Annotated in this window: 60 protein-coding genes (1 of these 60 running past the window's edge); 41 read left to right on the top strand and 19 right to left on the bottom strand. The window is 35.1% G+C overall.

Going from position 1 to position 57,671, the window contains the following annotated elements; translation table 11 throughout:
- Both AACP56_RS16385 and AACP56_RS16380 read right to left on the bottom strand, forming a co-directional pair.
- Positions 1-59 carry the beginning of a thioredoxin family protein gene (locus AACP56_RS16385; RefSeq protein WP_339338471.1) on the bottom strand. The gene continues 556 nt to the left of window position 1, outside the view, so the window shows 59 of its 615 coding nt (coding positions 1-59); the start codon lies at positions 57-59; its stop codon lies beyond the left edge, outside the window.
- A gap of 2 nt (positions 60-61) precedes the next feature.
- The gene (locus AACP56_RS16380; protein WP_339338469.1) at positions 62-598 is read right to left on the bottom strand and encodes a TlpA disulfide reductase family protein; all 537 of its coding nucleotides are present in this window, start codon (positions 596-598) and stop codon (positions 62-64) included.
- A 134-nt stretch (positions 599-732) separates the two neighbouring features.
- Between AACP56_RS16380 and AACP56_RS16375 the strand changes: the two genes are divergently transcribed.
- The 10 genes from AACP56_RS16375 to trpA all read left to right on the top strand — a co-directional run bounded on the left by AACP56_RS16375 (position 733) and on the right by trpA (position 9,128).
- A complete protein-coding gene (locus AACP56_RS16375) occupies positions 733-1,179 on the top strand; it encodes a MarR family winged helix-turn-helix transcriptional regulator (RefSeq protein ID WP_339338467.1) in 447 nt (148 codons plus the stop codon).
- Between the two features lies 1 nt (position 1,180).
- The gene (locus AACP56_RS16370; protein ID WP_339338465.1) at positions 1,181-1,828 is read left to right on the top strand and encodes an NAD(P)H-dependent oxidoreductase; all 648 of its coding nucleotides are present in this window, start codon (positions 1,181-1,183) and stop codon (positions 1,826-1,828) included.
- Between the two features lie 39 nt (positions 1,829-1,867).
- Entirely contained in the window at positions 1,868-2,443 is a 576-nt protein-coding gene (locus AACP56_RS16365; RefSeq protein ID WP_339338463.1) for a YceI family protein, read from the top strand.
- Between the two features lie 236 nt (positions 2,444-2,679).
- Positions 2,680-4,077 (top strand): anthranilate synthase component I family protein, encoded by a 1,398-nt coding sequence (locus tag AACP56_RS16360; protein WP_339338461.1) that lies wholly within the window; start codon positions 2,680-2,682, stop codon positions 4,075-4,077.
- Complete coding sequence (locus AACP56_RS16355) at positions 4,078-4,644, top strand: anthranilate synthase component II (protein ID WP_339338459.1); 567 nt, start codon at positions 4,078-4,080, stop codon at positions 4,642-4,644. It begins immediately after the preceding gene.
- Positions 4,641-5,636 carry an anthranilate phosphoribosyltransferase gene (gene trpD / locus AACP56_RS16350; protein ID WP_339338457.1) on the top strand — a complete coding sequence of 332 codons (996 nt, stop codon included), beginning with the start codon at positions 4,641-4,643 and terminating at the stop codon, positions 5,634-5,636. The genes AACP56_RS16355 and trpD overlap by 4 nt, the downstream gene beginning before the upstream one ends.
- A 77-nt stretch (positions 5,637-5,713) precedes the next feature.
- On the top strand, positions 5,714-6,496 hold the full coding sequence (gene trpC, locus AACP56_RS16345; protein ID WP_339338455.1) for an indole-3-glycerol phosphate synthase TrpC: 783 nt from the start codon (positions 5,714-5,716) through the stop codon (positions 6,494-6,496).
- Positions 6,497-6,499: 3 nt separating this feature from the next.
- Complete coding sequence (locus AACP56_RS16340) at positions 6,500-7,183, top strand: phosphoribosylanthranilate isomerase (protein WP_339338452.1); 684 nt, start codon at positions 6,500-6,502, stop codon at positions 7,181-7,183.
- Positions 7,180-8,364: a tryptophan synthase subunit beta gene (trpB, locus tag AACP56_RS16335; protein WP_339338450.1), complete on the top strand. Its 1,185-nt coding sequence runs from the start codon at positions 7,180-7,182 to the stop codon at positions 8,362-8,364. Before AACP56_RS16340 ends, trpB begins: the two co-directional genes overlap by 4 nt.
- Before the next feature lie 2 nt (positions 8,365-8,366).
- On the top strand, positions 8,367-9,128 hold the full coding sequence (gene trpA, locus AACP56_RS16330; protein WP_339338448.1) for a tryptophan synthase subunit alpha: 762 nt from the start codon (positions 8,367-8,369) through the stop codon (positions 9,126-9,128).
- Between the two features lie 53 nt (positions 9,129-9,181).
- Here trpA and AACP56_RS16325 read toward each other — a convergent pair whose 3' ends face one another.
- On the bottom strand, positions 9,182-11,728 hold the full coding sequence (locus AACP56_RS16325) for a phosphoenolpyruvate carboxylase (RefSeq protein ID WP_339338516.1): 2,547 nt from the start codon (positions 11,726-11,728) through the stop codon (positions 9,182-9,184).
- A gap of 133 nt (positions 11,729-11,861) precedes the next feature.
- Positions 11,862-12,533 carry a uracil-DNA glycosylase family protein gene (locus AACP56_RS16320; RefSeq protein ID WP_339338446.1) on the bottom strand — a complete coding sequence of 224 codons (672 nt, stop codon included), beginning with the start codon at positions 12,531-12,533 and terminating at the stop codon, positions 11,862-11,864.
- 72 nt (positions 12,534-12,605) lie between these two features.
- Between AACP56_RS16320 and AACP56_RS16315 the strand changes: the two genes are divergently transcribed.
- A complete protein-coding gene (locus tag AACP56_RS16315; RefSeq protein WP_339338444.1) occupies positions 12,606-12,734 on the top strand; it encodes a 30S ribosomal protein THX in 129 nt (42 codons plus the stop codon).
- 2 nt (positions 12,735-12,736) lie between these two features.
- Here the strand turns inward: AACP56_RS16315 and AACP56_RS16310 are convergent, their stop codons facing one another.
- From AACP56_RS16310 to AACP56_RS16295, 4 genes are all read right to left on the bottom strand, one after another.
- On the bottom strand, positions 12,737-13,096 hold the full coding sequence (locus tag AACP56_RS16310; RefSeq protein WP_339338442.1) for a hypothetical protein: 360 nt from the start codon (positions 13,094-13,096) through the stop codon (positions 12,737-12,739).
- Positions 13,097-13,141: 45 nt separating this feature from the next.
- On the bottom strand, positions 13,142-13,903 hold the full coding sequence (gene yaaA / locus AACP56_RS16305) for a peroxide stress protein YaaA (RefSeq protein WP_339338440.1): 762 nt from the start codon (positions 13,901-13,903) through the stop codon (positions 13,142-13,144).
- Between the two features lie 93 nt (positions 13,904-13,996).
- Entirely contained in the window at positions 13,997-15,022 is a 1,026-nt protein-coding gene (locus AACP56_RS16300) for an RluA family pseudouridine synthase (protein WP_339338438.1), read from the bottom strand.
- A 1-nt stretch (position 15,023) separates the two neighbouring features.
- Positions 15,024-15,611 (bottom strand): PASTA domain-containing protein, encoded by a 588-nt coding sequence (locus AACP56_RS16295; RefSeq protein ID WP_339338436.1) that lies wholly within the window; start codon positions 15,609-15,611, stop codon positions 15,024-15,026.
- A gap of 167 nt (positions 15,612-15,778) precedes the next feature.
- Between AACP56_RS16295 and AACP56_RS16290 the strand changes: the two genes are divergently transcribed.
- From AACP56_RS16290 to AACP56_RS16270, 5 genes are all read left to right on the top strand, one after another.
- Positions 15,779-16,753: a D-alanine--D-alanine ligase gene (locus tag AACP56_RS16290; protein WP_339338434.1), complete on the top strand. Its 975-nt coding sequence runs from the start codon at positions 15,779-15,781 to the stop codon at positions 16,751-16,753.
- A 30-nt stretch (positions 16,754-16,783) separates the two neighbouring features.
- Entirely contained in the window at positions 16,784-17,242 is a 459-nt protein-coding gene (gene coaD, locus AACP56_RS16285; protein WP_339338432.1) for a pantetheine-phosphate adenylyltransferase, read from the top strand.
- A gap of 222 nt (positions 17,243-17,464) precedes the next feature.
- Positions 17,465-19,240: a sensor histidine kinase gene (locus AACP56_RS16280; RefSeq protein ID WP_339338430.1), complete on the top strand. Its 1,776-nt coding sequence runs from the start codon at positions 17,465-17,467 to the stop codon at positions 19,238-19,240.
- On the top strand, positions 19,227-19,640 hold the full coding sequence (locus AACP56_RS16275) for a response regulator (RefSeq protein WP_339338428.1): 414 nt from the start codon (positions 19,227-19,229) through the stop codon (positions 19,638-19,640). Before AACP56_RS16280 ends, AACP56_RS16275 begins: the two co-directional genes overlap by 14 nt.
- A 58-nt stretch (positions 19,641-19,698) precedes the next feature.
- Complete coding sequence (locus AACP56_RS16270; RefSeq protein ID WP_339338426.1) at positions 19,699-21,471, top strand: M14 family metallopeptidase; 1,773 nt, start codon at positions 19,699-19,701, stop codon at positions 21,469-21,471.
- Here the strand turns inward: AACP56_RS16270 and AACP56_RS16265 are convergent.
- Complete coding sequence (locus tag AACP56_RS16265; RefSeq protein ID WP_339338424.1) at positions 21,460-22,056, bottom strand: NUDIX hydrolase; 597 nt, start codon at positions 22,054-22,056, stop codon at positions 21,460-21,462. The two genes, AACP56_RS16270 and AACP56_RS16265, sit on opposite strands and share 12 nt — an antisense overlap.
- 7 nt (positions 22,057-22,063) lie before the next feature.
- Between AACP56_RS16265 and pyrE the strand changes: the two genes are divergently transcribed.
- Positions 22,064-22,705: an orotate phosphoribosyltransferase gene (pyrE, locus tag AACP56_RS16260; RefSeq protein ID WP_339338422.1), complete on the top strand. Its 642-nt coding sequence runs from the start codon at positions 22,064-22,066 to the stop codon at positions 22,703-22,705.
- Positions 22,706-22,709: 4 nt separating this feature from the next.
- Positions 22,710-23,108 (top strand): SRPBCC family protein, encoded by a 399-nt coding sequence (locus AACP56_RS16255; RefSeq protein WP_339338420.1) that lies wholly within the window; start codon positions 22,710-22,712, stop codon positions 23,106-23,108.
- Here AACP56_RS16255 and AACP56_RS16250 read toward each other — a convergent pair.
- Complete coding sequence (locus tag AACP56_RS16250; protein WP_339338418.1) at positions 23,102-23,821, bottom strand: biotin--[acetyl-CoA-carboxylase] ligase; 720 nt, start codon at positions 23,819-23,821, stop codon at positions 23,102-23,104. The genes AACP56_RS16255 and AACP56_RS16250 overlap by 7 nt on opposite strands.
- Positions 23,822-23,916: 95 nt before the next feature.
- On the opposite strand from AACP56_RS16250, the gene rsfS reads away from it, so the two are divergent.
- Genes rsfS through AACP56_RS16220 form a run of 6 tightly spaced genes read left to right on the top strand, consistent with a single transcriptional unit; the run spans position 23,917 to position 28,639 of the window.
- The gene (rsfS, locus tag AACP56_RS16245; RefSeq protein ID WP_339338416.1) at positions 23,917-24,294 is read left to right on the top strand and encodes a ribosome silencing factor; all 378 of its coding nucleotides are present in this window, start codon (positions 23,917-23,919) and stop codon (positions 24,292-24,294) included.
- Positions 24,295-24,299: 5 nt separating this feature from the next.
- Entirely contained in the window at positions 24,300-26,276 is a 1,977-nt protein-coding gene (gene ftsH / locus AACP56_RS16240) for an ATP-dependent zinc metalloprotease FtsH (protein WP_339338414.1), read from the top strand.
- A 35-nt stretch (positions 26,277-26,311) separates the two neighbouring features.
- The gene (locus AACP56_RS16235) at positions 26,312-26,920 is read left to right on the top strand and encodes an LUD domain-containing protein (RefSeq protein WP_339338412.1); all 609 of its coding nucleotides are present in this window, start codon (positions 26,312-26,314) and stop codon (positions 26,918-26,920) included.
- Between the two features lie 4 nt (positions 26,921-26,924).
- Positions 26,925-27,728 carry a phosphatidate cytidylyltransferase gene (locus AACP56_RS16230; RefSeq protein ID WP_339338410.1) on the top strand — a complete coding sequence of 268 codons (804 nt, stop codon included), beginning with the start codon at positions 26,925-26,927 and terminating at the stop codon, positions 27,726-27,728.
- Positions 27,718-28,383: a phosphatidylserine decarboxylase family protein gene (locus tag AACP56_RS16225; protein ID WP_339338408.1), complete on the top strand. Its 666-nt coding sequence runs from the start codon at positions 27,718-27,720 to the stop codon at positions 28,381-28,383. Before AACP56_RS16230 ends, AACP56_RS16225 begins: the two co-directional genes overlap by 11 nt.
- On the top strand, positions 28,376-28,639 hold the full coding sequence (locus AACP56_RS16220) for an acyl-CoA-binding protein (protein WP_339338406.1): 264 nt from the start codon (positions 28,376-28,378) through the stop codon (positions 28,637-28,639). The genes AACP56_RS16225 and AACP56_RS16220 overlap by 8 nt, the downstream gene beginning before the upstream one ends.
- On the opposite strand, the gene AACP56_RS16215 is transcribed toward AACP56_RS16220, so the two are convergent.
- The 5 genes from AACP56_RS16215 to AACP56_RS16195 all read right to left on the bottom strand — a co-directional run bounded on the left by AACP56_RS16215 (position 28,636) and on the right by AACP56_RS16195 (position 33,904).
- Complete coding sequence (locus AACP56_RS16215; protein ID WP_339338404.1) at positions 28,636-29,904, bottom strand: sterol desaturase family protein; 1,269 nt, start codon at positions 29,902-29,904, stop codon at positions 28,636-28,638. The two genes, AACP56_RS16220 and AACP56_RS16215, sit on opposite strands and share 4 nt — an antisense overlap.
- A gap of 107 nt (positions 29,905-30,011) precedes the next feature.
- Positions 30,012-30,845, bottom strand: coding sequence for a sugar phosphate nucleotidyltransferase (locus AACP56_RS16210; protein ID WP_339338402.1), 834 nt, complete (start codon positions 30,843-30,845; stop codon positions 30,012-30,014).
- A complete protein-coding gene (locus tag AACP56_RS16205; protein ID WP_339338400.1) occupies positions 30,842-31,894 on the bottom strand; it encodes a mevalonate kinase family protein in 1,053 nt (350 codons plus the stop codon). The genes AACP56_RS16210 and AACP56_RS16205 overlap by 4 nt, the downstream gene beginning before the upstream one ends.
- 3 nt (positions 31,895-31,897) lie before the next feature.
- Positions 31,898-33,286 (bottom strand): Gfo/Idh/MocA family protein, encoded by a 1,389-nt coding sequence (locus AACP56_RS16200; protein ID WP_339338398.1) that lies wholly within the window; start codon positions 33,284-33,286, stop codon positions 31,898-31,900.
- A 102-nt stretch (positions 33,287-33,388) separates the two neighbouring features.
- The gene (locus AACP56_RS16195; RefSeq protein ID WP_339338396.1) at positions 33,389-33,904 is read right to left on the bottom strand and encodes a hypothetical protein; all 516 of its coding nucleotides are present in this window, start codon (positions 33,902-33,904) and stop codon (positions 33,389-33,391) included.
- A 104-nt stretch (positions 33,905-34,008) separates the two neighbouring features.
- On the opposite strand from AACP56_RS16195, the gene AACP56_RS16190 reads away from it, so the two are divergent.
- Positions 34,009-34,839 carry a DMT family transporter gene (locus AACP56_RS16190; RefSeq protein WP_339338394.1) on the top strand — a complete coding sequence of 277 codons (831 nt, stop codon included), beginning with the start codon at positions 34,009-34,011 and terminating at the stop codon, positions 34,837-34,839.
- On the opposite strand, the gene AACP56_RS16185 is transcribed toward AACP56_RS16190, so the two are convergent.
- Positions 34,840-37,482 (bottom strand): valine--tRNA ligase, encoded by a 2,643-nt coding sequence (locus tag AACP56_RS16185; protein WP_339338392.1) that lies wholly within the window; start codon positions 37,480-37,482, stop codon positions 34,840-34,842. It lies immediately after the preceding gene.
- A 198-nt stretch (positions 37,483-37,680) separates the two neighbouring features.
- On the opposite strand from AACP56_RS16185, the gene AACP56_RS16180 reads away from it, so the two are divergent.
- Positions 37,681-38,070: a DUF1573 domain-containing protein gene (locus AACP56_RS16180; protein ID WP_339338390.1), complete on the top strand. Its 390-nt coding sequence runs from the start codon at positions 37,681-37,683 to the stop codon at positions 38,068-38,070.
- Between the two features lie 36 nt (positions 38,071-38,106).
- On the opposite strand, the gene AACP56_RS16175 is transcribed toward AACP56_RS16180, so the two are convergent.
- Positions 38,107-39,450, bottom strand: coding sequence for an aspartyl protease family protein (locus AACP56_RS16175; RefSeq protein ID WP_339338388.1), 1,344 nt, complete (start codon positions 39,448-39,450; stop codon positions 38,107-38,109).
- A gap of 158 nt (positions 39,451-39,608) precedes the next feature.
- Between AACP56_RS16175 and AACP56_RS16170 the strand changes: the two genes are divergently transcribed.
- The 9 genes from AACP56_RS16170 to AACP56_RS16130 all read left to right on the top strand — a co-directional run bounded on the left by AACP56_RS16170 (position 39,609) and on the right by AACP56_RS16130 (position 48,410).
- Positions 39,609-40,802: a pyridoxal phosphate-dependent aminotransferase gene (locus AACP56_RS16170; RefSeq protein WP_339338386.1), complete on the top strand. Its 1,194-nt coding sequence runs from the start codon at positions 39,609-39,611 to the stop codon at positions 40,800-40,802.
- Complete coding sequence (gene murB, locus AACP56_RS16165) at positions 40,799-41,815, top strand: UDP-N-acetylmuramate dehydrogenase (protein ID WP_339338384.1); 1,017 nt, start codon at positions 40,799-40,801, stop codon at positions 41,813-41,815. Before AACP56_RS16170 ends, murB begins: the two co-directional genes overlap by 4 nt.
- 195 nt (positions 41,816-42,010) lie before the next feature.
- Positions 42,011-42,574 (top strand): RNA polymerase sigma factor, encoded by a 564-nt coding sequence (locus tag AACP56_RS16160; RefSeq protein ID WP_339338382.1) that lies wholly within the window; start codon positions 42,011-42,013, stop codon positions 42,572-42,574.
- On the top strand, positions 42,574-43,332 hold the full coding sequence (locus AACP56_RS16155; RefSeq protein WP_339338380.1) for an anti-sigma factor: 759 nt from the start codon (positions 42,574-42,576) through the stop codon (positions 43,330-43,332). Before AACP56_RS16160 ends, AACP56_RS16155 begins: the two co-directional genes overlap by 1 nt.
- 71 nt (positions 43,333-43,403) lie before the next feature.
- The gene (locus AACP56_RS16150; protein ID WP_339338378.1) at positions 43,404-43,604 is read left to right on the top strand and encodes a membrane or secreted protein; all 201 of its coding nucleotides are present in this window, start codon (positions 43,404-43,406) and stop codon (positions 43,602-43,604) included.
- Between the two features lie 38 nt (positions 43,605-43,642).
- Positions 43,643-44,206 carry an RNA polymerase sigma factor gene (locus AACP56_RS16145; protein WP_339338375.1) on the top strand — a complete coding sequence of 188 codons (564 nt, stop codon included), beginning with the start codon at positions 43,643-43,645 and terminating at the stop codon, positions 44,204-44,206.
- A 56-nt stretch (positions 44,207-44,262) separates the two neighbouring features.
- Positions 44,263-45,138 (top strand): lipoyl synthase, encoded by an 876-nt coding sequence (gene lipA, locus AACP56_RS16140; RefSeq protein ID WP_339338373.1) that lies wholly within the window; start codon positions 44,263-44,265, stop codon positions 45,136-45,138.
- A gap of 39 nt (positions 45,139-45,177) precedes the next feature.
- Positions 45,178-46,188, top strand: a complete 1,011-nt coding sequence (gap, locus tag AACP56_RS16135; RefSeq protein WP_339338371.1) for a type I glyceraldehyde-3-phosphate dehydrogenase — start codon at positions 45,178-45,180, stop codon at positions 46,186-46,188.
- A complete protein-coding gene (locus AACP56_RS16130; RefSeq protein ID WP_339338369.1) occupies positions 46,185-48,410 on the top strand; it encodes a hybrid sensor histidine kinase/response regulator in 2,226 nt (741 codons plus the stop codon). Before gap ends, AACP56_RS16130 begins: the two co-directional genes overlap by 4 nt.
- On the opposite strand, the gene lpxK is transcribed toward AACP56_RS16130, so the two are convergent.
- On the bottom strand, positions 48,376-49,398 hold the full coding sequence (gene lpxK, locus AACP56_RS16125) for a tetraacyldisaccharide 4'-kinase (protein WP_339338367.1): 1,023 nt from the start codon (positions 49,396-49,398) through the stop codon (positions 48,376-48,378). The two genes, AACP56_RS16130 and lpxK, sit on opposite strands and share 35 nt — an antisense overlap.
- Before the next feature lie 48 nt (positions 49,399-49,446).
- Between lpxK and AACP56_RS16120 the strand changes: the two genes are divergently transcribed.
- From AACP56_RS16120 to AACP56_RS16100, 5 genes are all read left to right on the top strand, one after another.
- Positions 49,447-50,541, top strand: a complete 1,095-nt coding sequence (locus AACP56_RS16120; RefSeq protein ID WP_339338365.1) for a Nif3-like dinuclear metal center hexameric protein — start codon at positions 49,447-49,449, stop codon at positions 50,539-50,541.
- Between the two features lie 3 nt (positions 50,542-50,544).
- Positions 50,545-51,324 (top strand): zinc ribbon domain-containing protein, encoded by a 780-nt coding sequence (locus tag AACP56_RS16115; protein WP_339338363.1) that lies wholly within the window; start codon positions 50,545-50,547, stop codon positions 51,322-51,324.
- A gap of 130 nt (positions 51,325-51,454) precedes the next feature.
- On the top strand, positions 51,455-51,595 hold the full coding sequence (locus tag AACP56_RS16110; protein WP_339338361.1) for a DUF2256 domain-containing protein: 141 nt from the start codon (positions 51,455-51,457) through the stop codon (positions 51,593-51,595).
- Positions 51,592-52,887: a DASH family cryptochrome gene (locus AACP56_RS16105; protein WP_339338359.1), complete on the top strand. Its 1,296-nt coding sequence runs from the start codon at positions 51,592-51,594 to the stop codon at positions 52,885-52,887. The genes AACP56_RS16110 and AACP56_RS16105 overlap by 4 nt, the downstream gene beginning before the upstream one ends.
- Position 52,888: 1 nt before the next feature.
- On the top strand, positions 52,889-54,421 hold the full coding sequence (locus AACP56_RS16100; protein ID WP_339338357.1) for a cryptochrome/photolyase family protein: 1,533 nt from the start codon (positions 52,889-52,891) through the stop codon (positions 54,419-54,421).
- A 143-nt stretch (positions 54,422-54,564) separates the two neighbouring features.
- On the opposite strand, the gene AACP56_RS16095 is transcribed toward AACP56_RS16100, so the two are convergent.
- The gene (locus AACP56_RS16095; RefSeq protein WP_339338355.1) at positions 54,565-55,113 is read right to left on the bottom strand and encodes a ClpP family protease; all 549 of its coding nucleotides are present in this window, start codon (positions 55,111-55,113) and stop codon (positions 54,565-54,567) included.
- Between the two features lie 408 nt (positions 55,114-55,521).
- On the opposite strand from AACP56_RS16095, the gene AACP56_RS16090 reads away from it, so the two are divergent.
- Positions 55,522-57,671: Calx-beta domain-containing protein (locus tag AACP56_RS16090; RefSeq protein WP_339338353.1), on the top strand; the 2,150-nt coding region annotated here is incomplete at its 3' end.

Below are 57,671 nucleotides of genomic sequence, written 5' to 3'. Positions count from 1 at the left end.
GTGAGTGCCATTGTAATGACAACTAAGAAGAGTAATCCAATTGTCTTAACTATGTTCATTTCTATTCATTTAAAAATTTATCTAGTTCAGTATTCAATTCCTCATAGGTAAAACCATGAGGATAAAAGGTTCGTTTATCTCTATTATAAATTAAGGTAGCTGGAATTCCACCTTCCCAGTTTGCATCAATCTTTGGTATCCATTCATTCATTTTTGGGTCATCTAAAATAACCACCTCTCCTTTTAACTCCTTTTCCTTTACAAAAGGAACTAATCTTTTTTCCCACATGGATGGCATATCTAAACTTACCAAAAGCATCTTAACATTATTATCTTTTTGTTCAGCATAGGTTTGTTCAAAATCTGGGAGTTCTTCAATACAAGGTTTACACCAAGTGGCCCAAAAATTTACGATATAGGTTTTATCATCCTCTTTATTTAAAAGAGGCTCTAAACCGTCAAAATCATAAATTGGAAAATCAATACTAGACTTCTTGGTCTGTATGGATTCTTCTTGAGCGACTGTCTTTTTTTCTTCAAACTTGCAACTCTGCATCAAAAAAACAAACACTACAAAGAGCAATGTTAACTGCTTCATTAAATGAAATTTATAATTTAAAATTAACCATAAGAGTGACCTTCACTTAAAGGTTTAACATAAAATTGGCTATCCGAAATTTGGATAAATTTTTAGAATAAAATTATATTTGTATATACAATTGTTGTAATAACATGAATGTAGAGGAAATAATAAAGACGAATAAGAAAATGCCTATTGAAACTAGAACGATAATTCACTTATCACTAGTTAACTCTAAGCTAAATGAAGCAATGACAAATGCGCTAAAACCTTTTGATGTTTCGTTGCAGCAGTTTAATGTTTTACGAATTTTAAGAGGTCAAAAAGGCGTAGCTGCAAATCTCTCTACTCTGAATGAGCGCATGGTCACTAAAATGAGTAATACTACTAGGTTAGTAGATAAACTTTTGCTTAAAGGTTTTGTGGATAGAAAAGTTTGCCCAACTAACAGACGTAAAATTGAGATAAGTATTACCGCAATGGGAGAAGAATCGCTACAGGAAATGGATAAGGCTGTAGAATTGGCTGAAGCCGAGGTTTTGGTGGGTTTTACCCATCAAGATTTAGAAGAATTAAATAATTTATTAGACAAATTTTAAAATGAACGAAGTCCTAGAAAAAAACATATTAGAAAACAGAACTTGGCGATACGCCACTAAAAAATTCGATAGAAATAAAAAGGTATCCGATGAGGATTTCAATCTTTTGATGGAATCAGTAAGGTTGAGCGCTTCTTCCTATGGCCTTCAACCCTATAAAGTTTTGGTAATATCTAATATGGAAATAAGAGAAAAGCTAAAACCTGTTTCATGGGGGCAATCTCAAATAACCGATGCATCCCACTTAATTGTTTTAGCAAATCAGATTGATTTCGGTTCTGAGTTAGTTGACAATTATATCTCCAATGTTTCTGAAACTAGAAACATTCCTTTAAGTGGATTAAAACAGTATGGCGATTTTATGAAATCAAAATTGATAGACTTACCAGCTGAGCACAAAGCAATTTGGACTGCAAAACAAGCCTATATTGCTCTTGGCAACCTAATGCAAGCTGCTGCTGAACTAAAAATCGATACTTGTCCCATGGAAGGTTTTGAAGCTGAAGCATATGATAAAATCCTTGGTCTTACAGCAAAAGGATTAACTGCAGCAGTTGTCTTGCCGATAGGCTATCGTTCAGAAGAGGACGAAACACAACATTATGAAAAAGTTCGTAAATCGGACAAAGATTTTTTCACACATATATAAACCCAAAAATAGATTTCAACAAAAATTAATTTTAAAATCATGAAAAAGAACATTTTAAGTTTAGCCTTAGCTATAGTAATTGGTACGACAGTATCTGCAAACCCAATTGATGGCGAGAAAAAAGAAGTAAAAACAGATGCAAGTACGGTAACTTGGAAAGCCTATAAAGTAACTGGTTCACATACTGGTACAATTGCCCTGAAATCTGGCTCACTAGAATTTGATGGGGATAAATTAATTGGAGGTGAATTTGTAGTTGACATGACTACTATAAACACAACCGATTTAGAAGGTGATTACAAAGGAAAATTAGACGGGCATTTAAACTCTGACGATTTCTTTGCTACAGCTTCTAATCCAACATCTACATTAGTATTCACAGAAGTTGAAGCTTCTGGAAAAAATTCATACCAAGTAACAGGAGACCTAACTATTAAAGGTATTACCAAGCCCGTAACTTTTGATGTCTCTGTTTATGGTAGCAAAGCAACAGCCACACTAAAAGTAGATAGAGCTAAATACAATGTAAAGTATGGTTCTGGGAGTTTCTTTGATAATCTGGGAGACAAAACTATTTATGACGAATTTGATTTGGTTGTTGATTTAGAATTCTAAGCAATCTATTTGAAAAAGGAAATGAAAATATCCCGCTTTTACGACGGGATATTTTTTTATAACACATCTTTGTTTGATAGTTTAAAATTCATTTCTATATTTGAACTAATGAAAACAACAAACAAAACTTGGTGGTGGAGTAATTTACGACAACAATCGTGAACTGGTCCCTATTGAATAATATATAAAGGCTTGTCATCACGACAGGCCTTTTTTAATTTATAGCATTGCTAATTATGTCTTATAAACTTAAAACTTATCATAAAAAAATACTTGCAGATACGATTACCCCTGTTAGTGTTTATTTAAAAATTAGGGACAAATTCCCTAATAGTATTCTTTTAGAGAGTAGTGATTACCATGCCAATGACAATAGTTTTTCTTATATCTGCTGTAATCCCATAGCTTCTATAAAAGTTGAAAATGAAGCTATCATAAAAGAATTTCCTAATGGTGTAAAAGAAGAAAATCAAATTACAGATGATATCGAAGTTACGCAGGAAATAGATGCATTCAGCAAGAAATTTGAAGTAGAAAACCAAGATTTCAAATTTATAACAAACGGACTCTTCGGCTTTATGACCTATGATGCCGTCCGCTATTTTGAGGATGTTGAAATTTCAAAAAAGGATAACTCAGTTTCCATTCCGGACATTTATTATGCGGTATATCAGAATGTAATTGCTATTAATCATTTTAAAAATGAAGCTTATCTTTTCGCGCATTGCTTTGAAACTGAAAATAATATACATCAATTAGAACAAGTACTTAAAGTAAGGAGTTTTGCTTCATATAACTTTTCTAAAGACGGAACGGTTAAAACTAATTTAGAGGATGATGATTTTAAAGAACATGTAGCGCTTGCCAAAAAACATTGTCAACGTGGAGATGTTTTTCAATTAGTGCTATCCCGTAGATTTTCTCAGGGCTTTAAAGGAGATGAGTTTAATGTTTATAGAGCTCTTCGTTCCATAAATCCATCACCATATCTATTCTTTTTTGACTATGGTGATTTCAAAATTTTTGGCAGCTCTCCAGAAGCACAATTGATCGTAAAAGATGGTAAGGCAGAAATTCACCCTATTGCTGGAACATACAAACGTACCGGGAATGATGAAAAAGATGCAGAACTGGCAAAGCAATTAGCTCAGGACGATAAAGAAAATAGCGAGCATGTGATGTTAGTGGATTTGGCACGAAACGACCTGAGTAGAAATGGCAATCTTGTGAATGTGGAAACCTATCGTGAGGTGCAATATTTTTCGCATGTTATTCATCTAGTATCCAAGGTTACAGGAATAAAAAAACCTGATATTCCTACTCTAAAAATCGTGGCAGACACATTCCCTGCAGGAACATTAAGTGGTGCTCCTAAACATATGGCCATGCAGCTAATCGAAAAATATGAAAAAACCAGTCGGGGTTATTATGGCGGGGCAATTGGCTTTATGGATTTTAATGGAAACTTTAACCATGCCATTATGATTAGGACATTCCTTAGCAAAAATCATGAACTTCATTTCCAAGCCGGTGCAGGATTGGTGGCTGCCTCAAATGCTGAAGACGAACTACAAGAAACATATAATAAACTGGGTGCTTTAAATAAAGCTCTTGAAATTGCTGAAACTATCTAGATGGAAAGAAAGATATTAATGATAGATAATTACGATAGTTTCACCTATAATTTAGTGCACTATCTAGAAGATTTGGATTGTGAAGTCGTTGTAAAACGTAATGACCAATTAACATTGGAGGAAGTAGCTAATTTCCAAGAAATTGTACTTTCTCCTGGCCCTGGCATTCCAGATGAAGCTGGGCTTTTAAAAGAAATAATTGCGACCTATGCGGGTAAAAAAAGGATGCTAGGTGTTTGTCTTGGACAACAAGCTATTGGAGAAGTCTTTGGAGGTAGTTTACTAAATCTAGACAAAGTATATCATGGTGTAGCTACTACAATAGAAATTACAAAAGATGATTATATTTTTAAGGATTTGCCAAAGGAAATCGAAGTTGGACGTTATCATTCATGGGTGGTAAATTCAAATTTACCGGATAGTTTAGAGGCTACTTCTTTTGATGATAATGGACAGGTAATGTCATTAAGGCACAAAGAATTTGATATTAGAGCAGTGCAGTTCCATCCAGAATCTGTTTTAACACCGCAAGGGAAACAAATACTGAAAAATTGGTTACAGAAATGAAAGAAACACTAAATAGACTTATTAATCACGAAATTCTCGAAAAGGATGATGCCAAACAGATTTTGGTAAATATTGCTAAAGGGGATTATAATATAAGTCAGATAGCTGCATTTTTAACTGTATATATGATGCGTAGTATCACTATTGAAGAGCTAGAAGGCTTTCGTGATGCACTTTTAGAATTATGTTTAGCAATTGATTTATCTGAATATAATCCTATTGATTTATGTGGTACAGGTGGTGATGGCAAAGACACTTTTAATATTTCTACACTATCATCTTTTGTAACCGCAGGTGCAGATATAAAAGTCACCAAGCATGGTAATTATGGGGTTTCTTCTAAATGCGGTAGCAGCAACGTCATGGAATTCTTAGGCATTAAATTCAGTAATGAAGCAGACTTCTTAAAAAAGTCTATCGAGGATGCTGGCATTTGTGTACTACATGCACCTCTTTTTCATCCGGCGATGAAGAATGTAGCACCAATTCGTCGGGAATTAGCTGTAAAAACCTTTTTTAATATGCTAGGGCCAATGGTTAATCCTGCATTTCCAAAAAATCAAATGGTTGGGGTTTTTAACTTAGAATTGGCGAGAATGTACGGGTATTTATATCAAAACACAGATAAAAATTTTACCATTTTACATGCTTTGGATGGCTATGACGAAATTAGCCTCACTGGGGACACTAAAACTATTTCTAATGGTTCTGAAAGCATTATTAAACCATCAGATTTTGGAATAAGTACAATTAAAGCAAATGAAATTGTTGGGGGAAATGACATTCCTGATTCAGCACAGATATTTATGGACGTATTAAGTGGAAAAGGAACCGAAGCTCAAAATAATGTGGTTTGTGCCAATGCAGGAGTTGCTATTGCAACTGTAGAGCAAATAAGCCCAAAAGAAGGTTTTGAAAAAGCAAAGGAATCATTGCTTAGTGGAAATGGATTAGTGGCATTAAAAAAATTGCAGGAATTAAGTAAAAACTGAGACGAATTTGCGAGGTACGAAGCAAACTGTTTCATTAAGTAAACGGATTCCTTCGCTTCGCTCGGAATTGTGGTAAAATGAACATTTTAGATAAAATAGTAGCAGACAAACGAAAGGAAGTCGATTTAAAGAAATTGATTATTCCTGTCTCTCAATTGGAACAATCAGTTCTTTTTGGTCGTATAGGAAAATCATTGGCTAGTGCATTACGAAAAAGTGATACTGGAATTATCGCGGAACATAAAAGACGTTCTCCTTCTAAAGGAACTATAAACCAGAATACCAATGTAGGACAAGTAGCTATTGGATATCAAAATGCCGGTGTTTGTGGAATGAGTGTTTTAACGGATATCAAATATTTTGGGGGTTCTTTAGAAGATTTACTTTTAGCTAGAACTTCTGTTTCCATGCCTTTGCTCAGAAAAGAGTTTATCGTTGATGAATATCAAATAATAGAAGCAAAAGCGCATGGCGCGGATGTAATTTTATTGATTGCGGTAGTACTGACCAAGACGGAAATAAAAACACTTTCTGAACTTGCAAAAAGTATTGGATTGGATGTTTTGTTAGAAGTCCATAATGAAGAAGAATTGCAAAAATCCATCATGCCCAGCTTGGATATGCTAGGTGTTAATAATAGAGATTTAAAAACCTTTGAGGTAAGCTTAGATACTAGCAAAAGATTATCAAGTCTTATTCCTAATGATTTTGTAAAGGTATCAGAAAGTGGAATTAGTACTATTGGGGCAATTCAAGATTTAAAGCGATATGGGTACCAAGGGTTTTTAATTGGTGAGAATTTCATGAAAACTGATAATCCTGGTAAAAGTGCATCAGAATTCATTCAAAAATTGAAGTAGCTAATGGACTATTATTATACCAATAAAGGCAAGAATTTAGCAACTAAGGAGCGAGCATCCCTAAAGTTGAAAGTCTGTGGTATGAATAAGAATACATCAGAAGTTGCAGCGCTAAAACCAGATTACTTAGGTTTTATCTTTTGGGAACCTTCAAAACGTTTTTTTAAAGGTGATATGCCTTCAATTCCACATAGCATCAAAAAAGTTGGTGTTTTTGTAGATGCATCAATACAGGAAATTAAGCATTTGACAAAGCAATTTAAACTGTTGTATGTCCAATTACATGGAAAGGAAAGCCCTGCTTTTTGCGATGAACTAAAAAAGCAAGTACCTCAAATCAAGATTATTAAAGTTTTTTCAATAAAAAACAACTTCGATTTTAAGCAATTAAGGCACTTTGAGGATGTTTGCGATTACTATTTATTTGACACCAAAGGAAAATTACCAGGAGGCAATGGCTATACTTTCAATTGGTCAGTCTTAAAAAACTACCCATCCACCAAACCTTACTTTCTTAGTGGAGGCATTGGTATAGATGAAATAGCATCAATAAACGAGTTTATAAAAAGGCCTGAATCCCAATATTGTCACGCCATAGACATAAATAGCAAATTTGAATTGGAACCTGGTTTAAAGGATATTGAGAAACTAAAAGAATTTAAAAAATCACTAACTAACAACGAATGAGTTATCACGCAGATGAAAAAGGATATTACGGGGAGTTTGGGGGAGCATTTATTCCAGAAATGCTATACCCCAATGTAGAAGAGCTACGCCAGAAGTATTTGGATATTATGTATGAGGAATCTTTCCAAAAAGAATTCCACCAATTACTAAAGGATTATGTGGGCAGGCCTTCCCCACTCTATTTTGCAAAACGTCTTTCCGAAAAACACAATACCAAAATCTATCTTAAACGGGAAGATTTAAACCACACTGGTGCCCACAAAGTAAACAATACTATTGGCCAGATCCTAATGGCCAAAAAACTAGGTAAAACCCGAATCATTGCAGAAACCGGGGCTGGGCAACATGGGGTTGCGACCGCTACTGTATGTGCGTTAATGGGTATGGAATGTATTGTTTATATGGGCGAAATAGATATTGCTAGACAAGCACCAAACGTTGCCCGTATGAAAATGTTAGGTGCAGAGGTAAGACCTGCTTTGTCTGGGAGTAGAACCTTAAAAGATGCGACTAACGAGGCTATTCGTGATTGGATAAATAATCCAGTAGACACACATTACATTATTGGCTCCGCTATTGGACCTCATCCCTATCCAGATATGGTAACCCGATTTCAATCTGTGATTTCAGAAGAAATAAAATGGCAATTAAAAGAAAAAGAAGGGCGAGAAAATCCTGATTATGTGGTAGCCTGTATTGGTGGAGGCAGTAATGCAGCTGGTACGTATTATCACTTTTTAGATGAACCAGATGTAGGTGTCATTGCAGTTGAAGCAGCTGGAAAAGGAGTAGAAACTGGAGAAAGTGCCGCAACCTCTACATTGGGGAAAGTAGGCATTATCCATGGTTGTAAAACCATGTTAATGCAAACACCAGATGGACAGATAACAGAGCCTTATTCTATCTCGGCAGGATTGGATTATCCAGGTGTTGGCCCAATGCATTCCCACTTACACAAATCTGGAAGAGCAGAGTTTTACTCAGCAACTGATGATGAAGCAATGACAGCTGGGTTAAAGCTTTCACAATTGGAAGGTATTATTCCAGCTATAGAAACGGGACATGCCTTTGCAATTTTTGACCATAAAAAGTTTAAACCAGATGATGTAGTTGTGATAAGCTTATCTGGACGTGGGGACAAAGATTTACAGACCTACATTGATTATTTTAAGTTGGCTTAGAAATGAATAGAATACATCAAAAACTACAAGAGGACGGAAAACTCCTTTCCATATATTTTACCGCTGGATATCCCCGACTAGATGATACGGTCACCATTATCCAAGAGTTAGAGAAAAATGGGGTGGATATGATTGAAATTGGTTTACCTTTTAGCGACCCTCTAGCAGATGGTCCAACCATTCAAGGTAGTTCCACAGCAGCTTTAAAAAATGGAATGACTACAGAAAAGCTCTTTGAACAATTACAAGATATTCGAGAATCGGTTTCAATACCATTAATTGTAATGGGCTATTTTAATCCCATGCTTCAATATGGCGTAGAGGCATTTTGTGAAAAATGTCATGAAATAGGTATTGATGGAATTATTATGCCAGATTTACCCTTGGATGTTTACCAAGCAGATTATGAAGCTATTTTCAAAAAATATGGCTTGCTAAACGTATTCTTAATTACACCACAAACCAGCGATGAACGCATCCATCAAATTGATGACGCATCAGATGGTTTTATCTATATGGTAAGTTCGGCAAGTGTAACGGGTTCTAAATCTGGATTTGGTAACGAACAAACTGAGTACTTTGAGCGTATTTCAAAAATGAATTTAAAGAATCCAAAGATTGTGGGCTTTGGAATTAAGGATGCTCAAACCTTTCAACAAGCCGTTGAAAAGGCTAAAGGAGCAATTATTGGTTCTGCTTTTATAAAACATTTGTCCAATTTTGGCGTAGAGAAAATAAAAGCCTTTATTGATAAAGTTCGCTAATTCGTTACACCTCAAAGATGCGATTAAGTATTATAAATTTTTAAAATTAAACACTAAGCAGAATTCCTACTCGCATTAATATTACCGTAAAGTGATCGTGTTACAATCTTCTCATACAAAGCCTTAAACTCTGAGTTTTGCGTAATATGGTACAAGGCATTTTGCTGTATCACCAATAATGGCAGCACAATTTTTTCTCTAATTTTTACAGATTCACGAGAGACCACTTCATTCTCCATCAAAATTTTCTGTCCAGAAATCTGCAGCAACATTTTTTCAGAAAGTAGGCATTCTTTATGGAGTATGTTCCAAAATTCGCCAAACTCTGCATCCTCTTTTAAATAACTAGTCAAATTAAAATTGGTCTTTGCCAAAGACATCATACTATTGGACATCAAAGCTCTAAAAAAGGGAACTTCCTTGTATAATGCCTTAACTTCTTTTAACCTTCCTTGGTCTGCAAATTCTTTTATTGCTGAACCTAAGCCAAAATATCCAGGTACGTTCTGTTTTAATTGACTCCATGAACCCACAAATGAAATCGCTCTAAGGTCGGAAAGCGTAAGCTGTTTTTTATTTCCTCTTTTTCCAGGACGGCTACCAATATTTGCATTTGAATAATACTTGAGTGTACTGCGATGTTCCAAATACGGAATAAACTTATCATGCTGTTTTAAAGCATCATATTTAGCGAAACTCAATTCAGACAGCTCTTCTATTAATTTACGTTGTGTTGCGGAAATGGTATGCTCCTTACCGAACAGATTATTGCTTAAACCAGCAGTTAACAATTGTTCCGAATTATGCATAAACTGCTCTTTTGTACCGTAAGTACTAGTGATGGTCTGCCCTTGAATGGTCAATTGTATTTCATGGTTGGCAACATCTTTGGTCTGGGCTGCATAAAAACGGTGGGTTTTACCTCCACCTCTAGCTGGTGGACCACCCCTACCATCAAAAAACATCACTTTAATATCATTCTTTTTACAAACTCTGCTTATGGTTTCCTTAGTCTTTAGAATAGACCAATTCGCTTTTAAATATCCTCCATCTTTGGTACCATCAGAAAAACCTAACATGACGGTATGTACATCTCCGCGTCGCTCCAAATGTTTTCTATAGCTAGGAATATTAAAAAGAGCTTGCATTACCTCTTCAGAAGCATCCATGCCTTTCATAGTTTCAAAAAGTGGGATAATATCAAAAGTAATGTCCTTTTCTGCCCATCCACACCATCTAAACAATCCGAATACAAAAAGTACCGAGAATATATCTTCAGAATTACTAATGATGTAGCGATTACAACCTTCTTCACCATTCCTCTCCTGAATTGATTTTAATTGCTGAATATTAGTAATGGTATCTTTTACAATATCCTCATCAAAATCACTTGGTTTTAATTTAAAGTCTTCTTTCAAGAGCAATTTGACCAGCTCTTTGTCTTTCAATTCGTTAAGACTTTCTTTTATAATACCCTGCTTTTTTAATATGGATTCTACAACCAAATAATGCTTACTATGATCTTGGCGAATATCCAATGTTGCAAAATGGGTTTTGAAAATGTGTACTTTATCAATGAGTTCATCCAACTTCTCTAAATACAGACCATGGTAATTTGTGTCAAGATTTTCCCGGATTTGGAGCAATGAGCCGATAATTTCATCATAGGTAAGAACAACATTTACATTAAACATTGACCTGTACAACTTATCGCTAAGCAGATTTAACTCGTCTTGTAGCCCTTTAAATGTTAGTTTCTTACGCAGCGATTTGAGTTCATTGTAATAGCACTTCATTAAAGTGACTCGCAACTCATCTGCAACTTGTTTAGTTATGTCCGCAGTTACAAATGGATTTCCATCACGGTCACCGCCTGGCCAAAACCCCAGCTTCATGATTTCGTAATTATCAAAATTTTCGTTTCTGATATTACTCTTTACATACTGGAACAACTCACCAATAGCATCATAGTATGTATTCCTTAAGATATAAATAATGTTTTTTGCTTCATCCAAAGGTGTTGGCTTTTTGGCATTGACCAATGAGGTTAATCCTAATTGTTGAAGGGTAACATCAATATCATTAATTTGATCGCTATCTATTAATGCACGTAACTCGGCAATAATATCTAAAACTGAAGGGGTATAAAATTGTGTAGGATGGGCGGTCAGTACAATTCTAGCACTAAACGTAGATAATTTCTTAGAAATCTTGTCCCAGTTTTTGCTACGATTCACGAGTTCAAAATAATCTTTTATGGAAAGTGAACTAGTATATTCTTGAAGCTTTGGAAAAGCTGAGTCTTCTACACTATCATAAAGTACTACCTGTCTTTCTACATATTGGATGATGCGAAACATAAAATCCAACCGAGCTCTCTCATCCTTAATACCCGCAAAATTGGTGAAAAATGTTTCTAAAATCTCTTGTGGTTTTTGCCCGTTATCCAACCCTCTTTCACAGTGCTCAAACAACAAAGGGATCAACATCCCAACGTTTTCTATGTTACGGTAGGGTAAGCTTAAAAAAAGACTGTTATAGATATTAAATTTGTTTGTAACCGATTTTTTAAACTCCTCTAGTCTTTTTGCTTGCTGCATTTGATTCATCAGTCTGTCTTTTTTCGTTAATGGGGAATTTCAAATATCGTTATAAATGATAAAATCTGTCATTAAATTACCATCAAATCACACATTAACAGTAAGGAAAGATAAATTGTAACAAGCGAAATCGTTATCGTAGAAAATGTTTTCTGTATTGAAGCACTCTAAAGTCAAAAGTATTGAAATTTGGATTTTTATTCTTTAAGTCTTTATATAATTGAAGACTCCCAACAGCTCTGTTGGCAGCTCCTGAAGGAGCGGTAAGTGATACCGTTTTAATTTGCATTTTTGTCTTTGGGTGGATGAATTGGTGAATTCTGGGAACCCTATCAGAAACAACTTGAAATTCCACATTATTTTCTTTTAACAATTTTCTAAAAAAGTATTCTGGTCCATTCTTGCTATTTCCCCCTGTAAATAAAAGGGTATCTATGGTCGTAAACTGTTTTAAATACCCTAAAATATCCCTAAGCTTTGCATTTTGCATTCCCAAATCCGAAGCATCAATCTTCACTCGTTCCGCGCTATCAACAATATCACAAATACCTATCTTACTTTTCTTTAGAAATTCTTTTCGTTCTAGAATTGCAGCTTCAGTGTTTTCAAAAGTTAGGTCAAGGTCAAAAATTTCATTTAAAATCGGCCATAATTGTCCATCACGGCTTCCATAACAAAAATCCACATCCCTATCTTTAAATTCCCTTGTAGTAAACCTTGGCGGAGGAAGTGTACCAATAATTACTTTTTTAACCCCGTCAAAAAGAAAAGGCGGATAAGGGTGTTTGTGAATAAATTTAGACAAGATTTATAGATTAAATAAGTCTTGTAAAAATCGTTGTTTTTTCCTATTTTATGTAAAAACAAATAACATTTTATGGGAAAAGGGGATATAAAAACTAAAAGAGGGAAAATAGCCAATAAATCTTATGGTGCTAGGCGAAAACGAAAAATTAAAAAACGAACTACAATTGAAGAAAAATTGGGTACTGCTAAAACAAAATAATCCTAGTCAACCCTAAAATTTAAAACTACTTCACCTTCTTCATTAAAACTCAATTCGTAGGTATAAAGTCCAACTGGTAATGGACTTCTAATACTATCTGGAGTAAAGCTAAATTGAGTAGAATCTGTCTCTATAATAATATTATCCGCAGCATAGGCTGTTTCAAATTCTAAATATTCAGAAAAGGCATCTGGAGCAATGTTTTCAAAAACCAGAGTATCTACCCTCACCTGAACGTTTGTAAAATTAATATTGCTTTTATTGTTAATTCTAATATTTGCACCTGTTAATTCATCATCTCTATCTGTGCATGCAAATGCTATTAAAACCGCCAATAAAACTGAAAGAAGAATCTTTTTCATTACAATAGTCCTTTACTAAAAGAACGTTTGGAAAAAGAATTTATTCTATCTGATAAAAACAGGTTCACTTTCTTTCAGAGTATGAGCTTTGCTATACTCGTAATCATCGTAATTAAATGATTTTATATCTTCCAAAGTTTTGGCATCCTTGTCCAATATATAACGTACCATGGAACCTCTAGCTTTTTTAGCGAAAAAACTAATGACCTTTAACTTATCGTTCTTCCAATCTTTAAATATTGGTGTAATTATAGGAACCTTCAGTTTCTTTTCGTCAATAGCTCCAAAATATTCATTGCTGGCCAAATTCACAAACAACTCATTTTCTTCCAACTCAGAATCGAGGTGTTTGGTCAATTGTTCTTTCCAAAATTCATATAGATTTTTCTTGCGACCTACTTTTAGTTGGGTTCCCATTTCTAATCGGTAGGGCTGAATTAAATCCAATGGTTTTAATACGCCATATAGTCCGGATAAAATCCTTAGGGAATCTTGCAGACTGTCCAATTTTTCTTCGGGAATCGAATAGGCATCCAAACCTTGGTATACATCACCATTAAATGCAAAAACAGCAGGTCTTGCATTATCAGGGTTAAAAGGGGTAGAAAATTGTTGATTACGTTCCCAATTTAGCTGCGCCAAATTATCTGAGATGGACATAAGTTGAGATAATGCCTTTGGTTTCTTTTTGACCAAAACCTTGTTCAACTTTTCAGATTGTTCTATAAATTGGGGAATACTATATTTCTGGGTCGTCAACCTAGTTTCAAAGTCAAGAGACTTTGCTGGCGATATTACAATTTTCATAGTGCAGCATTTTCATCAAAAGTAAAACCAAATTCTTAAATAGGGAATATGCTATAAAAGGTCTTATTGATGCAAATATTGAAAGAATTGATATTAATTGGAATGTTGTGCGTAATTACGCCACTTTTCTATACAATTGACCATGTCATCAGGAAGGTCTGAATTAAAACGCATCATTTTGCCTGTAGCAGGATGTACAAACCCCAATGTCTTTGCGTGTAAGGCCTGTCTTGGTAAAACTTTAAAGGCATTTTCCACAAATTGTTTGTATTTGGTAAATGTAGTGCCCTTAAGGATTTTATCACCTCCATATCGCTCATCATTAAAAAGGGTATGTCCAATATATTTCATGTGAACACGTATTTGATGCGTTCTACCAGTTTCCAACTTACATGAAACCAGGGTAACGTAGCCTAAACGTTCTATCACTCTATAATGTGTTACCGCTTCTTTACCTTCATCACCTTCTGGGAAAACACTCATTTGCAATCTGTTTTTTGGATTACGGGCCAGATTACCCTCAATAGTACCTTCATCATCTTCCACATTTCCCCAGACCAATGCAACATATTCCCGTTCACTGGTTTTATCAAAAAATTGTTTGGCAAGGTGTGTCATCGCGGCTTCTGTTTTAGCAATTACCAAAAGACCTGAAGTGTCTTTGTCTATGCGATGTACCAATCCTGGGCGTTCTGAGCTGTTATTGGGTAAATTCTCAAAATGATAGACCAATGCATTGATTAAGGTTCCCGAATAATTACCATGCCCAGGATGTACTACCATCCCAGCAGGTTTATTTACAACTAACAAAAGTTCGTCCTCGTAAACAATATCTAAAGGAATGTTTTCCGGTGTCAATAATAACTCATGTGGTGGATGTTCAAAAAGCACTTTAACCTCATCTCCTGCCTTGACCTTGTAATTCTGCTTTACAATGGCATCATTAACCCAAATATTACCATCTTTTGCTGCCTTTTGAATTTTATTTCGGGTAGCGTTTTCGATAAAGTTCATTAAAAATTTATCGACACGCAGTGGTTCTTGTCCGCTTGAAGCAACAAACTTATGGTGTTCAAAAAGTTCATCTTGGGAAACATCTAAATTTTCTTCAGATTCCATCTTATTGCGAGTCTGCCTGAATACGTGCTTGCGGTGTTATTGTACCATTTCCACAAATCAACTCAAGCTTTGAAGTTTTTGGAAGTTTATCGCCAGGGTTAACATATTTGCCCTTATACTTCATTCTATAGACCATATCCTTCCCTAATTCATCTATGTAAGTTACGCGTTGGACTTCTAATCCAACAGCTCTTAACCTGGAAGTTGCATTTCTTTTGGTTACTTGTATAATATCGGGTACAGTGACCTTTTTATAGCCTGAAGGATTAACTGTAAAATATATCTTTCTATTATCTTTTACCTTACTACCTGCAAGTGGTTTTTGTTCTAAAATTGAAAAACGCGGAAAGTCTGGATTGTAGTTCGTGGAATCCAATACTTCATATCTTAACCCAGCGTCTTCAGCAACTTTGCGCATCTCTTGAACAGACATTTTAGAAAAATCTGGCACTTCAACAAACTCACCATGATTTGTTTCGCTCTTTAACCATTGTAGGGTGAGAAAAACCAATAAAATGGCTACCAGTAGTGCAAGTCCTAATTGAATCAAAAAAGTTTTACTCTTTAAAAACTGCAAAAATTGTTTCATGAAAAAGTGTTGACCGAACAAATATAGAAGAAACCACCCTTTTTTCTTTACTTTGGACCTAGGATATTTAACCACATAAAATGAAGCGTAAAAAAAAATTGGTGCTTGGTTTAAAATTAATGGCTGATTGCATCTGTCCAATCAAAAAAGAAATGTAAAGTCCTCAGATGAAAAAAAATGTAGCAATTATAATGGGCGGCTTCTCCAGTGAGCAGCATATCTCCTTAAAAAGTGGAAATTTTGTCTTTAAGCATCTAAACAAAGAAAAATACAATGTTTATCGTATCCATATTACAGTAGGTTCATGGCATTACGTTGATGATAACGGAATTGAACATAAAGTAAACAAGAATGATTTTAGTATTCATGTAAATGATGAAAAAATTAAATTCGATGTCATTTTTAATGCAATTCACGGAACTCCAGGAGAAGATGGTATTTTACAGGCCTATTTTAGGCTCGTAAATATTCCACATACTTCATGTGACCATTACCAATCTGCACTAACCTTTAACAAACGTGACTTACTAAGTACTTTAAAGCCTTATGGCATTAAATGTGCCACTTCCTATCTTTTAAACTTAGGCAATAAAATCAATTCCACAGAAATTATAGATAAGGTTGGCTTACCATGTTTTGTTAAAGCTAACAAAGCAGGGAGTAGCTATGGTATTTCCAAGGTCTATAAAGAAGAAGAACTAGTAACCGCAGTGGAAAAAGCTTTTAAGGAAGATGATGAAATTATTATAGAATCCTTTTTAGATGGCACTGAAGTTTCAGTAGGGGTGATAACTTATAAAGGTGAAGTTGCCGTATTGCCCATAACAGAAATAGTTACTGAAAATGATTTCTTTGATTATGAGGCCAAATACGAAGGGAAATCCCAAGAGATTACTCCAGCACGTATATCAAAAGAAAAACAAGAAACTGTTAGTGGCATAGCCAAGCATATCTACAAAATTCTAAAACTCAAAGGTTTTTCTAGAAGCGAATTTATTTTTATTGAGGACGAGCCCTATTTACTGGAAGTGAACACTACCCCAGGTCTTACGGAAGAGAGTATTTTACCACAACAGGCAATAGCTTATGGCATAACATTACCAGAGCTTTTTGAAAATGCCATTGAAGAAGCCCTAAAATAATACGTAACTTTAAACAAACACTTTTTATAAATGAGGCGAGCAATATTTCCTGGTTCTTTTGACCCTCTTACCCTTGGCCATTATGACATCATTAAAAGAGGTATCACCCTTTTTGATGAACTTTATATTGCAATAGGAATCAATGCAGATAAAAAGTATATGTTTTCCCTAGAAGACCGAAAAAGGTTCATAGAAGAGGCATTTAAAGATGAGCCAAAAATAAAGGTGGTTACCTACCAAGGTTTAACTATAGACTTTTGCAAAAAAATTGAAGCGAATTTTATTTTGAGAGGATTAAGAAATCCCGGGGATTTTGAATTTGAAAAAGCTATTGCCCACACAAATAGACATCTTTCCGAGATAGAAACTGTGTTTTTGCTAACCTCCTCTGGCAAATCTTACATTAGCTCTTCTATTGTTCGTGATGTGATACGGAACGGTGGTGATTATTCCGTTTTGGTACCAGATACGGTAGTAGTTAGAGAATAGATAAATCCTAACAAAATCATCTATTTTAAGTATTTTCTTACATTTACAACAAAATAGAGTCGGTTCACAACAATATCTACTTCAAATCTTATTGAACACATACTTTAGTAGGAAATTACTTATTTAAAACTTATCGATATCTACATCCCAAATAAGATTAGCCAAAAAGACAACAGTGTTTATCACAGTATAATTCGGCAGTTACCTACCCCAACTATAATTTTGGATAAAAAATTAGAACCTATCTGTATTTCTAAGGGATGGATAGACCTATTTTCATTTTTGGATGATTCAATATCCGATAGAAGAAAACTTGAATACTTCAAAAGCAAAAATGAGTGGCTAGACCTACTATTAAAGTGCATTTCTGAAGGTAAGGAATTGGGCTATCGCTCTAAGATAGGGAGCACTGAAGTGGAAAAGTATATCGAATGGGGTTTTAAACCATTTTATGAAGAAAAGGATAAAATAAATGGAGCGATAATTACTGCACAAGCTATATGCAAGTCTGTGGAGAATGAAATCCAAATAGAAAAATTAAATACATTACTAGAAACAAAGTCAGAGATCTCTAAAGTAGGCACATGGGAATATGACTTAGAGCAAAACATACTTTCTTGGTCAAAAATGACCAAAAAAATACATGAGGTTTCAGAGGAGTACAATCCAGAGGTTGAAACTGCAATTGAGTTTTATAAACAAGGCCATAGTCAAAACAGAATATCAATGTTGGTTCACAGAGCAATTACTGATGGCATGAGTTTTCAAGAAAGGCTTCAGATCATTACCGCAAAGGGGAATGAACGATGGATACTCTCTTCCGGAAAGCCCTTTTTTAAAGATGGCAAAATCACCAAGCTGTTAGGCACTTTTCAAGATATCGATGAACAAGTAAAAACAGAACTAAAAGTTACTGAGAGCGAACAACTTTTACACACATTAGTAGATAACCTACCCTTGAATGTATTTATAAAAGATGAGAATTCTCGGAAAATTTTAGTGAACAGAGCTGAATGTGAGTATTTGGGAGTTAGTAACCCAAAAGAACTTATTGGAAAATCCGACTTTGACTTGTATGAAAAAGATGTTGCTCAAATTTCTAGAGAAGAGGATTTACAGATATTAAAGACTTTACAACCAATTTTAGGGAAGGAAACGATAAGTACAAGAAAAGATGGTAGGAAAACCACTTTCCTAACCTCTAAAATTCCTCTTTTAGATATGTATGGTAAAGCTTATGCGTTGATAGGTATAAGTATTGATATATCTAATCTTAAGCAAAAAGAAGGTGAATTAAGAAGATTGATTGATGTCACTTCTGTTCAGAACAAAAAACTAGTAAACTTTGCCCATATCGTATCTCATAATCTTAGGTCACATACTTCTAACTTTTCCATGTTATTGGAGTTCTTAACCAAAGAGCATGAGGAGGAAGAAAAAAATAGAATCATAGCAATGCTTTCTAAGGCTTCGGACAATCTATTGAGTACGTTGGACAATTTAAATGAAGTAGTAAAAATAAACACCAATACCAGTGTTACCAGAGAGGCTATCAATCTAAAAAAATCATTTGAATCTGTCCATGAAAACCTTATCGCCTTATTCAAAAAAAATCAGGTAGAATTTAAAAATCAAATTCCTGCAGACCTAAATGTTCACGGCATCCCAGCCTACATTGATAGTATTGTTTTAAACTTGTTGACCAATGCCGTAAAATACAAGCATCCTAATAGAACTCCAATGATTACCGTAACTGCACAAAGAGAAGCTGGTAAGGTCGTGTTTAGTATTGAAGATAATGGTATTGGAATAGATTTAAATAAAAACGGTGATAAGCTATTTGGGATGTATAAAACATTCCATGATAATGAGGATGCAAGAGGTATTGGATTATATATTACCAAAAACCAAATTGAAGCTATGGGTGGAAATATCATCGCTTGTAGTGAGGTAGATTTCGGGACTACATTTAAAGTATATTTTGATGAAGGATATTAAAAACATTTTTGTGGTAGATGACGATTCCATAATGTTATTTGGAATGCGAAAAATGTTATCAAAAATTACTGAAAAGAGCACTGTTTTAGAGTTTAAAAACGGACAAACTGCTTTAAATGAAATTTCAGATCGCATTAAAAATGGAAATGTGTTGCCAGAAGTTATTTTTTTGGACATAAATATGCCAATACTAGACGGATGGGGATTCTTAGAAGAGTTTACGCAATTGGATATTAAAGAGAGAATTCTCATCAACATTATTACTTCCTCTATAGATCCAAATGATCGTGAAAAATGGCTATCATTCAGGAAAAAAACACATCATTATATAGACTTTGTAAACAAACCCATCTACAAAATTGAATTAAAGGATTTGCATAAAATGGATATGGCTTCGTAGAAATAAGTTTTACTTACTTTTGGTTTGAATTTAATAATGTTCAAATTAAAAAACGGTAATGAAAAATTACTTTTTTCTCGTATTACTTTTACTCTTCTTTTCTTGCGAAACAACGCAAGAAGAAAAAAAGGCTTCTTTTAAAACCGTTTTTGAACAGTCTGAAGGTAAAGAAACTGCTACCTATATAGAAACTATAGAATTCTATCGCAGTTTAGCGAAAGAATACCCAGAAATCAACATACAATCCATTGGAAATACGGACAGTGGTTATCCTCTACACATAGTTACCTTTAATGCGGATGGCAATTTTAATTTTGAGAAAATAAGGGAAGATAAACTACTCCTACTAATTAACAATGGAATACACCCAGGCGAAAGTGACGGTATAGATGCTACCATGCTATTATTTCGTGATTTAGCTGATGGCACGCTTGAAAAACCATCAAATATGGTGATAACCACTATCCCTATTTATAATATTGGTGGTGCCTTAAATCGAAATTCAACCACTAGGGCCAATCAAAATGGACCTATTTCTTATGGATTTCGAGGAAATGCACAAAACTATGACCTAAACAGGGATTTTATTAAGATGGATACTAAAAATGCTAAGTCATTTGCAGAAATCTTTCATCTTATAAAACCAGATATTTTTATAGACAACCATGTTAGCAATGGTGCTGATTATCAATATACTCTAACCCATTTATTTACCCAACACAATAAACTTGGAGGAAGTATCGGCAGCTATTTTAATAGAAATTTTAGACCAGAACTGGAGAGAAAACTGAAAAAAGAAGGCTGGGATATAACGCCTTATGTAAACGTTTTTAATAAACCTCCAGAAACTGGATTTTCACAATTTTTAGACTCACCCAGGTATTCTACAGGTTATACCACTTTATGGAATACTATGGGTATGATGCTAGAGACACACATGCTTAAACCATATAAGAAAAGAGTTGAAGGTACTTATGCGTTTCTTTCAGCGATTCTTTTTGTTACAGATTGGGGTACGGAAACCATTAAGGAATTTAGAAAAGACAGATTTTCAGAAATCGCCAATGCCAAAAACTATTATTTAAATTGGCAAATAGACACTACCAAGAGTAGTACATTAAATTTTAAAGGTTATAAAGTAGATACTCTAATAAGTAAAGTAACAGGTTTACCAAGGCTGAAATATAATAGAGGCATGCCCTTTACAAAAGAAGTAACCTACCAGAATTATTTTATTCCAAAAGATACTGTTGAAATTCCCGCAGCCTATATTTTCAAAAAAGGTTGGAATACAGTTAAAGACAGATTATCAACTAATAAAATTGAGTTTTTCGAACTCGAAAAGGATACTACCCTTACCGTAGAAAGTTATAGAATTGAAACGTATGACACTAGAAAAAGTGCCTACGAAGGGCATTATTTACATTATAACACAAAAGTAAGTAGTTCTAAAAAAGAGCTTACTTTTTCTAAAGGTGATTTGGTAGTGCCAAGTAATCAATATGGAATACGATATTTACTTGAAACACTGGAACCTCAGGCACCGGATTCGTTTTTCAACTGGAACTTTTTTGATACTGTGTTACAACAAAAAGAAGGGTTTTCTCCCTATGTATTTGAAGATGAAGCTTTAAAATTGCTCAAAGAAAATGAAGAACTAAGAAACAGCTTTCTCTTAAAGAAAGAAAATGAGGAGCAATTTGCTAAAAACTGGTATGCACAATTGGATTGGGTTTTTAAACAATCTAAATACTATGAGGATGCACATATGCAATATCCTGTATTTCGAATTTTAAAGGAAAGTCCAGCTGAAGGTATTCTAAAAGATTGATTCGTCTTCAAAAAGCAGCTTAATATTAAGGTATGAGTTCTTTAAGGCTTTTGCTATCTTTTTAGACCCCTTCCATTTCACTTTTGTGATTCCCTCTTCTTTTTGGGCGACCAACTTACCAGAATAAGAGGTTGTCATATCAAACCAAACTACTTTTTTTAACCGGTATTCACCATTTCTCTTAAAAATATGGTATGTAGTCTTTAGATAGTTTTTTATGACCAATTCCTTTACCCCTGTTTCTTCTTCTACCTCACGTATAGCAGCTTTTTCAATAGATTCGCCCTTATCCAATTTTCCTTTTGGCAAATCCCATTTATCGTTCCTGTAAATAAAGAGTACCTTTCCCTTAGGATTTCTCACCATTCCGCCAGCAGCCACTACCAATGGAATTTTCATACTGAACTTTTCTAAAATCTCCTCAGTTGGGTCATAAATATAAGCGGTATCGAGTTTCTTTTTGGACAAAGCCGTAATTGCATAATTAATAGAATCATCCTCCATTAAAAAAACGTTTCCAACACTATTATCCGGTCGTTTATTTGTTAAAATCAGTGGAGATTCATTAACAAAAACTTTATACATTTGCGCAATGATTTTAGACAAGAACAGCGCTAAGAAAACGGCTGAGCTATTGCTACAAATTAATGCAATAAAGTTGAAACCAGAAAATCCATTTACATGGGCTTCTGGTTGGCGGTCACCTATCTATTGTGATAACAGAATAATTCTTTCATTTCCACAAATCAGAAATTTTGTCAGAGAAGAAATGGCGAAACAGGTTGAATCTCTATATGGAAAACCTGATGTTATAGCTGGGGTAGCTACTGGCGCCATTGGTATTGGTATATTAGTTGCAGAAGCTTTAGGGCTGCCTTTTATCTATGTGAGACCAGAACCTAAATCTCATGGCAGACAAAATCAAGTTGAGGGCCATTTGGAATCTGGACAAAATGTTGTGGTTATCGAAGATTTGATAAGTACTGGAAAAAGCAGCTTAAATGCTGTAAGAGCACTTAAAGATGCAGGTGCCAATGTTAGGGGTATGGTTGCGATTTTTACTTACGGCTTTGAAATTGCTACTGAAAACTTCGAAAAGGAAAATGTAGCTTTAAATACTTTGAGCGATTATGAGCATTTAATTCATCAAGCGTCTGAAACCAGTTATATAAAAGAAGAAAATTTACAAACCTTATTGCAATGGAAAACAAATCCTGCGCAATGGAAACCATAACTTAATGCATATAGAAACGAATAAAAAAATTGTTCACAAAAGTGATAACGAAGTATTTGACTTTCTTATCGATGTAAAAAACTTTGAGGTCTTAATGCCTGAAAATATTGATAAGTTTGAGGTTTTGGATGAAAACACTTTTAAGTTTGCATTAAGTGGAATGCCAGAAATAGTCCTTAGATTAAAAGAACAACATCCCAATGAAAAAGTAATCCTTGGTGCAGCTAGTGACAAATTGCCATTCACCCTTACTGCCGACATTAATTCTATTGCAGAAAATGAAACTGAGGTAAGTCTAAGTTTTGAAGGGGAATTTAATGCAATGATGGCTATGATGATAAAAAGTCCCATCACAAAATTCATGGATACTTTATCTAGCAATATGGACAAAATTGGTCAATAAAGTAAGCTTATCTCTTTAAAACCAAATTTCTTAATTACTTCATCTTCCAATTCAACTATTAATAGACCTGTAGAATCAACCCCTCTGATAATACCGGTGAATTTTTCGTTTTTAGCATTTTTAAATGTGGAAGCTTTATCCTTTCTGTACATTTTTTTTATGTAGTCATCCCTTAAATTCTCATGGGGTGAAGAAAAGTAAAATTTCAGCTTAGCCAAAAGCATTTCTAATAGTTCATCCAAATTAAAATTAGCCCCAAATACTAATTTTAATGATGTAGCTTTTTCTATAGTTCCAAAATCTGTTTGGTTCACATTGATTCCAATTCCTATGACGGATGAGTGGATTAATTTTCCTTTTAAAATATTTTCAATTAATATCCCGCATATTTTTTGATTTCCTGACAGAATGTCGTTAGGCCATTTTACACTTAAATTTGGTACCGTTAACTCGTTTAAAACATTGTAAACTGCCAATGAAACTATACAGTTTAGGTCAAACTGGTTTTGGACCTGAAAATCATTAAGTCTCTTTAATATGCTGAAGGTAAGGTTTTTACCCTTTTGAGAACTCCATTCTGTGCCCATCTGTCCCCTCCCTTTTTGTTGTAATTCGGCAGATACTACGGTAAAATCCTCTATCGGTTGGGACAGAACCAATTTCTTTAAATAGAGATTAGTGGAGTCCGTGGCATCAAGTTTGATTATTGGCATTTGTACGCATGAAATATTAATACTGAATGTAATGTTAAAAACGCAGTGCGACAAAACAAAAAAACAATAACTTTGTAGAAACCTAAAATTTTTGAATGCAGAAAAACAAAGCTAGCGCAGATGAACTAATATCCTTAATATTACACGGAATAGAAGAAGTAAAGGGAGTAGATATAAACCTACTTGACTTGAGGGAAATAGAAAATACAGTTTGTGACTACTTTATTATTTGCAATGGTACATCCAACACGCACGTCAACGCAATCGTATCTTCAGTACAAAAGACGGTAAGTAAAGCAATTAAAGATAAACCCTGGCACGTAGAAGGTTCTGAAAATGCAGAATGGGTCTTAATGGATTACGTTAATGTAGTGGTACATGTATTTCAAAAACATATTAGGGACTTCTACGACATTGAAGGCTTATGGGGAGACGCTAAAGTAACCCTAGTAGAGAGTAGCTATAATCAATAGAAAAAATGGCAAAAGACAACAATACAAATACCCCCAAGAAACCTCGTTTTAGTTCATGGTGGATTTACGGAATAGTGTTAGCACTTATTATCGGCTTTCAATTCATAGGCAGTAGTGCTTTTTCTAGTACCGAAAAAACAACTACTTCAGAATTACAAGAGTACCTAAGAAATGGCGATATCAAAAAGATTATCGTCATTAAAAACTTAGGTCAGGCAAAAGTGTTTTTAACCGAAGCCGCACTGCAGAAGCAAGTCCATGCCAAGGTGAATGAAAAGCCACTGATTCCATATTCAGGCATTGTTCCACAATACATATTGGAGTATGGTGATTTACAAATTTTTCAGAATGAAATTGACGAGATTAAGGCAGAGAACAGTCTTGAGACCATCGTAGAATTTGACACTGAGCAAAACTATATCGGTGATGTCTTGTCGTTCATATTACCGTTTATTCTAATCATAGGGATTTGGATATACTTAATGAGAAGAATGTCTGGCGGTGCTGGTGGTGGTGCTGGAGGACAAATATTTAACATTGGGAAATCAAAAGCCAAACTTTTTGATGAAAAAACGGATACCAGGACTTCGTTTAAAGACGTAGCTGGTCTTGAAGGTGCAAAAGAGGAAGTACAGGAAATTGTAGAATTCTTAAAGAATCCCGATAAATATACTTCTTTGGGTGGAAAAATACCAAAGGGTGCACTTTTGGTAGGACCTCCGGGAACTGGTAAGACCCTTTTGGCAAAGGCTGTTGCTGGAGAAGCAAAAGTACCTTTCTTCTCTCTATCTGGGTCAGATTTTGTAGAAATGTTTGTTGGTGTTGGTGCTTCTAGGGTTAGAGATTTGTTTAAGCAGGCGAAAGACAAATCGCCCGCAATAATATTTATAGATGAAATTGATGCTATTGGCCGTGCCAGAGGCAAAAATAATTTTACTGGTTCCAACGATGAACGTGAAAACACCTTAAATCAACTATTGACCGAGATGGATGGTTTTGGCACCAATACAAATGTTATAGTAGTGGCAGCTACCAACCGTGCAGATGTTTTGGACAAAGCCTTAATGCGTGCCGGTCGTTTTGATCGTCAAATCTATGTAGATTTACCAGATATCAGGGAAAGAAAAGAAATTTTTGAAGTACACCTTCGCCCAATAAAAACATCTGAAACATTGGATTTGGATTTCCTTGCCAAACAAACTCCAGGTTTTTCTGGTGCCGACATTGCAAATGTTTGTAACGAAGCTGCACTAATTGCTGCTAGAAAAGAGAAGAAAGCTGTAAACAAACAAGACTTTTTAGATGCAGTGGACAGAATTGTTGGCGGGCTTGAAAAGAAAAATAAAATTATTACCCAAGAAGAGAAAAAAACAATTGCGTTTCACGAAGCTGGTCATGCAACGGTAAGTTGGATGTTGGAACATGCCGCACCTTTAGTAAAAGTAACTATTGTCCCTCGTGGTCAATCCTTGGGTGCTGCATGGTATTTGCCTGAAGAAAGATTGATTGTTCGTCCAGACCAAATGTTAGATGAAATGTGTGCCACTATGGGTGGGCGTGCTGCTGAAAAAGTGATATTCAATAAAATTTCTACCGGTGCTTTAAGTGACCTTGAAAAAGTAACCAAGCAAGCTCGTGCGATGGTTACCATATATGGTTTAAATGAGGAACTAGGAAATATTACATATTACGATTCTTCTGGTCAAAATGAATATGGTTTCACTAAGCCTTATAGTGAAGAGACCGCTCAAAAAATTGATGAAGAAATTTCCAAAATCATTGAAGAGCAATATAAACGTGCGGTTAGCCTACTAAAGGACAACAAAGATAAATTAACAGCTCTCGCTGAACGCCTTTTAGAAAAAGAGGTTATTTTTAAGGATGATTTAGAGAAAATCTTTGGAAAAAGACCATTTGAAAAAGCTGCTTTAGTAGATGAAGAGACTAAAGTTGCAGCTAGTGAAGAAGAAGAAAGCAAATAGATTTACGCTTAAGATAATTTGTTTTAACCCAAATAATGGGAGTATTTGGTAAACTTTTTGGAGGAGGTAAAAAAGTTTCTAAGGAGACCACGGAAACTAGAGGCGAACATATGCCCGACCTTAAAATTCCTGTCGATGAAAAGTTCACCATATACTTTAAAAAAAATGGTGGTAAATTCATTTATTGCGAAAACTTCTCCGAAATACAAACTGCATTAGCCAATATCATTTCAGAAAACGAGTGGAGCAATAAATTCTTTTATTGCATTGATAAAAGGTTGGAGAGTCGTTTTTCCAAAGAAAAAATGCTTTTCACCAACAAGAGAAAAGATAGTGACGTTTTCTTCACAACGTGCGAACACTTAATTGCGCATAACGGTTCTATTTTGGTCTGTTCAAATCAAATAGAAGAAAAGAAATTGAACGAACTCCCCTCAAACCTTATTGTTTTTGCAACTACAAGTCAATTGGTAGATTCCATAAGTGAGGCTCTAAAAATTATCAAAAAGAAATACGCAAAGAAAATACCAGATAATATTACCACCCTAAAGCACTTTCAATTGACCGCCGAAAATAAAAATGATTTTCTTTCTTACGGTAGTGCTTCCAAAAATGTATATCTTTTACTTCTAGAAGACTACTAGATAAATGAAAGAAGTTTTAAGAAGAGCCCTGACCGGAATTCTATATGTAGTACTATTACTTTCAGCCATTTTTTTGAATTCGGATGCGTTTGATTTTCTTTTTATGGTTTTTGGACTTGCCTGTCTTTATGAATTTAAAAGATTGACACGTTTAAAGGGATATTATATTTTCATTGCATATTTGGCATTATGGTGGGCGTATATCTATTTGGTATCGGACAAGACATTAATTACGTTATTGATGCTTTTCACCATAACCATTAATATGGCCTTATTGGTATTTCTTTTTTCTAAAAAAGAAAAATCATTCACAACAGTTCAAAAGTTTATTGTAGCGCTATTCTATATTGGCGGTGGTTGTATTTTCTTGACTATGATTCCATATAAAGATGATAGTTTTGCCAAATTTTTAATAATGGGAATATTCATTTTAGTTTGGGTAAGTGATACTTTTGCATATTTAGTGGGTAAAACTTTGGGCAGAACAAAACTATATTCAGCAGTCTCTCCAAAAAAAACTATAGAAGGTTCATTGGGGGGGTTATTTTTTGCATTGATTGCCGCGTATTTTCTAGCAAAGTATGAAACTACTTTAAGTCTAAATCAATGGTTAATTTTAGCTGCTGTAATTGTCATAACAGGTGGTCTGGGAGACTTATTGGAATCAAAATTTAAGCGCATGGCAGGAGTTAAAGATAGTGGTGCGATACTTCCAGGGCATGGTGGAATGCTAGATAGATTGGATAGCTTGGTTTTTGCCGCTCCTTTTGCTTATTTGACTTTAAATTTGTTTACATATGTTTCATAAAGAAGGCCAAACAATAATTCTCACTTCTTTTTTTATTGTAGCTGCAATAGTGCTGGCATCTCAATTTTACATTGATGTTTTTTGGTTAAGGGTTTTATTACAGTTGACCGCCCTTATATTTCTGATATTGATTCTTCAATTTTTCCGAAATCCTAAACGTTTGGTAACCCCAAACTTTAATGAAATCTTAGCCCCAGTAGATGGGAAGGTTGTAGTTATAGAGGAGGTTGAAGAAAATGAATATTTTAATGAGAAAAGGAAACAAGTATCTATTTTTATGTCACCATTGAATGTTCATGTGACAAGATATGCTTCCAGTGGAACAATTACTTATTCTAAATACCATCCTGGAAAATATCTAGTCGCTTGGCATCCAAAATCCAGTACAGAGAACGAACGTACAACAGTAGTTATCCGTACACCAAAATTTGGGGAAATCCTATATAGACAAATTGCAGGTGCGATGGCTAGGAGAATTGTGAACTATGCTGAGGAAGGGGAACAAGTGACCCAAGGAGAAGATGCAGGTTTTATTAAATTTGGGTCTAGAGTCGATTTATTTCTCCCCTTAGATGCAGATATAAACGTCGACCTAAATCAAAAAGTAGTTGGGGCAAAAACATGCATAGCTACCGTTAAAAGTGACAATGGCTAGTGAGAAAATAAATAAGGAGTTTAAGGAAGCGGTTGAATTTGTAAACAACTATTCTGAACCCTTACCCGCTGATTTGTTGCTCAAATTATATGCTTATTATAAAATAGCTAATAAAAACTTTAACAACCCTGGTAGCAAAACTCCATTGATTAATGCATTTAAAGCAAATGCACTCATACAGGCCAAGAATATCAGTAGAAAAGAGGCAATGAAAAAGTATATTGAATTGGTTAACAACTCAATTAGAAAGTCCTAAGTAACCATCGAACTAGATTGCCGTTCTTCCTCAAGATAAGTGAAATAAAAGCTACACAAGACTCCTATCAAGAAATAAGCAGCAATTACATAGCTACCTAGAGGTAGGTATGAGTTCAATCCAAACCAGTCTCCAGTAAAAAATACTATTAACAAACCTGCAATACTTCTTAGTACTTCAATCCAAATGGTATATGATTTTCTATCCATTAAACTGGTGTAGCTGAAAATGCCAACAAACACAACAGCACTGAAAACTAATAATCCGTTAAAACTGATTTCTGAATAATTATAAAGCATGAATAAGAGCAATCCTGTGTTGAAAAGCAACTGAAAAATGGAATACCCCTTAAGTGCCAATGAACTTTTAGGCTTGTATCTGTTGAAATTATAAACATCCTTAATTGTCAAAACCAGATGTTGTTCAGCCACATCCTTGGGTCTCCAACCTGTTGGCATAAACCAAATACGGAATTTATCCCATACATTTTTGGTACGCCAAGCATCTTTTAACAATTGCCAAAAATGCTGAAAATTAATCAAAATAGGGTTCCAAGTAGCTGCTGGTTTTAAAACACCGTATTGTGGTGGCACCTCATCCAATTCTTCCTGAAATGTTCCAAACCACCTATCCCAAACACATAAAATCTGACCCAAGTTTTTATCTATATACTCAGGATTTATAGCATGATGAACCCTATGCTGAGAAGGGGTGACAATAATATGTTCCAGCCAGCCAAGCTTTCCAATATGTTGGGTATGGTACCAGAATTGAGCAAAAAGATGTATTGGTGCTAAAACAGCAATAACTTCGTTAGGAACTCCCAATATAGCTGCCGGAATTAATAACAGTGCAAAATAACCAACAACATTAGAAATGGATTGCCGTAAAGCACATGCCAAATTAAATTCTTCACTACTATGGTGAATAACGTGTTGGTTCCAAAAAATATTCACGTGATGGCTCAAACGATGGTTCCAATAACCTGCAAAATCAATAGCTATGAATGCAACTACCCAAATAAACCAGGATGCTTCTATCTTAAAAAGGGACAGATTTTCCACTAAAAATGGATAGCTTACCAACACCAAAACCAATCCTAAAGAATCTTTAATGATATTAGTGAGTCCAGAACTTAAGCTACTCACCGTATCCATTACGTTATGCTTCTGATTTTTTATTAAAGCTCCATAAAGAACCTCAACAAGTACTAACCCAGTAAAAAAGGGGATTGCATAAAGTAACGCAGCAGCATAGGTTTCCATAGCTTAAATATAAAAAAGCTTTACAAAACCCACGTATTCAAATTTCTTAAAACAAACTATTTCTGTGGGGAATTAGAACGGGAGACCTTACCAGCTCATCGGAAAAGTTAGTCAGGAGTGATAAACTTTTCAATATCGTTAGCATCAGTTAAATCTGGAATATGCTCAGTTCTTGGATAGCAGAGGACACTTTTGGAAGATTCATGCACCAAATTACAAACTGCTTTGGGCAGCTCTTTTTCATTACGAATGGGGTCAAGCTTACAATTTTTCAAGTAGGGATAAATAACCTCACCTGAAAAATTAAAGATATTCATGCTAACCCTTAAAATTCCATTGGCATCTCTGTACGCATCCAATTCATCTTCTTTGGGTTTTTCCACAATGTCCTGCAAAAATCCACCTGCGTCAATATGCATTAAAGCAAATTTTGCAATACGTTCCCTAGAAAACTTTAATCCTTCACTACTGTAACTTATTAGTGCATTTGGAGCTTCCCTATCCTTTTTCAAATCCATAAAAGCTCCAGTGGAATATAGGTTATCACCATTACAGACTGTAAAGCGTTCTTTTAATAAATCGGGATATTGCTCTAAACACTGTTGCAAGGCATCTGCCGTTCCCAAGGGTTTTTCTCGATTTTCAGGTATATATTGTACTGCAAAATCTATATTTACGACTCCATCAATTTTTTTTGCAAATTCTTTGAAAGCACCATTTTCTACAGAAGTAATTATATAAACTCTCTTAATCTGGGCAGCAAGAGCATTCTTCAACAAATAATACAATAAAGGACGTTTGTCCTTTCCAACTGGAATAAGGGATTTATGTAGTTTTTTAGCTATTTGCAAAGTTTCCCCATCCAAAGAAGTGGCACTTAAACTTTTCTTCATTCTAGAAGAGGCACCCCCAGCCAATATGACCAAGCTTTCATTTTTCATATATAAATTTTTACTTCATAAGCTTTTACTGCTCCTGCATCTAAAAAAGCTTCAATCACTTTACTTTTTGAGTTTTCATCCGTTAAGGCCACCATACACCCTCCTCCTCCAGAGCCAATAATTTTAGCACCGTATGCTCCACTCTTACAGGCTTTATCCATCATTTTTATCATTTTTGACGGTGTGTTCTGTATCTGATTCTGTAAAATTCCTTGGTGCTGGTTCATTAAGATTCCTATTTTTTCTACATCTGGGCTATCCTTCTTAAATTCTTGCTTTGCTTTTTTGGTGATATCAAAATTAAAAATACTTGCGTACCAATACGCTCGGTACTCCTCTGGAACAATATGCAAATACCTTTGATAATCCTCTACGGAAGACTCTGAGATATCAAAACTGGAATCGTGCTCTTTAACCGTTGCAATAATCTGTAAGGCATATTCTTTTGCATTTTTTAAAACTTCAAGCGTTTGTTTTTTTATGCTTGATTCCGCAACTATGATTGTTCCTATTTTTGAGCTTAAAGAATTACTTTCACCACTTTGAGTATGAATGTAAAGCATTCCTCTTTGAGCTATGGTATATTGATCCATTAAGCCTCCTGGTTGCTTAAAATAAACCACTTCTGCCTCATAAGCTAGCTGTCCTATTTGAGTATCCTTAAATGTAAAAGCGGTTTCTTGTACTGCAATTAAAAACTTGATCCAAGTAACCACTAGGGCAGATGAACTGGACAAACCTGCATTGATTGGAATGTTTCCAGATATGGAAATGTCATAACCTTGTTGAAACTCCAATCCTTGCTTTTTCAATAGTGCCATCCCGGAGCGAAAATAATCCCCATCAGCAACTTGGGTTGAGACATCATCCAGTCTTAAAGAGATATGAGTTCCAATATCCTGCAGATTGATATTGAACTTTTGCTCTGTATTCTTAGTTCCTTTCAAGTTAATAAAGCGGTCAATGGCACCAGCGATGACGGGCAGACCTAAATAATCTTGATGATCTCCAAAAAAGCATATTCTCGCAGGAACTTTTATAGTAATCATTCGCTAGCTGACTACAGAAAGTGGTTTCGTAGTTTTCCAGTTGCCCCTAGTAAAATCTGGAAATGGTTGTGGATTACCATCACTGGCAACGGAACGCTCACTTAAAGGCGCAACTGCACTCCAAAAACAGCCCTCATATACATTCTGGTCCAAAGGAAGGCCCTTCTGTAAACATTCAACAATCCTATATACCATGATACCATCCATACCGCCATGGCCACTGCCTTTAGCAGCTTGATTTAGTCTTTTATATAGTGGATGGTCATATTTCTCGTAGAGTACCTGTAGCTGTTCCCCTTGCACCCATGAATGATGGTTTTTTGTGATGCCTTCTACTCCGCCCTCTAATGCCACACGGGTTGGGAAACCGGCCAAAACACCCTTGGTGCCTTGTATTAGATTGAGTCTAGTGTATGGTCTGGGACTGGTCTCGTCCCATTGTATCATAATGGTTCTCCCCAAAGCTGTTTTAAGGATTGAAGTATTTAAATCCCCACCCCTAAAATCCAAAGCGTTCCATTTATGGTCTTCAGGATAATTTTTAGCTGCATGGGCTGTTCTTCCCCTTGCAGGGGTAGAGTAAGAAACCAAACTTTTAAAGGTGTCTTCTCCCCTACCCAAATTCATATATTGAGCAACAGGTCCTAAGCCATGTGTAGGATAAAGGTTGCCATTTCTATTGGCATAATGGTGCGTACGCCATGAACCCGTTCCTCTTTCTTGTTCTTCCATTTGCCATCGTAACTCGTGGATATAGGCTGCTTCCCCGTGCAATAACTCGCCAATAACACCTTGCCTGCACATATTTAAAAACAGTAGTTCGTCCCTACTATAATTTACATTCTCCAACATCATGCAGTGCTTTTTTGTACGCTCTGAAACATCCACAATATCCCACATCTCTGAAATAGTGACAGCAATAGGAACCTCAACAAAAGCATGCGCCCCTTGCTCCATACTCTCAATCGCCATTGGAGCATGATTTTGCCAATTGGTTGCAATAAAGACCACATCTGGTTTTATCTCTTTCAGCATTACCCTCCATTGATTCTCATCACCAGAATATTCTGCTATATTTTGGTGTCTGCCTTCATTCGCAACTTCACGTACCCAACCAATTTTTTCTTTTACTAAATCTTTGTAAACATCACAAATTGCAACTACTTCTGTATTTGGCAAAGCTGCAAGAAACTTTAGATGGTCACCGCCACGCGCGCCAACTCCAATAAATGCGGCCCTAACTGTTTCTAACTTGGGAGCAGCAAAATCTCCCATATAGGATGATTTAAATGGTCTTTCTGTATTGGATTTTAAAAAACTGGGGGTTAAAGAAACAGCCGCAGCGGATAATGACGTTTTTTGAAGAAAACGACGTCTATTTAGTTTTGACATTGATTAAATATTGAAAAAGAAAGATAATCAAAATGCGAAACACTAAGAAGACATACCGTTAAGCCTTAGTCAACTACTACAGACCTAGGGCCACAATAGTTTTTAAATCAATAACATTAGTAATGTTAGAACTACTCCACCAGCAGCAAAGTAAAGCCCTTTCTTAAACAGAGTACTTCCTGGCAAAAACATCCAAAAGGCAGAAACCACAAAGAAAAGTAATGCCACTCCAAAGAAAATATTTAAGAAAAATAATGGATCCTTGGTAGTTGCCTTATGCATGTGGGTCATTTTATCCAATACCAATGGTAATTTTTTGGTCATGTAGCTTACTTCACCAGTTGTAGCATTATAGGAACCTTTATCAAAATGAGCCAAGGCTCCTTCTTTTGAGGTAAAATTCAGCCCTTTAATTTTGATGGCCTTCCCCAATTCTTCTGCACTTAAGTTAGCCGCTACTTGTTTTTCATTGATGACCTCTACTTTGAGATAATCGGTTTTTCTAAAAATTAGAACGATACCACTGATAGCATAAACCCCCATTATTCCAGCTAAAAAGAAACCTAAATAGCGATGATAAATCCTCATTTTATTGGAAAACTCTCCTTGTCTTGACATTATTTAGAATGATTTTAAACAAAGAAAAGTCTTTTGTGATTTATATACAAGAGAAAATTAGAATTCCTGTACAATAGTTTAGCTTTGTACGCTTATTTACCTCTGTGAAGAAAGCATTCTTTTTTATGGTATTGAGTACAGCCTCATTTTCATTAATGAATGCTTTCATAAAATACTTGGACCATATTCCCGGGTTCCAATTAGTATTTTTTAGGTCTATAACCTCATTTGTTTTTGCAACCACCTATTTAATTCATCATAAAATTCCAGTATTGGGAAACCAAAGAAAGTTATTGTCTTTAAGGGCAATAGCCGGGCTTATTTCTATGAGTTTATTTTTTCTCTCTTTTAAGCATTTACCTATTGGAACAGCAGTTTCCCTGCGTTATATTGCTCCAATATTTGCAGCTATTTTTGCTGTTTTCCTTTTGAAGGAAAAACTAAAACCAATCCAATTGTTCTTTTTTTTAATGGCATTTGCAGGTGTCTTAATTTTAAAGGGATTTGACAGCAATGTAAGTAATACTGGTATGGCTTTAGTGATTACCGCTTCCCTTTTTACCGGTCTAGTCTATATTTTAATACGAAAGATTGGCAAAGCCGATCATCCTGTAGTAGTGGTAAACTATTTTATGTTTTTCTCTACTGTAATAGGTGGTCTTATCTGTATTTTCAATTGGATACAACCCCAAGGATGGGATTGGGTCTTATTGGGTAGTTTAGGTGTCTTTGGATACTTTGGACAAGTTTACATGACCAAAGCGTTCCAGGCAGCACCTACAAATGTCGTAGCCCCCATAAAATATACCGAAGTCATCTTCACTATTGCCATTGGTGTTTTTTGGTTTAATGACAACTATACCTTTTGGAGCTTTTTAGGCCTCCTTTTGATTATTGGAGGACTAGTTGCAAATACTTTGGTGAAAAGAAATTAGTTATGACAAACTTGCCAAACTCTTTTCCAAGGTCTCAATTTTAGCTTCAGCATCAGCCACCTTTTTACGCTCCATTTCCACTACTTTTTCAGGGGCATTGTTTAAAAAGCGCTCATTGGATAGTTTCTTTTCAACAGACTGTAAAAAGCCTTTTGTATACTTTAGCTCCTCCTCTAGCTTGGCTATTTCAACTTCCACATCAATGGCCCCAGTCATTGGAATAAAGTATTCATTGCTCTTTACTCTAAAACTTAAGGCTCCGTCTACCGCAGCACTGACCTCTGTAATACTGTTGATATTTCCCAACTTGGTGATTACAGCATTAAATCTAGAAGAAGTGTCATCTGACTTTAACTCCATCAACTCTAAGGCATCTTTATTGGGAATATTCTTCTCTTTTCTAATATTTCGGATTCCAGAGATTATCTCAGCAGCAAATTCAAACTCGGCAACCAATTCCGCATCAAAAGAAACCTTTTGAGGCCAGTTTGCAATACAAAGTGCCTCTTCTGAGCTACGCTTTGCCATATGTTGCCACACCTCTTCACTTAAAAATGGCATAAACGGGTGTAGTATTCTTAAGTTCTTTTCAAACAAATGAATAACCGATGCCAAAGTTTTCTTATCTATTGGCTGTTGATAGGCTGGTTTCACTATTTCCAAAAACCAGGAACAGAAATCATCCCAAACCAACTTGTACATCGCCATTAAAGCATCAGAAATTCGGTATTTACTGTAATGATCTTCAATTTCCGCTAAAGTCTGATTGAACTTAGCAGTGTACCATTCAATTCCTATTTTGGCAGCTTCGGGCTGTTCTATATCTGCTACTTCCCAACCTTTTACCAATCTAAAGGCGTTCCAGATTTTATTGGCAAAATTCTTTCCTTGTTGGCACAAAGCCTCATCAAACATTAAATCGTTACCTGCCGCAGAGCTTAGCAACAGTCCAACCCTTACACCATCTGCACCATATTCTTCAATCAATTTTAAAGCATCGGGTGAATTCCCCAGTGATTTTGACATCTTACGGCGTTGTTTATCCCTTACCAGCCCAGTCAAATAGACATTTTCATAAGGTCTTTCATTGCGGAACTCATATCCGGCAACAATCATTCGTGCCACCCAAAAAAATAAAATATCTGGACCCGTAATTAAATCATTTGTGGGATAATAATAGTTTACTTCCTCATTATCGGGGTCAAGTATACCTCCAAAGACACTAATTGGCCATAACCAAGAGGAAAACCAAGTATCTAAGACATCATCATCTTGGCGTAGGTCTTCTAGGGTGATAGATTTCTCACTTCCGCTAGAAATAACTGCTTCTTGAGCTAATTTTAGCGCTTCATGTATATTCTCAGCAACAACAAAATCATTCTTTCCATCTCCATAGTAATACGCGGGTATTTGCTGTCCCCACCATAATTGACGTGAAATATTCCAATCGCGAATATTCTCCATCCAGTGACGATAGGTATTTTCGAACTTTTTAGGAAACAACTTCACCTCGCCATTTTTCAAAACAGCATCTATAGCTGGTTTTGCCAAACCTTCCATTTTTAAAAACCACTGGTCAGAAAGTCTAGGCTCTATTACAGCTTTGGTACGTTCTGAAGTACCAACTTTATTGATGTGTTGTTCTGTTTTTATCAAAAACCCCTTTTCCTCTAACTCTTTCGCAATTTCTTTCCGAACCACAAAACGGTCCTTGCCCTTATAATTTAGACCAAAAGAGTTTAGACTCGCATCTGGGTTAAAAATGTCTATTACTTCGAGTTTGTGCTTTTCTCCAAGGTTTTTATCATTCTCGTCATGCGCTGGAGTTACTTTTAAGCACCCAGTTCCAAACTCAATATCAACATATTCATCTTCAATAATGGGGATAACCCGATTACAAATAGGCACTATAGCATTTTTACCTCTCAGATGAGTGTATCTTTCATCATTTGGGTTAATACAAATAGCAGTGTCACCTAAAATAGTTTCTGGACGAGTTGTGGCAATAGTCACTTTTTCATCGGAACCTTCAATTTGATACGCCAAATAGTACAAAAGCCCTTGCCTTTCTTCATAATTCACTTCCTCATCTGAAAGCGTGGTTTGAGCTTCAGGGTCCCAATTTACCATTCTAAACCCCCTGTAAATCAATCCTTTATTAAACAAATCAATAAAAACTTTGATTACTGAAGCTGACATATCGTCATCCATAGTAAACTTTGTTCTACTCCAATCACAAGAACAGCCCAATTTCTTCAATTGCCCTAAGATTACACCTCCATACTCATCTGTCCAGTCCCAAGCATGTTTTAGAAACTCCTCACGGGTTAAATCTGATTTTTGGATACCCTCTTCTTTTAGTTTGGCCACTACTTTAGCCTCTGTAGCTATAGAAGCGTGGTCCATACCTGGCACCCAACAAGCATTTTTACCCTCTAATCTCGCTTTACGAATTAATACATCCTGTATCGTATTGTTCAGCATATGCCCCATGTGCAGGACTCCTGTAACATTTGGTGGAGGTATTACAATTGTATAAGGCTCTCTATGATCTGGTTTTGAACTAAAAAAATCATGCTTCATCCAGTAGTCATACCAGTGTCCTTCTACTTTTTTGGAATCATATTTAGATGGAATCTCCATATTTACGGTACAGTTTTTGTCTAATCAATGCTGAATTGGAATTTTGATGCGAAAAGTGATGTTAAATTTTACCATTCTTCGACCAAATGCCAATTCTAGAAATACGAAACAAAAGTAAGTAACGTTATTACATAACAAAAGAATTTTGGATGTAGGTTTCTAAAGACCTAAATTTGAAATTCCTCAAAAATTAAAAAGATGAAAAAAGCAGTACTTTTATTATTTGTAGGTCTTTTGGCCTTAAGCGTAAAAGCACAGGACAAGACCGCTAAAATTGAGTTTAAAAGTGAGACGATTGACTATGGCGAAATTGCAAAAGGTAGCGATGGACTTCGTGTATTCCAATTTACCAATACAGGGGATTCACCGCTTCTAATATCTAACGCAAAAAGTAGTTGCGGTTGTACAGTACCTCAATATCCTAAGAATACTCCCATTGCACCAGGAGAAACAGGGGAAATTAAGGTAAAATATGATACCAACCGTGTTGGTCCATTTAGAAAAGCAATCACTATTTCTTCTAATTCAGATACTCCTACTACTGTTCTAAAGATCAAAGGAACAATAAAGGGAGAAGGAACTAAGTAAAAAAAGTAAATAATACATTTAAAGCCTTGACTATTGTCAGGGCTTTTTTGATTTAAAAATGTCCTTAACCACAAAAGAAAATAGCAAATCTTTATTGTAGCGTTCTATTAAAAGTTTTACCCGTTTCCCTTCTCTATGGTTAATCATTGAAAGTATCTCTTGCAATTTGTATTGATGTACTCTTTTACCGTTAACCGCCAAAATAATATCACCTTCTTTAAGACCAGCTTCTTCAGCAGGACTACCTGCTCTAATACCAGAAACAACAATCTCTGGGACTAAGCTCAACCTTGTTTGGTTGCCAAGCAGTATTTGGACATTACCAAAGGTGTCTTTATTATCCTGTTGGACAACACCTCTAGAATTTGTTATACGCTCAGAAATATAGCGCACACCATTATGCTGCAAATCAATGCCTGCCATATTATATTGGAAAGGTTTATTGAAATTACTGTTTTTCTTTATGAAGATTTTCTTGTTTTTATAATCAAAAACAATATTGAATCTTTTTAGAATTTCGCCCCCCAAGCTTCCATTCCTATCTCCCAAGCTTTTGATTGCGCTAAATGCTTCTCTAAACGGGAATGCCGCTTTGGTATCATTAAGTAAAAAATCTCCTATTTTAACACCCTTTAATTTAGTGCGTTTGCCAAAAATATTGCCACTGAGCCCTTTTCCTAAAAAATCATCATAGTTCTTATCGGGGATTTCCAATCCTTTTTCGGGGTCATTAAAAAGCCATAATGCGTCACTACTGCCAGTATCAACCAATAATTTTACAGGTACATCAGTATCATCTTCCAACATTATACTGCCATTTAGGTAAGCTTTTTTCTTATAGACAGCTAATGGCAGTTCTTGATGCTTAGCAAGCTTCTTTTCACTATAAGATTCATTGGTGTATAGTTTTAAATGTTTACCAGTGTAATTGATATCTACTATAAAACTATTAAAGACATCATAACCAATAATCCCATGAACAGGAATGCCCAATGAAGTGGAAAAGTTTAAATCTTTATCCAAAACAACATAAAGTGACTGATTAAAATTGGCGGCATTTCCCAGTTTAAAGATGTTCTTTGTGGATTTCAAGGCCTCCATAGGTTCTCCTTCCCCCAATCCACGTAATGTAATTTTAGAAACATTATTGATTTGAATGGAATCTTGGTCTGAAAGGTTAAATAGAATTGGGCTGCTCACACCAGAATCCAGTATAAACGAGAGTTTAGAGCCATTGACCTCAACAGGAACAATCATTAAATTGTTAATCAATTCGAAATTGATTTTTTCAAACTTCTTTCCAGGAGGAATTTGAAACTTTTGAGCGTTGGAAACATGCCCAAAACATAAAACAAAACATACTATGTAGATTGTTCTCAACAACAAATCACTAGTTTTAATTGATTGACCTACATAAATATAGCGAATTATTGGCTTTAGTAACCTTAATTTAACATTATGCTTAACCCGAAATTAAAACCCTCTTAAATTGTTTTCTTAAAGTGGTTTATCGATTTTTGTGAAAAATTAAGCTCGGAATGCCAAAAATCTCATTGAAAGGAAGTAAGATGCCTTCCTCTCCTATTCGGAAACTAGTTCCTTTTGCGGAAGATGCAAAAAAAAGAGGCGTTGAAGTAATTCACCTAAATATTGGCCAACCAGATATTAAGACCCCTAAGATAGCTTTGGATGCAGTTAAGAACAGTAATATTGATGTTTTGGCATATAGTAGAACCGAAGGTTCTGAGGAATACCGAGATAAAATTGCTAAATACTATGCAAAGCATGACCTAACAATACAAGCTGTAGACATTATAGTTACCACTGGGGGCTCAGAAGCACTATCCTTTGCTATGGGAAGTATTTTGGATGAAGGCGATGAGGTTATCATACCAGAGCCCTTCTATGCAAATTACAATGGGTTTGCTACGGCCAATGGGGTTAACGTTGTGCCCATTGTTTCAAAATTGGAAGAAAACTTCGCACTACCACCAATTTCGGAATTTGAAAAATTAATCTCTTCAAAAACAAAGGCAATTTTAATATGTAACCCGGGCAATCCAACGGGTTATTTGTACAATAGAGAGGAAATAGAACAATTGGCAGAATTGGTCAAAAAACACGACCTTTTTCTAATAGCTGATGAGGTATACCGAGAATTTGCCTATGATGGAAAGAAACATCATTCCCTACTAAGTATTAAAGGACTTGAGAACCATGCTATAGTAATTGACTCTGTTTCTAAAAGATACAGCATGTGCGGGGCGCGTATTGGATGTCTGGTCTCAAAAAATAAAGAAGTTATACAAGCTGCATTAAAATTTGCACAAGCAAGACTATCACCACCAACACTTGCCCAAATAGCAAGTGAAGCTGCTTTAGAGACACCGCAAAGCTATTTTGATGATGTTATTGTGGAATATGTGTCAAGGCGGGATTTATTAGTAGCAGAGCTGAAGAAAATAGATGGCGTTAAAGTTGCCCAGCCAAGCGGAGCTTTCTACTGCGTTGTTGAACTCCCTGTGAAAGATTCTGATGATTTTGCACAATGGTTGTTAGAAAAATTCAATGTTGACGGAAAAACTGTTATGGTTGCCCCTGCAGCAGGTTTTTATGCTTCAGTTGGTTTAGGAACCAATCAGATTCGCATAGCATATGTCTTAGAAAAGGAACTCCTAAAAAAGGCTGTCCATATCCTTGCTGAAGGCTTAAAACAATATCACAACTCGTGAATATTCAAGAAAACATTTCTTTAAAAGACTACAATACATTTGGTATTGCAGTAAATGCAAGTTTTTTCGCAGAAATAAACAGTTTACTGCAACTACAGAAAGCCTTGCAATTATCCGCTTATCCTGAAAAATTTGTAATCAGTGGTGGTAGTAATATGCTACTTACCAAGGATATTGAAGCTTTAGTGCTTCACATTAACTTAAAAGGAATAACAGTTTTTGAGGAAGAGGAGGAATCTGTAGTGCTAAAAGTTATGGCTGGAGAGAACTGGCATGAATTAGTGCTTTGGACCTTAGATCATGACTATGGCGGGCTTGAAAACCTATCCTTAATCCCTGGAAATACAGGTACAGCTCCAATTCAGAACATTGGTGCCTATGGAGTAGAGTTAAAAGATGTGTTCGTAAGCTGTGAAGCAATGCATATTAAAACCCAAGAGTTAAAGGAGTTCACTAAAGAGGAATGTAAATTTGGTTATCGCAATTCTATTTTCAAGAATGAAGTAAAAGGAGAATATATCATCACTTCAGTCAAACTTAGATTAACAAAGGACAATCATAAATTACAGACTTTTTACGGTGCTATCGAAGAAGAGTTAAAAAACAATAACATTGTTTATCCTACCATAAAAGATATTTCCAATGCAGTAATTGCTATTCGTAAGAGCAAGCTTCCAGACCCAAAAGAAATTGGCAACAGTGGAAGTTTTTTCAAAAATCCAGTTGTTTCAAAAAAGGCTTTAGAAACATTTAAAAAGAAAAATCCTGACGCTCCTTTTTATGAAGTTGATTCCAAGAACTTTAAAATACCAGCCGGTTGGCTAATAGAACAATGCGGTTTTAAAGGAAAACGATTTGGCGATGCTGGTGTCCATGAAAAACAAGCATTAGTGCTGGTAAATTATGGGGATGCAACTGGAGAGCAAATTTTAGACCTAGCCTATGAGATTAAAAAAGCTGTACTGGATAAATTTAAAATTAGCATAGTCCCTGAAGTAAACATCATAAAATAACCCCCGATTTCTTTGGAGAAAAACAGGGGTTATACCAAACCAAACTAACCAAAAATTTATATACGTTTAAACTATTATCTTTTAAAAATCAAAACACGCTGTAATAATCAATTTCTTACTTTAGCGTTCAATATATATACGGCAAGAATCTTTATTTGGATTTTATAAAAGTTATTTTTTGCCAATATCTTAAGAATGAGCACACTATTAGAAAAGCACATTGTAGAATTGTTACAGGAACGAGATGAAAAAGCCATCTCATTACTTTATGACAATTATGGAGATACACTATATGGAGTGGCTTACAAGGTGGTGAAAAATGAAGATTTAGCTCAAGACGTGCTTCAAGAAAGTTTTATAAAAATCTGGAAGAAATCTGACTCTTACGATGTTACCAAGGCAAAACTATTTACTTGGCTGTTCCGAATTACTAGAAATACTGCCATAGATAAATTAAGGAGTGTAAACACAAAAGCAGATAAAGAAATCCAAATTGATGTTTCAGACGTATATAATTTAGGTGAGAGGGGGATTATGCCAGAGTTGATGGATGTCCAAGAAAATCTTGACAAAATTGAACCTAAGTATAAAATAGTCCTTGAAGCCCTATTTTTTGAAGGAATGACCCAGCAAGAAGCTAGTGATGAATTAGATATTCCTTTGGGTACAATTAAGTCCAGATTAAAAATCGGACTTCGTGAATTACGGAAAATTTATGGCACTTCAATGGTGCTAGCAATTGTTTTAAGTGTTTTATAATGAAAGAAAAGATTAAAATATTTTTAGATACAGACCTTTTGGAGAAATATCTTTTGGGGTCCACTTCTACTGAAGAATCCTTACGTGTGGAACGTTATATTGCCATGTATCCAGAAGTCAGGGAAGCATATAACGAACTTCAAGAGAATTTGGAGACTTTTGCTAAAATGCATGCTCTAAAGACACCTGAAGGACTCAAGGAGCAAATCTTATTCAGGATAAAGCAAGAAAAACGTAGTAGGAGTAAATTTTACAGGTTTGCTGTCGCAGCAAGTATCGCAGCTTTGATTTTTGCTGGTGCAAGCTACTTCTTCTATAATCAAAACCAGAATTTACAGGAAGAAAATTCAATGGTTACCAATAAGATTAAAAGTCTTGAGAACGATATGAAGATTCAGCTTGAAGATATCAGGAATCAATACATTGTCCTAAACAACCCCAACACTAGAAGGTATACTGTAAATGGCAACAAAAAGGCTCAGGAATTAAAAGCCGTTGCTTATATAAATCCAGTTAAAAAATTGTCTTATATTAACGTAAGTAGCCTTCCACAGCTGCCCGAAGATAAATGCTTCCAAATGTGGGCAGAAGTAAATGGTGAAATGGTAAACCTTGGCATCATCAAGCAATTTGATGATAAAGAGAAACTATTGGCTTTGCCATATGCTGATAATGCAGTCGGTTATATTACAATTGAACCTCAAGGTGGGAACGAAACCCCAACTGTTCAAAACATAGTTGCCAATATTAACTATTAAACTTACCCAAGATTACACATTCAAAATAGTTCTTCAGGTCTTATTTTGTATTTTTGTACAAAATTTGACACATGAAGTTGATTCTACTGACAATTGGTCTCCTAGGTCTAGCTTTTGCAGGTATAGCGATTAAGATTTGGTCCAAGAAAGATGGTAAGTTCGCAGGTACATGCGCAAGTCAAAATCCATTTTTAAACAAAGATGGAGAAGCCTGTGGGTTTTGCGGTAAACTTCCCGAAGAACAGGATTGCAAGAAAGATGCAATTGCCTGATTGCACTACTGGTTTTAAATAACCTATAAATTACTTTTTTGAATAAAACGGACGAAGTTCTACAAGAAAAAATCAATAAAGCTAAGGCTGGAAACCAAATTGCTTTTAGTTCTTTATTGGATACTTTTTGGAATTATGTCTACCATTTTCAATTGGAACGCACCAAAAACGAAAATGATGCCGAAGATATAACTATTCAAACCTTTTCTAAGGCTTTTGATAAAATCAAAACTTATGACGATTCTTATGAGTTTAAGACTTGGTTAATAGCTATTTCCAAAAACATTCATGTAGACCTTATTCGTAAACGCAAGCGTAATGTTTTAGATGAGTTGGAAAATAGTTCTGCTGATACGGTAAAAAAAGTTTTAGATGAATCTCCTACGGCAGAAGATCAATTGATTACAGAGCAAAATCTAGCAACACTCCTCTCACATATAAAAAAATTAAAACCTCACTACCAAGAGGTCATCAATCTTCGCTATTTTAACGAACTAAGCTATTCAGCCATTGCAAAAGAGCTTAATGAACCCTTAAATAATGTGAAAGTGAAACTACTAAGAGCTAAAAAATTACTTGCTGAGATTATAAAAGACAAATAGTCTTCACAAAAATTAGTTGACCCCCAATTTGTATATTTGCTGTAAAGAATATTGTTATGAGTGTTGAAGTAGCTGAACATGTTATTCCTCCCAAAGGAAAACCGAAATGGTTAAGGGTAAAGTTGCCTACTGGTAAGAAATATACCCAACTCCGGGGTTTAGTGGAAAAATATGATTTGCATACCATTTGTACTTCCGGAAGTTGCCCCAATATGGGCGAATGTTGGGGAGAAGGTACTGCTACTTTCATGATTTTAGGTAATATATGCACCCGTTCATGTGGGTTTTGCGGTGTTAAAACAGGTAGGCCAGAAAGTGTAGACTGGGCAGAACCAGAAAAAGTTGCTCGCTCCATTAAAATAATGGGTATTACACATGCGGTTGTTACTTCAGTAGATCGGGATGACCTAAAAGACATGGGGTCCATCATTTGGGCAGAAACCGTAAAGGCTATTCGAAGAATGAATCCCGAGACCACTTTAGAAACTCTAATCCCAGATTTCCAAGGCATAGAAAAACATTTAGATAGAATCTTAAAGGTTGCTCCAGAAGTTATTTCACACAATATGGAAACTGTAAAACGCCTGACAAGGGAAGTTAGGATTCAAGCAAAATACGATAGAAGCCTAGAAGTCCTAAAATACTTGAAGAAAAATGGTGCAAACCGCACAAAATCCGGGATTATGCTTGGTTTAGGTGAGCTAGAAGAGGAAGTTATCCAAACGATGGAAGATTTAAGGGCCGTGGACGTAGATGTAGTAACTATTGGCCAATACTTACAACCTTCAAAAAAGCATCTGCCAGTTAAACAATTCATATTACCGGAACAATTCAAAAAATTTGAGGAAATTGGCCTAGAAATGGGTTTTAGACATGTAGAAAGTGGTGCTTTAGTCCGTTCCTCATATAAGGCCCACAAACATATCCATTAATTTACCTTCAACAACCATTCTTTTTAAGATTAGGATCAAATGAAAAAAGTAACCATTGGTATTAATGGTTTTGGCAGAATAGGTAGGACTTTATTTAGACTACTTGCAGGTAATGATGCAATTTCTGTGGTGGCAATCAATGATTTAGCAAATGCCGAAACACTTTCTCATTTGGTGAAATATGATAGTATTCATGGTAGATTTCAACAACATGTTAGTTACAAAGGCAATAATCTAGCATTTAAAGAGGAAGAAATACCCGTTTTAAATCATCTACATCCAAAAGAAATCAACTGGGATGAGCACAAAGTTGATATTGTAATTGAAGCAACTGGAAAATTTAAGAGCAAGAAGGACCTAGAATTCCATCTTAAAAATGGGGCAAAAAAAGTTATTTTATCTGTGCCTCCCACTGACGATTCCATAAAAATGGTGGTACTAGGGGTTAATGAAGAAATTTTAAACCAATCAGACCACATAATTTCAAATGCCTCCTGCACCACCAACAATGCTGCACCAATGATTAAAGTGGTCAAAGAACTTTGCGGTATAGAACAAGGGTATATAACAACTATACATTCCTATACTTCTGACCAAAGCCTTCATGACAGGCCCCATAGGGATTTAAGAAGGGCTAGAGCGGCATCTCAGTCAATAATCCCCACTACAACCGGAGCAGCAAAGGCTTTAACTAAGATTTTTCCAGACTTGGCGAACGTAATAGGTGGTTGTGGCATTCGAGTTCCTGTTCCAAATGGCTCGCTCACGGACATTACTTTCAATGTTAAAAAAGCCACCACAATTGCCGAAATAAATAGTACTTTTAAGAGCCAATCAGAAAAAGACTTAAAAAACGTACTTTTTTATACGAAAGATCCTATAGTTTCAGTAGATATAAACAATAGTTATTATTCTTGTACGTTTGATTCTCAAATGACTTCTGTCATTGGAAAAATGGTAAAAATAATAGGATGGTATGATAACGAGACCGGTTACTGTTCCAGACTCATAGATTTAATGACCCTACTTATTAAGAAAAACTACGTTTGACACATAAAAGTTCATATAAAGTAGTACCAAGCCTCATATTGGTCTTAGTTTTTATATTTCAACCCTTTGATATAAAAGCTCAGGACAGTACATTGTCCAAACAAACCATTTCATCATATTATAAAGAGGCCCTTCTTTTAAAACACCAGAATAAAATTGCATCTGCCATAGAAGTTCTTAATAAAGCTACAGTGCTTGCAGAACAAAACGAGAATCCGCAATCTTTGATTGATATTTATCAAAAAATTGCTCTATTGCATATAGAGCTGGACGACCATGATACCGCGTCGTTTTACAGAGAAAGAGCAGGGGCAATTTTAAAAAGTACGGAATACCGTTTTGGCGATGCAATGCAAAAATTTATAGATGCGACCATTTTGTATCGTGAGAAAAATAATTTTCAGGCAAGAAAAATGCTTGATGAAGCAAAATTATTGAGCAATGACAAAAACCTTATCAATAATATTGAGCTGGCCGAAGCAAATATTTTCTTGAACATTGAAAAATTTGATGAGGCGGAAAAAAAACTGAATGCACTACTGGTAAACTCGGACATTAAGGAAAGAACTTATCTAGCTGCCAAAGCAAATCTTGGTTTAGCAGAACTCAATCTAACTCAAGGTGAACTTGAAAAAAGCACCAAACACGGTGAAGCTGCTCTCGAAATAGCAACAAAGAATAATTTTTATAAGGAAATATTAGTTGCCAATCAATTTCTTGCCAAAGTTTATGAAGATTTGGATGATTATGAAAAGTCTGTAAAATTCAACAAAAACTTACTCAATATCCAGGATTCTCTTTTTAATATCGAAAAAGTGAAACTTGAAATGAAAACTGCAGATAAGCTTACCAGTAAATTTCAAATTGATGAAATTCAGCGTCTTAGTGAAGAAAATGAAGCATTGAGCGAGTCTAAAAACAGATCTGAAATAACGGCAATCTTAGCATCTGCATTTTTAACAATAATTTCCCTTTTGGCAGTTTCCTTATATAGAAATAATCAAATCAAGTTAAAAACAAACGATTTACTGCAAACAAAAAACAGCGAACTGGAGACGGCTAGGGATTCTGCGGTATTGGCCATGAAGGCAAAAACTAATTTTTTATCCACAGTTACACATGAATTAAGAACCCCACTATATGCAGTTACTGGGCTCACGCATTTGCTATTGGACGAAAACCCAGCTGAACATCAAAAAGAACATTTAAAGTCCTTAAAATTTTCCGGTGAATATTTATTGAATTTTATTAATGATATCCTCCAAATCAATAAAATAGACGCCGATAAACTCGAAGCTCTAAATATCGAGTTTAAGTTAAAAAATGTATTGACCGATGTTATTGACTCGCTTCAGCAAAAAGCCAATGAGAACAATACAAAAATTGTATTGGACTATGACAATAGCATTCCTATACATTTAATGGGGGATCCCGTAAAACTCTCCCAAATAATAATGAACTTAGTTGGTAACGCATTAAAATTTACCGAAGAAGGACAGGTGGATGTCATTACAAAGCTCAAGCACAAAGATGAAGATGAGGTAAAAATTTATTTTGAAATACGTGATACAGGTATTGGAATTTCTGAAGAGCAACAGAAAAATATATTTGACAGCTTTGAGCAAGGCTCTGTCCAGATTAATCGTGAATATGGAGGCACTGGACTTGGCTTAACTATTGTTAAAAGTCTTTTAGGCCTATTTAACAGCAAAATCCAGCTGAAAAGTGAGATTGATGTTGGGAGTTCTTTTTACTTTGATTTAGACCTTAATTATCAGAACAGTGTAGTTTCAGATATTTCTTTTGAAATAAGCCCTGAGGATTTTGATTTTGAAGGTTTACACATACTAATCGTAGAGGACAATAAAATAAATCAAGTGATAACCAAGAAAATGCTCGATAAAAAGGGCATTACCTGCGATATAGCCAATAACGGTAATGAGGCCATTGATGCTGCCAAGAACAAAAGATATGATGCTATTTTAATGGATATTCATATGCCTGGCATTAGTGGAGAAGAGGCTACTATCCAAATACGAATGTTCAATAAGGAAATTCCAATTATAGCGCTAACAGCTATCTCAATGGATGACAGTCTAGATAGTTTTTACGCAGCTGGCTGTAATGATGTTGTCACCAAACCGTTTAAACCTGAAGTGTTTTATCAAAAAATAGGGGAAAATATCTTTAAGAAGAAGAAGGTACAGGAAAATCAGGCATAAGGCTTCTGATTGATTCCTTAATTATTGATTTACCATCGTCTTGAAATTCATGCTTCATTTCTAAATAAAAAAGGTTTTCGCATCTTCCATTTAGCTTAGTAAAATCTTTCTCTGTAGTAATTACCAATTCATTTTTTGAAAAACTTGCAATATCATCTTCATTAAAAAAATGATGGTCCTTATAGCTAAAATGCTCAAAGGAATCAGAAATAGATTTCAGATATAAAACCAAAGGTTCTGGATTGGCTATTCCGGTGACCAATGAAAAATATTTCCCTTTAATATGGGATAAAGGTATTTTATCGTTTTCCCCAACTAAAAAATCACTGTAGACCAGTTTGCCAAAAATTACTTTCTGATGTTCTTTTGGTTTTATTTGGATTATAACTTTTTGTTGCTGTTTTTTTGTAATGTTTTCCGGACATTTGGTAATTGCAATAATATCTGCCCTTTTAGATTCCATTTTACTGTCCCTCAAGTCTCCTGTTGGCAAATACCAACCATTTACATACAAGTTATCATAAGTAGTTAAAAGTATGGAAAAACTAGGTTTGACTTTTCTATGTTGAAATGCATCATCCAATAAAATTAAGTCTGGCTTTACTAGATTTTCCAAATTTGAGATTCCATGTCCTCTGTTCTCATCAACAGCAAGAAAAATACCCTTAAACTTTGAATAAATCTGAAAAGGTTCATCACCCAACTCTTTAACCGTAGAATTTTTATCAGCCAAAAGAAATCCTTTGGTTTTTCTACGATAGCCCCTACTCAATACGGCAATTTTATAGTCGTCCTGAAATAAACGCAAGATAAATTCAATCATAGGGGTTTTGCCAGTTCCTCCAACGCTCAAATTTCCAATACATATTGTTGGCGTTTTAAAAGAAGTAGATTTAAAAACCCCTAAATCGTACAGTAGATTACGAAGGTATACCACCAAAGCATATACTAATGAAATAGGAAAGGCCATTAAACGTAGAAGCTGCATGTAGGCGAATTTATAATATTTTATCTTTAGCAACATAAATCTTTTACAATGACAGTAAATGCTATTTCCCAAATACTAGAAGAACTATCTCCTTTGCATTATGCCGAAGATTTTGATAATGTTGGTCTGCTAGTAGGCGACCCCAATCAAAAAGTGACTGGCATCTTAGTTACCTTGGATACACTGGAAAATGTAGTAGAGGAAGCAATTACCAAAAAATGTAACCTAATAGTTAGTTTTCACCCTATTCTATTTAAGGGATTAAAAAAAATTACAGGAAAAACGTATGTGGAACGCGTGGTAATGAAAGCAATTGCCAGCAATATTGCTATTTACAGCATGCATACCGCTCTGGACAACTCAAACTTAGGGGTAAATGCAAAAATTTGTTCAACACTAGGAATAGAAAAACCTAAAGTATTGATTCCTAAGAAAGGAACCTTAAAAAAGTTGACCACTTATGTGCCAAAAAATAGCGCAAAAAATCTAAAAAATATGCTTTTTAGTGCCGGAGCAGGTAATATTGGTAATTATAGTAACTGTAGTTTTGGTGTTGAGGGTATTGGCACGTTTAAAGCCGGTGAAAATGCAAATCCGACATTGGGAGAAGTAGGGAAAACCCACTTGGAAGAAGAAATTCAATTGAACATTACTTTTCTATCAAAAAACGAATCAAACATTTTAGAATCCTTACATAAAAACCACCCATATGAAGAAGTAGCTTATGAAATAACTTCTTTGGATAATACTAACCAACACATAGGCATGGGTATGATTGGTCATCTAAAACAGGAGATGAGCGAAAAAGATTTTTTTACACACTTAAAAAATGTAATGAAGGCCAAAGGAATAAGACATTCTGCTTTTCTTGGAAAAAAAGTAAACAAAGTAGCAGTTTTAGGTGGTAGCGGGGCGTTTGCAATTTCTGCAGCAAAAAATGCAGGAGCTGATGTTTTTATAACTGCTGACATAAAATATCATCAATATTTTGAGGCAGAAAACAAGTTGGTTATAGCTGATATTGGGCACTTTGAAACAGAGCAGTTTACAAAAAACTTATTGGTAGACTTTCTTACAAAAAAAATTCCTAATTTTGCGGTCACTTTATCGGAAAGTATAACTAATCCCATCAAGTATTTTTAACATATGGCGAAAAAAAAAGAAACAACTGTAGAAGACAAATTACGTGCCTTATACGATTTGCAGTTAATAGACTCTAGAGTTGATGAAATAAGGAATGTTCGTGGCGAATTACCTTTAGAGGTTGAAGATTTAGAAGATGACGTTCTTGGTCTTAAAACAAGAATGGACAAGTTAAAAACCGATGTTGAGACCATAAATTTTGAGATAGCCGCAAAGAAGAACCTTATTGAAGAATCCAAGGTACTGATCAAAAAATATGCCGAACAACAGAAAAACGTTCGCAACAGTCGTGAGTTCAACTCATTGAGTAAAGAAGTTGAGTTTCAAGAATTGGAAATCCAATTAGCTGAAAAAAACATCAAGGAATTTAAAGCTCAAATAGAACAAAAGAAAGAAGTAATCTCCGAAACAAAGGAAAAGCTAAGTGAAAGAGAGGCCCACCTTAAGCATAAAAAAGGCGAGCTGGACGCTATTCTTGCCGAGACAGAAAAAGAGGAGTCTGCTCTACTCAAAAAATCTGAGGAGTTTGAAGAAAAAATAGAAGAACGTTTGATAAAGGCCTACAAGCGAATTCGCCACAATGTAAAAAACGGTTTAGCTGTTGTACCTATTGAGCGAGGTGCTTCTGGAGGTTCATTTTTTACCATTCCGCCGCAGGTTCAAGTAGAAATAGCCTCTCGAAAAAAGATAATTACAGATGAGCACAGCGGTCGCATTTTAGTAGATTCGACACTGGCAGATGAAGAGCAAGAAAAAATGCACAAACTTTTCGACAAGATTTAATTAGTCTTCAATTCTAATTGATAAAACCGCCCTTTTCGGGGTGGTTTTTTGTTTTTAGGATATAAATTAACCTCACTCTCTTTTTTTTGAAATATTATTGTTTAGTTTTTTTGTATTTTTATTAAACAAAATGAATAAAAAGCAAAATCTACCCATAAAAGTTTGCTTAATCTGCAATAGACCATTTAGCTGGAGGAAAAAATGGGCCAAAGACTGGGACAGTGTAAAATATTGTAGTCAAAAATGCAGGCAAAATAAAAAGAGAAATTGAATACACTAATTTGGTTTAGGAACAATCTTAGGATTACTGATAATATTTCGCTTCAAAAAGCATGTGAGGCAGAAAACACTATTGCTGCTTATTTTTTTGACCCTAGACAATTCCAAAAAGATGATTTTGGTTTTAAAAAAACTGAAAAGTTTAGAGCCAAATTCTTAATTGAATCTGTTACCAATCTTAAAGACAACCTAAAAAAAATTAATATCCCACTTTATATATTTTATGCTAAGCCAGAAGATTTAATAAAAAAGCTAATTGATGAACATAAAATAAAAACGATTCATCTACAGGCTGAATGGACAAGAGATGAGAATAATGTACTTAATGCAGTTAAAAACTCATTATCAAAAAATATAAGGTTTATAGAAAGTTGTGACCAATTCTTATTTGATCCAAAAGAAATACCATATAACAGCTTCTATAACATTCCAGAGGTTTTTACGAATTTTAGAAAACTTTGCGAGAAACATGTAGCTATACGCAAACCTGTTACCGCAATAGAATCTAAGCCTTATGAAAACTATTTTGAGACCAATAGCCGAATACCCACATTGGTACAACTAGGGTTTAAGGATTTTGAGCCAGATCATAGAAGTGCCTTCCCATTTAAAGGCGGAGAGGAAGCTGCATTGAAGAGGCTAAATGATTATATATGGAACAAAAGAAGAATAGTATCATATAAAAAAACCAGAAATGGTTTAATAGGAACTGATTATAGTTCAAAACTATCGGCTTGGCTAGCTAATGGCTGTATTTCTCCAATCACAATTTATTGGACCATAAAAGAGTTTGAAAAAGAGATCGTTAAAAATGAAGATACTTATTGGTTAATTTTTGAACTCATATGGAGAGATTATTTTAAATACGTGAGTTTAAAACATAAACATAAAATCTTTGATTTAGGAGGAATGGCCAATAAAGATTACAAATGGAACAATTGTGCTGAAAGTTTAGACGATTGGATCAATGGAAAAACCACAGAACCATTTGTAAATGCAAATATGATAGAATTGGCAAATACAGGTTGGATGAGTAATAGAGGTCGACAAAATGTTGCCAGTTACTGGTCCAAAGGACTAAAACAGGATTGGAGAATAGGAGCTGCATATTTTGAAAGCATGTTGATAGACTACGATGTACATAGCAACTGGGGAAATTGGATGTACAACAGTGGTGTGGGCAATGACCCTAGAGATAGAAAATTTAATATTAAGAGGCAAGCCGATATGTATGACCCTAAGGGTAAATTCCAAAGGCTATGGCTACAAGAACAGTTATTTTAAAATGAAGACTCTACGCTTGATCTTGGGAGATCAATTAAACTATAAACACAGTTGGTTTAGCAAGAAAGATTATGACGTTGTCTACGTTATGGCTGAAATGCGTCAAGAAACAGATTATGTTAAACATCATATACAAAAGATTGTAGGCTTCTTTCTTTCAATGAGGAATTTTTCACAGTATTTAGAAAAAGAAGGACATAAAATAATATACTTAAAAATTAATGATGCCAATAATCCTCAAAACCTTGAAAAGATAATTCATGATTGTATAGAAAAAACTAATGCCGAGCATTTTCAATATCAACTTCCAGATGAATACCGTTTAGATGAACAATTAAAGAATATCTGTGAAAATCTCGATATAAAATCAAGTGTCGTTGATACCGACCATTTTTACACACATCGTGAGGAACTAGCAAGCTTCTTTAAAGGAAAAAAGCAGCTTATAATGGAGAACTTTTATCGCATGATGCGAAAAAAGCATGATATAATGGTAGTTGGTGGTCAACCCGAAGGTGGAAAATGGAATTATGACCAAAGTAACCGTAAAAAATGGAGTGGAAGGCCAGAGGTTCCTTCTAAACTAAACTGGAATCAAAATGTATCAGGAATAGTATCTGAAATAGAAAAAGTAGATATTTCTACTTTTGGAAGTATAGACACAGAAAAATTTAATTGGCCAACTTCTAGAGAACAGTCTGAAGAGCTTTTAAATCATTTTTGCCGAAATTTACTAATCCACTTTGGCGATTTTCAAGACGCTTTGCATACAGAAGAAAAATTTCTATTTCACTCACGCCTTTCATTTGCGATGAACACTAAAATGTTATCACCAAAAGAAGTGATAAATAGTGTCTTAAAGCACTACTATGAAAATTCTTCGCAAATCAATATTTCCCAAGTAGAAGGTTTTATTAGACAAATCCTAGGCTGGCGAGAATATATGAGGGGTATTTATTGGAAAGAAATGCCTAATTACAAAGAACTCAATCATCTTAACAACACAAATCCCCTACCCGATTTCTTCTGGACTGGAAATACAAAAATGAATTGTCTTAAACACTCGATTGGCCAAAGTCTAACCGAGTCATATGCGCATCACATCCAACGTCTGATGATAATTGGTAACTATGCCCTTTTAACACAGTTAAATCCAGATGAAGTAGATAGGTGGTATTTAGGCGTCTACATCGATGCTATAGAATGGGTAGAGATTACAAATACTCGTGGTATGAGTCAATTTGCAGATGGCGGTATTGTTGCTACCAAACCTTATGTTAGTAGTGCTAACTATATTAATAAGATGGGTAATTACTGTCAAGGTTGCCATTACAGTCATACCAAAAAAACTGGAGAGAATTCATGTCCATTCAACTCCTTATACTGGAATTTTCTTGATGAAAAGAAAGATTATTTTAAAAATAATCAGCGGATGGCAATGATGCTAAATCTATTAAATAAGAAAGATAAGGTTGAACTTCAACAACTTAAAAGCAGAGCTAATGATATTATTTCTAATCCTGATAAATTTTAACTTTTATTAACGAGAGGATTAAATCTAAACAACGACCAAATCACGTATATAATTTAAACTATTCCGCGAGAGCGCCTATATATAAAAAGTCCTTCACAATAAACTGTGAAGGACTTTTAATTTGTAATTAGTATCTATCTAGGCTATTTTAAAACCTTATCAACTATACCATATTTAAGGGATTCCTCAGCACCCATCCAATAATCTCTATCAAAATCCTTCATGACCTTATCAAAATCTTGCCCGCAGTTATCTGCTAATATTTTAGCACCTAGCTCTTTTGTTTTGATAATTTCTTTAGCCTGAATTTCAATATTTGATGCTTGACCTTGCGCCCCACCACTTGGCTGATGTATCATTACCCTAGCATGTGGTTGGATAAACCTACGTCCTTTTTCACCTACAGATAATAAAATAGAACCCATAGAAGCCGCTAAACCAGAACATACAGTAGATACAGGACTTTTTATCTGCTTAATAGTATCATAAATTGCAAAACCAGATGTCACATAACCTCCTGGACTATTGATGATTAGTTGTATCTCTTTATTGTTTTGTAAATCAAGATATAGTAGTCTATCAATAACGTGTTTTGCAGAACCGTCATCCACCATTCCCCATAAAAATACTTTACGTTCTTCCAGTAGTTTTTCCTGTATAGCCTCTTGTACTTTTCCCTTTTTAGAACTCATTTTTTCTTTTTAAGATAAAACACAAAATTAACTAAATATTTCATGAAAACTTACCCGAAAAAAAATAGACTATAATACCTAGAACAATAAAGCGCAATATACTTTCTACAATAAGAAAATTAAAGTTTTTTCGAATACAAAACTCTCTGTTTTACAACATCTTACCAATATCGATACTATAGCACCGTTCATCTAGCGAATTGTTATTAATCGATTTATTAACCACCAACAACGTGAAATTTATCTAGGATTAGCATTTGGGATTACTTTTACCGCGTAATTGAACCCAAGTCAATTCAAAATTGAAATGTAATCTTAACCTATTGACAATCTTTCCTGTGCTATTATCGCTATTAAGAATGTTTTAGGTTTTGAAAATTTAAGGATGAATTTCATAAACATAAACCTATGACCACAACAAAACAAAGTGGCAGTTTTTTTGCTAAAGCAACACTTCTTTTTATCGCTTTAGTTTTTCTATCTAACTTTAAGTTAGCTGCACAAGCAAATTCTGTTAGAACGGGAGTTACCTTTACCTGGGCAGATACACAACCGAGCTTAAGCGATTCCGCAACCTTGGAATCTATAAGTATTGATGGTTCTGTGTATAGCACCTTTGTGGTACCCTCAAGTTACGAACTAACAAGATTAGGACCTGGTGGTCATGACGGAAACGATATACAATTAAACGGATCAGAGATTGTTGGTTCAAGTAATGATCTTAATTGGGATGTTTTAGCACTTGATGCCTACCAATCCCTTAACTTAAACCATTACTTTGAATCCAATAGTAATGGTGACGACTTTTGTGAAGATTATACAGCCGTTGCAACAACGGACACACAGATTCAGACAATTAGTTATAGCCCAGGTATTCCATCAAATCCTGAAGGAGTAATTGCTGTTACAGAACGTGGCGGTAATAACTGTATTTATATAGAAGTAATGGGAATTCCAGTAGGTGGTGGTGCAGAACAACTACTCGGGAAAACTTTTGTAAGAAATGAAGGAAATTTGACTGGGGTGGGGCCACAGCAACCGCCGACAACAAATTCTGATTATTGGAGTAGTGGTAGAAATAATGAGAATGGTCAAATTATTGGTGTTGGTCTTTATAAACTTTCTGACTTAGCCCCTATTGGTTCTACAATTACTTCGATAAAATATTATGCTGCAACCAATGATAATGGTGATGGTAAATTCTTTTTAATGCAAACATATGCTCAGGATGACTATTTTGATCCTGAATTTGAGGAAGTTTTCAATGGAGATGTTGGAGCAAACGACAATGTACCTAATGGCTCATCATATACTTATTTTGCCAATGCACAACCTTTAAATGGTACCGTAGTAGTTAATACAGATGGTACGTTTACATATACACCAAATCCAGGTTTTACTGGTACCGATGTTTTTGAAGTACAGGTGTGCCTACCTGCACCAAACCAAGGCGTTTGTGACACTTCATTAGTTACCCTAAATGTTAAATCTGGGGTCAGTATTGATAATGCTTCTGCAAATGAGGGTGATGATATGACTTTCACAATATCAATCAATGATCCTGTTGATCAGGCAATTGATTTTGATATAAACTATACAAATAACTCAACTATTAATGCTGATTATTCTGGACCATCGACAGTTACTTTACCAGCTAATGCTTCTTCAGTAACTTTTAATGTTGCAGCAATAGATGATGATTGGTTAGAAGAAACACAAACTTTTAATGCCATAATTACTGACGCTTCAAACACAGTAACTGTAATTGATGGTAGTGGTTTAGGAACAATTTTAGATACAGATGAAGCTACAGTTTCAACTAGTAATTATGATGTGGATGAAGATGCTGGAATAATACAGTTGCGTGTTTTCCTTACTCCTTCTTCTGGCAGAGTTGGTGTAGAACAAGCTTTTACTGTTGATTTAACAGTAAATAGTTCTAGTATTTCTTTCCCTGCAACAGATGGTTCGGATTATAATTCAACTACAGCAACAATTTCTTTTCCTGCCAATTCGCCAGCAGGTACTGAATTTTTTATACCTCTTACTATTTTAGATGATAATATAGTAGAAGCCTCTGAACAAGTTATACAAAGACTCTCTAACGTTTCATTTAACCAAGTTGGACTTGCAGGTCCAGGCGGTATGGTCCGTATACATGATAATGATACAGCTATAATTTCTTTAGAGGATAAAACGGTAAATGAAAATGTTGGTGTTACTTCTTATCAATTCGTATTAGATGGAAATGTACAAGATGCTTTTGATATTTCATACAATACGACAGATGGAAGTGCAACTAGTCCAGCTGATTATACCTCTAATTCAGGAAATCTCACATTTTCTGGAACTGATACAGAAATAGAAATTGCTTCATTAGTAATTGTTGATGACAATTTAATAGAGCCTTCAGAAAACTTTATAGTTACAGGTTCTTATTCAGAAATAGCACCTTCAATTACAAATGGACAAGCACCAAATATTGTGTTTTCAAATAATCCCGGCACAGTAACTATTCAGGATAACGATGCCGTGGCAGGTACGGGCATCGCCTTTGA

Origin of the sequence: Croceitalea sp. MTPC6, assembly GCF_036985525.1 — a bacterium.
Lineage (GTDB): Bacteria > Bacteroidota > Bacteroidia > Flavobacteriales > Flavobacteriaceae > Croceitalea.
Note: the sequence above shows the minus strand (reverse complement) of the source record. Positions and strands in the feature narration are given on the sequence as shown.

Bases quoted from the DNA above. Each gene is read 5' to 3' on its own strand.
- AACP56_RS16210 (WP_339338402.1), bottom strand. From the start codon at position 30,845: ATGAAAAATGAAAGCTTGGTCATATTGGCTGGGGGTGCCTCTTCTAGA.
- lipA (WP_339338373.1), top strand. From the start codon at position 44,263: ATGAGTGTTGAAGTAGCTGAACATGTTATTCCTCCCAAAGGAAAACCG.
- AACP56_RS16355 (WP_339338459.1), top strand. From the start codon at position 4,078: ATGGAAAGAAAGATATTAATGATAGATAATTACGATAGTTTCACCTAT.
- rsfS (WP_339338416.1), top strand. From the start codon at position 23,917: ATGCAGAAAAACAAAGCTAGCGCAGATGAACTAATATCCTTAATATTA.
- trpC (WP_339338455.1), top strand. From the start codon at position 5,714: ATGAACATTTTAGATAAAATAGTAGCAGACAAACGAAAGGAAGTCGAT.
- AACP56_RS16310 (WP_339338442.1), bottom strand. From the start codon at position 13,096: ATGAAAAAGATTCTTCTTTCAGTTTTATTGGCGGTTTTAATAGCATTT.
- AACP56_RS16160 (WP_339338382.1), top strand. From the start codon at position 42,011: ATGAGCACACTATTAGAAAAGCACATTGTAGAATTGTTACAGGAACGA.
- AACP56_RS16155 (WP_339338380.1), top strand. From the start codon at position 42,574: ATGAAAGAAAAGATTAAAATATTTTTAGATACAGACCTTTTGGAGAAA.
- AACP56_RS16205 (WP_339338400.1), bottom strand. From the start codon at position 31,894: ATGATTACTATAAAAGTTCCTGCGAGAATATGCTTTTTTGGAGATCAT.
- AACP56_RS16095 (WP_339338355.1), bottom strand. From the start codon at position 55,113: ATGAGTTCTAAAAAGGGAAAAGTACAAGAGGCTATACAGGAAAAACTA.
- AACP56_RS16200 (WP_339338398.1), bottom strand. From the start codon at position 33,286: ATGTCAAAACTAAATAGACGTCGTTTTCTTCAAAAAACGTCATTATCC.
- AACP56_RS16315 (WP_339338444.1), top strand. From the start codon at position 12,606: ATGGGAAAAGGGGATATAAAAACTAAAAGAGGGAAAATAGCCAATAAA.
- AACP56_RS16295 (WP_339338436.1), bottom strand. From the start codon at position 15,611: ATGAAACAATTTTTGCAGTTTTTAAAGAGTAAAACTTTTTTGATTCAA.
- AACP56_RS16255 (WP_339338420.1), top strand. From the start codon at position 22,710: ATGCATATAGAAACGAATAAAAAAATTGTTCACAAAAGTGATAACGAA.
- AACP56_RS16380 (WP_339338469.1), bottom strand. From the start codon at position 598: ATGAAGCAGTTAACATTGCTCTTTGTAGTGTTTGTTTTTTTGATGCAG.
- AACP56_RS16225 (WP_339338408.1), top strand. From the start codon at position 27,718: ATGTTTCATAAAGAAGGCCAAACAATAATTCTCACTTCTTTTTTTATT.
- yaaA (WP_339338440.1), bottom strand. From the start codon at position 13,903: ATGAAAATTGTAATATCGCCAGCAAAGTCTCTTGACTTTGAAACTAGG.
- AACP56_RS16220 (WP_339338406.1), top strand. From the start codon at position 28,376: ATGGCTAGTGAGAAAATAAATAAGGAGTTTAAGGAAGCGGTTGAATTT.
- AACP56_RS16115 (WP_339338363.1), top strand. From the start codon at position 50,545: ATGGCGAAAAAAAAAGAAACAACTGTAGAAGACAAATTACGTGCCTTA.
- AACP56_RS16150 (WP_339338378.1), top strand. From the start codon at position 43,404: ATGAAGTTGATTCTACTGACAATTGGTCTCCTAGGTCTAGCTTTTGCA.
- lpxK (WP_339338367.1), bottom strand. From the start codon at position 49,398: ATGCAGCTTCTACGTTTAATGGCCTTTCCTATTTCATTAGTATATGCT.
- AACP56_RS16275 (WP_339338428.1), top strand. From the start codon at position 19,227: ATGAAGGATATTAAAAACATTTTTGTGGTAGATGACGATTCCATAATG.
- AACP56_RS16340 (WP_339338452.1), top strand. From the start codon at position 6,500: ATGGACTATTATTATACCAATAAAGGCAAGAATTTAGCAACTAAGGAG.
- AACP56_RS16215 (WP_339338404.1), bottom strand. From the start codon at position 29,904: ATGGAAACCTATGCTGCTGCGTTACTTTATGCAATCCCCTTTTTTACT.
- AACP56_RS16300 (WP_339338438.1), bottom strand. From the start codon at position 15,022: ATGGAATCTGAAGAAAATTTAGATGTTTCCCAAGATGAACTTTTTGAA.
- AACP56_RS16195 (WP_339338396.1), bottom strand. From the start codon at position 33,904: ATGTCAAGACAAGGAGAGTTTTCCAATAAAATGAGGATTTATCATCGC.
- AACP56_RS16235 (WP_339338412.1), top strand. From the start codon at position 26,312: ATGGGAGTATTTGGTAAACTTTTTGGAGGAGGTAAAAAAGTTTCTAAG.
- pyrE (WP_339338422.1), top strand. From the start codon at position 22,064: ATGATTTTAGACAAGAACAGCGCTAAGAAAACGGCTGAGCTATTGCTA.
- AACP56_RS16370 (WP_339338465.1), top strand. From the start codon at position 1,181: ATGAACGAAGTCCTAGAAAAAAACATATTAGAAAACAGAACTTGGCGA.
- AACP56_RS16250 (WP_339338418.1), bottom strand. From the start codon at position 23,821: ATGCCAATAATCAAACTTGATGCCACGGACTCCACTAATCTCTATTTA.
- trpB (WP_339338450.1), top strand. From the start codon at position 7,180: ATGAGTTATCACGCAGATGAAAAAGGATATTACGGGGAGTTTGGGGGA.
- AACP56_RS16375 (WP_339338467.1), top strand. From the start codon at position 733: ATGAATGTAGAGGAAATAATAAAGACGAATAAGAAAATGCCTATTGAA.
- AACP56_RS16325 (WP_339338516.1), bottom strand. From the start codon at position 11,728: ATGCAGCAAGCAAAAAGACTAGAGGAGTTTAAAAAATCGGTTACAAAC.
- gap (WP_339338371.1), top strand. From the start codon at position 45,178: ATGAAAAAAGTAACCATTGGTATTAATGGTTTTGGCAGAATAGGTAGG.
- trpD (WP_339338457.1), top strand. From the start codon at position 4,641: ATGAAAGAAACACTAAATAGACTTATTAATCACGAAATTCTCGAAAAG.
- ftsH (WP_339338414.1), top strand. From the start codon at position 24,300: ATGGCAAAAGACAACAATACAAATACCCCCAAGAAACCTCGTTTTAGT.
- AACP56_RS16365 (WP_339338463.1), top strand. From the start codon at position 1,868: ATGAAAAAGAACATTTTAAGTTTAGCCTTAGCTATAGTAATTGGTACG.
- AACP56_RS16170 (WP_339338386.1), top strand. From the start codon at position 39,609: ATGCCAAAAATCTCATTGAAAGGAAGTAAGATGCCTTCCTCTCCTATT.
- trpA (WP_339338448.1), top strand. From the start codon at position 8,367: ATGAATAGAATACATCAAAAACTACAAGAGGACGGAAAACTCCTTTCC.
- AACP56_RS16230 (WP_339338410.1), top strand. From the start codon at position 26,925: ATGAAAGAAGTTTTAAGAAGAGCCCTGACCGGAATTCTATATGTAGTA.
- AACP56_RS16360 (WP_339338461.1), top strand. From the start codon at position 2,680: ATGTCTTATAAACTTAAAACTTATCATAAAAAAATACTTGCAGATACG.
- AACP56_RS16180 (WP_339338390.1), top strand. From the start codon at position 37,681: ATGAAAAAAGCAGTACTTTTATTATTTGTAGGTCTTTTGGCCTTAAGC.
- AACP56_RS16185 (WP_339338392.1), bottom strand. From the start codon at position 37,482: ATGGAGATTCCATCTAAATATGATTCCAAAAAAGTAGAAGGACACTGG.
- AACP56_RS16290 (WP_339338434.1), top strand. From the start codon at position 15,779: ATGAAAAAAAATGTAGCAATTATAATGGGCGGCTTCTCCAGTGAGCAG.
- AACP56_RS16270 (WP_339338426.1), top strand. From the start codon at position 19,699: ATGAAAAATTACTTTTTTCTCGTATTACTTTTACTCTTCTTTTCTTGC.
- AACP56_RS16265 (WP_339338424.1), bottom strand. From the start codon at position 22,056: ATGTATAAAGTTTTTGTTAATGAATCTCCACTGATTTTAACAAATAAA.
- coaD (WP_339338432.1), top strand. From the start codon at position 16,784: ATGAGGCGAGCAATATTTCCTGGTTCTTTTGACCCTCTTACCCTTGGC.
- AACP56_RS16120 (WP_339338365.1), top strand. From the start codon at position 49,447: ATGACAGTAAATGCTATTTCCCAAATACTAGAAGAACTATCTCCTTTG.
- AACP56_RS16110 (WP_339338361.1), top strand. From the start codon at position 51,455: ATGAATAAAAAGCAAAATCTACCCATAAAAGTTTGCTTAATCTGCAAT.
- AACP56_RS16100 (WP_339338357.1), top strand. From the start codon at position 52,889: ATGAAGACTCTACGCTTGATCTTGGGAGATCAATTAAACTATAAACAC.